This is a genomic window from Sphingomonas sp. PL-96 (assembly GCF_020707215.1).
Classification (GTDB): Bacteria; Pseudomonadota; Alphaproteobacteria; order Sphingomonadales; family Sphingomonadaceae; genus Sphingomonas.
The window spans coordinates 224,258-281,928 of sequence record NZ_JAJFET010000004.1 but is presented as its reverse complement, the minus strand read 5'-3'; the positions used below and the strand labels follow the sequence as shown (position 1 = coordinate 281,928).

Below are 57,671 nucleotides of genomic sequence, written 5' to 3'. Positions count from 1 at the left end.
TCACCGGCATCCTCAGTATAGATATCGGTCCCGATGAAATCTACCGAGGGGCTGGCCCCCCGCCAGAGATCGAGCATCGTCCATACGGCGCCGCCGCTCGGATAGTCGATGCCCGGATACTTCTTGTCTTTGTAGCGAAGCCACATGTTCGCATAGATCGGCAGCGGATAGACGGCCTTGCCGGCTGCGGCGACTGCGTCGATGTAGCGGGCGGTGGCATAGGCGGCGAACGCTTCGTCCGCGTTCGGCCCGAACGCCGCGCGCCACGTGCCCGGATTGCGGCCCGTGCGCGCGAGCACCGGTTCCGGAACCGGGCCCGCGAACTCGGCCTGGGCGGCGGGCCCGAAATCACGGACCGATCCAATCGAGCCGGGTTCGTTCTCCACTTGCACCATGATCACCGTATGCTTCGTGCCATCCACTTTCTTGAGGTGGGCGAGAAGCGTGGCGAATGCCCGCTTGTCCGCGGCGAGCGTCGCAGGCGCATGGGGAGACAGGACATCGATCGGCTCGCCACGAGCGTCGATCATCCGCGGGTAGGTTGCGGGATCCGCCTTCATCCAGCCCGGAACGTAATGCATCTGGCCGTTCTTCCAGGTGCCGAACCACAGCAGTGCAAGCCGCTTGCCGGTCGCGCGTGCCTTTGCGATCAGAGCGTCTATATTGGTCGTATCGAACTTGCCTGGCTGGGGCTCGAACTGTTCCCAATAGATCGGCGCCTCGATCGTGTTGGGGGCCAGCGCCTCCGCCGCACTCCAAGCCTCGTCCAAGGTCGCTGGCCAGGCGCTGCTGTTGTGGAGCTGTGCAGCGAGGATGAAAAATGGCTTGCCATCGACCGTCAGTGCATGACGGCCATCCTTGGAAACGAAGCGCGGCATGTCCTGCGCCCCTGCCGGAGAGCCGAGGACCAGGATCAGCGCCGCCAGGCCAGGGGTAAGATGGCTGAACCTCAATTCGCTTCTCCGAGCATCTCCGCTTCAATCAACGCGACCGGGATCACACCGGCGTCGAGGAAGCGCGCGAACACATCGCGCATGTCGAGCCGTGTACCGTCGCGATCGGCACGTTCGGAAAGGCGCGCCACGAGATGGTCGAACTGCAGCTTGCCGATCACATAGCTGGTCCCGTAGCCGGGTTGACGCAGGTACAGCAGCTGCTCGAACCTCACGAGCGCGCTGTTGGCATCCGACCAGCCGCGGGGCGTCCAGCGCGCATGAAAGCGACCGGCTTGCGCGAGATCCCACGCGTTGGCTTGGACATGAAGGGAAGCAAGGCCACGCGCGGCACGATTTGCCAGCATGATATAGACGATTTCGCGTCCGCGCGGCACATCGTCATAGAGCCCTGCCTGCATCGCCAGCTCTTCGAGGGCTGTCGCAAAACCTTCGGCGCGGCCGTCATAGATATTCGACAGCGGCAAGGCGCGCCGGATCGGATCGGGGTGCGGCTGCTCGCGCATACGGGCAAGTTCGACCCAGTGATAGAAATGGGAGTAGAGCGGCATCGGATCGAGTGCGGTACCGTGGCCAAAGAAGTCGCGGTCGACAGGAGCCCTATAGGCGATCAGCCGCGCTTCGAGCGCCGAACGATACGCCGGCCGCTCCTCCATCAGTCTGGCGGAAATCAGGAAGTCGCCGAACCGCTGCAACCGCTGGCGCGACCACGCATGGTACGCCGCGGGATCCTGGAGCATCGGCAACTGGGGAAGATTGCGGTTGTGGAGTTCCTCCAACCGCAATCCGGCGATTGCCCGGTCGAGTTCGCGCTGAAGCAGCGTCCTCTGCTCCTCCCAGCTATAGGGAACGAGGTGGACGTTCCGGGCATACCAGTCATACTCGGTTTTCCCAATTCCCGACGGCCCGGATTTGGTGCGGGCTTCGTCCGCTACCCAAAGGCGAAACGCCTCGCTCGCTTTGCGCGCCGCTCGGACCGCATGGCGCAGTTCCGGTCCGGTGCCAGCAAGGGAAGCGACGGGTTCGCCTTCCAGCGTGCGCAGGCGCAGAGTGCCCGCCTCCAGTCGCGCAAGCGTCTCCACCTGTGCAGACAAGACCTGGTCGGAATAGCGCCATAGATCGCGAGCGTTGCCATCCCTAAGGTTGACGCGCGCCTGGTCGAGCAGCCTTGGTATTGCAGCAAGCTGTTGCGACAGGACTGCTGCATCTGCCTTGGACAAGGGGAATGTAAAGCGGAACAGGTCGATCGGCGGGGCGGTGCTACCCTCATGTTCGGGCACATCGCTCATTTCCGCCCAGACGTTGGCGTAGAAGCCGGGGTCGCGAGCCCATGGGCGCAGCACGCGCAGGTCAAAGTCGAGCCCGTTCATCTCGGCCTCGACGAGCCTCGCGTCGATGTGTGCTGCAGGCGCCCATTGCGACCGATCCAGCGCCTTGAACTTCGCGCGCATTCTGGTGAGCAGGACGCGCTTTCGCGCAAGCGCAGGCGCGGTGAAATCAGGTGTCCCGCTTGATGTCTCGGGAGCAGCAACTGCACGCCACTCCTGGAAGAAATTGGAAAGACCCGGGTCTGTGGCTTGCGAAACCGCTGGCGCCGAGATCGTCACTAGAGCAGCTATCGCTGGAGCTTGCCACATCGCCGCGAGACCTCTCGAGGAACAGTAACGCTGAGCGTATACTAAATACGGGGCGAGTAAAGCTCTATGCTGCAGTTGCGAACTTCTGACTAAGTTACTCTTTTTCCACAGCGTAACCTCTTGATCTTCTTTCAAGAGTCTCCAGCGGCCAACCGGGAGCGTGTAGAGATTCGCTTGATGATAACCTTCGATCCGCTGCGTAAGGAATGATTGGCTAAGGCCGTGGCGGGCGCTGTCAGACGAGATGCACCGGATAGTAAGTCGAAGACGGGTAGGGGGCGAGCATGCCTCGCTGCGCAAGCCCGCTAGCCCGTTTCGCTACGTCAACTCCTCGCCGGAGGTGATCGGGAGGTGGTGCTGATGTACGTGCGCTTCCCGCTTTCGCTGCGGAATGTGGAAGACCTGCTGTTCGAGCGTGGGCCGATATTTGCCATGAGACGGTGCGGTAGTGGTGGAACCGTTTCGGGCCGATGTTTGCAGGAGACATCCGCCGACAGCGGGTGAGCCGAATGCGGGGGTTCGGTCACTGGTGGTGGCACCTGGACGAGATGTACGTGAAGCTCAACCGTGAGATGGTCTACCTGTGGCGGGCGGTCGATCATAAGGGTGAACTGCTCGAGAGCTACGTTACGAATACGCGCGACAAAAGGGCTGCGCTCACCTTCATGAAGAAGGCGGTTCGCATCAAACTGACAGCCCCGCCACTTCGTTTGATTGTTTGCATATCTGGGTTCAGCAGGGTGGCGAAGCCGCGCAGTTCTGCGGTCTTCCACGCCCATGTGGTACGCGACGGAGACGGTGCCGCTCAAGATAGCCGTCCTGTGTGGCGGGTTGCAGTTCCCGCACAGGGAAGGCTGCCTCCCCCCCGACATCGAGAGGCGGCGCCTTGCGGCGGCCCGCCTCTCGCGCCTCGCGTCATGCTCGCTGGAACCGCGTCGATCGGTACGGCCGCGGCGCGTAGCGCAGATCCTGCACCCAGGGGAAGGTCGGCACCCGGTTGCGGTTCTCGATGTTCGGGATGTCCTGATTGATCGCGCCGGGCGACAGCGCCATCAGGTGCGGGTTGGCCAGCGGCTTCATGGTCGGGTGGAGATAGCCGCACTTCAGCACGACGATCTTGAAGTCGGTCGGCTCGAGCTTGAGCGACCGGAAGGCCTCCGCCGCGTGATAGTTGCGGCGGGTGGTGGCGAGCGTCATCGTGATCCCGTCGAAGGCAATCACCGCCTCGCGCTCGTCCGGATCGGTGGCGGGGGAGAGATACTGGACGGTGGCGTTGACGCGCACCGGCCTGCTCTCGACCGGATCGAGCGTCGCGCCGACCGACAGCGGGATGGTCTTGCCGACTCCCGCCGCATAGCAGGCGTCGGTCGCCGGCCGGTCGGTCATGCCGCCCAGCAGCACGTTCTTGACGCCCGCCTTCTGGATCGCCTGGAGGAAGATGGTCTGGTCGGCGTTGCCGCCGCCCCCGGGATTGTCGCCGGAGTCCGAGATCACCACCGGCTTGGTCGGCAGCGCCACCGCCTTGGCGATGCACTCTTCGATGCTGCCGGTCGGGCTGCCGAACTTGAACTCGCGCCGTGCGTCCCAGTAGCGTTGCGCGAGTTCGGCGGCGATGCGCGCCTGCGCTGCCGGGTCGATGCCGGTGACCACCACGGATGCCGCCGAGCGCGGCTCGTCCGCCCAGACATAGCCGACGAGTTGCGACACATCGAGCACGCCGGGCTGGCGGTTGTATTCGCTCAGATCCGCCCACAGCCGGCGGCCGGGGTCCCATTCGGTGCTGCTCTGCTCGCCGGCGAGCCCGACCGGGATCGTCGCCCAGACGATGCCGGGGCGGATGCCGTAGCGCAGGCAGTGGGTGAGCATGTCGGTCGCGCGCATCGTGTTCTCGACCCGATCGACGTGCGGCGCGGTGCGATAGGCGGTGATCGCGTCGAGGTTGTCGACGATGCGCTGGCTGATGTTGCCGTGCAGGTCGTAGCTCGCCGACAGCAGGCAGTCCGGGCCGACCACCGCACGCGTCGCGGCATACCAGTCGCCCTCGGCATCCTGCATCCCCTCGACGAACAGCGCGCCGTGCATGGGCAGATAGACGCCGTCGAGCGGCAGCAGCGCGCGCAGCCGCTGGAGATATTCGGCCTTGATCGCCTCATAGGCATCGCGCGCGATCGGCCCGCCGGAGCCTGCGTTGGCGACCAGCGTCGGCAGGAACGGCACGCTGTAGCGCTGCAGGAAGCTGAAGCGCTCGTCGTTGAGCACCGCGTCGCCGCGGAGGATGCGGATGTTCTCCATGCGCGCGCGGATGCGGCTGTAGGTGCTGCATTCGGAGGCGATGCCGCCGACCGCGATGCGCGGCTGGCGCTTGAACGGCGGGACGATCTGCGCCTGGGCGACGCTGGCCGATGCCGCCAGCGCGGCGACCGAGGAGGATTTCAGGAAACTACGACGCTGCATCGAATGGAAACTCCAGGAAAGGGCAGGGCGGCCCCGCCGCTTGGGCAGCAGCGGAGCCAGCCGGTCAGAAGGCGGCGCTGATCGAACCCATCACGCCGATGCCGCCGCCTATCAAGTAGGTCGGCGCCGAACCGGCGATGGTGGTGCCGTCCCGGCTGGCGGTCGGCAACGCGTTGGAGGTGACGCCCTGGATGCCGGAAAGATATTTCTTGTCGGTGAAGTTGGTGACGTTGAGCTGCAGCTGCGGCTTCCTGACGAATCCGATCGAGCCGAAGCGATAGCCGATGTTCGCGTTGCCGGTCGCGAAGCCGGGCAGCACCTCGTCGTTCATGAACGTCGAATATTGCTTGCTGATATAGGTCCCCTCGACCGAGGCGAAGAAGCTGCCGTTGTCGTAGCTGATGCCCCCCGACGTGACCCAGTCGGGGCTCAGCACCGCGCGCTTGCCTGCGGTGGGCAGCAGCATGCCGCGCACCGGGTAATCGTCCTTGGTCTCGGCATCGAGATACTGGCCTGACACATACGGGCTGAAGCCGTGCCACGGCACCAGGCCGATCTCCGCCTCGATGCCGCGCGCCGACTGGTCGCCCACATTGACCGCGAAGCCGACACTGGTGCCGTTGACGATCTGGCTGCCCTGCACCAGCCGGTCGGTGAGGTCGTAGTTGAACGCGGCGATGGTGAAGTGGACGAGGTCGCCGTGGTGGCGGAAGCCGATTTCCTGCCCGACCGAATATTCGGGCGTGTAGTTGCCCGACGGCGTGCTCGACGGGACGCCGGTCGCCGCATTGTAGATGTTGACGTAGGAAGACACCGCCGACGGCGCGCGGAACGCGGTGGTGATGTCGGCGAACACCTGGTTGCGGTCGTCGAAGCTGTAGCGGATCGACGCCTGCGGCAGCGGACGCTGGCTGAGACTCTCGGTGTGCATCGCGGTACCCGGCAGCGGGCTGCGGGAGACGCGATCGACCCAGACATATTTGAAGCCGACGTTGATCAGCAGCCGGTCGTCGTCGAGCTTGGTCGTCATGTCGGCGTAGACGCCGTGGACGTTCTGCTCGATGCGCGCGGCGAAGTTGCGGAACACCTCACCGCTGCTGGTCAGCACCGAGCCGCGGTCGCCATAGGGATCGACGACGTTGCCGTTGGCATCCGCAGCCTGGAAGGCGGCGCGTTCGTCGTGGACGAAATTAGAATACCAATATCCCAGCCGCAGCTGCGCCAGCCCGACGTTCCAGCGCAGATAGCTGTTCTGGCCATAGGTCTTCTGGTCGTAGCGGTCGACGTTCATGACCGTTGCCGGGTTGCCGATGGCGCCCGGCGCCTGCAGCGGACCCGCGAACTGGCTGCCGTAATAGGCGTTCGTCAGGTTGAGGTTGCTGGCCCCGTTGATGATGCCGTGGGTGTAGAGGAAATAGGGGGTCGTCACCAGGCTGAGGCGATCGCTCAGCGTGAAGCTGGAGGGGGCGCTGACGTAGAGGCTCTGGCGATCCGCCACGCGCAGGCCGTAATAATTGGCGTTGCCCGGCGTATAGCTCTCGTCGAAATTGAAGCCGCGGCCGAACTCGCGATACTGGGCGAGCGTCGGGTTGCGCGAGCGGTGCGACTTCTCCTCGTTATAGGTCGCGACCAGCGACACGGTGTCGCCGTTGGCGAATTCCTTGAGGAACTTGCTGTCGATGTGGTGCCGCTCGGTGCGGCCGGGCCCGCGCCAGCTGTCGTTGTAGGTGCGCGATCCCGAGACGAAGCCTCGGATGCCGCTGCCGCCGATCTCGCCGGTCTCGAGCCGCAGGAACTGGCGGTTGAGGTCATGGTTGCCAAAGCTGGCCGCGGCGAAGGCGCCGGGCGAGCGCGCCGGCGCGATCAGCTCCTCCTGAAGCAGCGCGCCGACCGAGTTGTACACCGGCGCGGTGATGTCGGTGGAGCCGCGGGTCAGGTTGATGAGGCCCAGGTTCTCGGTGTCCGCCCATTCGCTGGGAAATGCGCTGTACGACAGCTGGTCGCCGATCGGCATCCCTTCGAAGTTGAAGCCGAGCGAGGTCTGGCTGAGCCCGCGGATGGTGAGGTTGGGCGCGCTGCCGAACGGATCGCCGCTGCCCAGCACCACGCCCGGCAGGTTGCGGATCAGCGTGAAGACGTTGGTGGTGCCCGCCTGCCGATCGATATAGTCGCGGGTGATGGTGCTGCGCAGCTTGGTGCCGGTCTGCACCGACATGAGGCCGCCGCCCGGGGTGGTGTTGGTGACGCCGTTGGCCGAGGCGCTGCGCCCCGTCACCACGACCTCGCTGCCGCCCGCATCGGCGGTACCGTCGAAGCGCTGGTCGCTGCCGGCTTCGGCAGGTTCGGAGCTGCTCTGCTCGGTAGCCGGGCCAGCGTCGCTCGTCTGCGCAAGCGCTGGCGCCGCCGTTGCCCAGATGGTCGCGATCGCCGAAGCCTGAACCAGCCGGATCCCGTAGCGGGCGTTCAACATGGCCTTCCCCCTTGTACTCGGTGTCGATGTCCTTCCATTCTTCCTGCGGTTGGGCGGGCGACTTTGCGTCACCTCGATATTCTGCGAAGCTGGATCCGGAAGTTGCGGCGGCGGGCACTATCTTGCCCGCAACCCAGGCGAAACACGCGGGCACGGGGTTCTTGCCGACGGCCTTCGGGGGACCAGCAGATATTCGTTCGAATTGGTTCGGTGAATAGATCACCGATCGCGACATTCTACAATGCCAATGTCGCTCTATGATGCTTCGAACCGACCAACGCCGCATGGCCTGACGCGATCTCGCCTGTGTTTCGCCGACACGACGCACGGACGCTCAGATCCTTGCGCGCTAGGCGGCTGCGCTCGAAGCCGGAGGTGCATCCTGTAGGAAGCGCTTCTCTTCAGCCCAGAGCACCAAGCAGACGCCCGTGCGTTCGCACGGCCAGGGTCTCCGCGCGCATCCTACCGTGGCGGCTCGGGGACGATGCAGTCCGTCGCGAAATTCCTCAGCCGGCGCCGGTTGTCACAGAATCGTCAACCACAGCGACTAGCTGCGCGGAAGCAACGCGGATTCCGGGAACCATCAGATAAGAGCCCAAGGTGGCCAAAGACCAGATGCCCGGCTTGCCTGAGTGAAGACTTCCGCAGCGGAAATACTCGCGTGCGGTCTCACAGAACATGTTTGGTTTCTCGCTGACGATGGCTCGTCGGCAAAGGGGTTGTATTTGTCATGAAGCGGTTCGTGCGCCTGAAGCATTGCCTGTCCATCAACGTCGCCTTTGCGGCGCTTGCCGCCGCGGGCGCAATCGTGGGTGCGACGCCGGCACGGGCGCAGGCCGCCGGTGAGATCGGCGAGGGACGGGTAGCGGGCGTCGTTACCGGACCATCGGGGGATCTGCTGCGCGGCGCGCAGGTCCGCGTGGAAGGGCTGGACATCGTCGGCGTGACGGACACCGATGGCCGCTTCCTGTTGCAGCGCGTTCCTGCGGGGGATCAGCAGCTCACCGTCAGCTATGTCGGGTTCGAGACGAGCCGGCAGTCGGTGGCGGTGCGCTCCGGCGCCGCGACCGACCTGCGGGTCGTGCTTGCAGCCGCTGCGGAGGTGGGCGCCGACATCGTCGTCAGCGGCTCGCGTCCGATCGCGGAATCGGAAGCGGCGGCACTCCAGCTCAAGCGCGCCTCGACCTCGCTGGTGGACGTGATCGCAGCCGACAGCGCCGGCCGTTTCCCGGACCAGAACATCGCTGCCGCCGTCAGTCGCCTGCCGGGCGTGAGCGTCGGCCGCGACCAGGGGCAGGAACGCTATATCAGCCTGCGCGGCTCGCCTTCGACCTGGACGACCCTGTCGTTCGACGGGGTGAACGTGATCAGCCCCGAAGGCCGCGAGACCCGCTTCGACACCATCCCGTCCGGCATCGCCAGCCAGACCGTGGTGCGCAAGGCGGTGACGCCGGACATGCCGGGCGAGACGGTGGCCGGCAACATCAACATCATCACCCGCAGCCCGTTTGACTATTCGGGTTTCCGCATGGCGCTGGACGGCGGCTATGGCTTCAATGACCTTGGCCAGGGCGAGCAGTACAACGTCAGCGGCTTTGTCTCGGACCGGTTCGCCGACGATACCATCGGCATCCTGCTCGGCGCCTCACGCTACAAGCGCGACATGGTCACCGACAACTTCGAGACCGACTATGAGCTCGCCTCGGAGGACCGCGAGGAGGGCAGTGAGACGCGGATCTGGCGTTCCGAGACGCAGAACAAGCTGTACCGGCTGACTCGCAGCAACACCTCCTTTTCCGGGCGGCTGGAGTGGCGGCCGAGCGCGGCCAACCGCATCTTCCTGAACTCGGTTTTCACCGAGTTCCGCGACGACGAGCTGCGCAACGCCAATGTTTTCGACCTGGACCAGGACGCGGTGCGCACCGACAACACCACCGCAACCGACCGTACCGGCTATGCCGACATCCGCACGGGCAACACCCCGCTGCAGGGCACGCTCTATGGCTCGGAGATCCAGAGCACGCTGAACAGCAATTCGAACCGCCAGAGCATCTTCACCAACACGCTTGGCGGCGAGCATGACCTGGATACGTGGAAGGTCAACTGGCGCCTGAACTACACGCGGGCGGACGCGCGCAGCAAGCCGCCGTTCGGCTCGTCCTGGGCAAGCCCGAGCGACTTCACCGAGCGTCCGACCCTGGTGTACGACTTCACCAACCCGAACCTGTCGCGCGTGACGCTGTACGAGACGATCCGCAATCCCGACGGCAGCTACAGCCGGGGCGAGGCGCGGCCCTACATCTCGCCGACCGAGCTCGATTTCGTGTCAATGACGCGCACGCGCCAGCTGGACCGCACCAACGGCTATACCGCCAAGCTCGACATCGATCACAACCTGTCGCTGTTCGGCGCCGACACGGTGTTCCGTTTCGGTGGAGAGTATGACAAGCGCACCAAGACCTCGCGCCGCACCGTGCTCGAGGTCACGCCGGAGACGCTCGCAGCTGCCGGGCTCACGGCGCCGACCCAGGCGGACATCAGCATCGACACGCCGTACAAGGGCGAGCTGCCGCTGGGCTATGGCTTCAACTACTTCTCCAGCGCGCTCGGCTCGGCGCTGTTCGACCGCTATGTCGCCGCCGGCGCCGCCCAGGTTCAGGAGGACACCAGCGAGGAGAACGACTATCGCGTCAGCGAAGAGGTGGTCGCCGGCTATGCGATGGGCACCACCTATTTTGACTGGGGGAACATCGTCTACGGCGCGCGCGTCGAGCGGGTGAAGAACACGGGCTCGGCCCTGTCGCTCACCGACGAAGGCTATGTGCCGACGCGGGTCTCCAACGACTTCACCTCGGTCTACCCCAGCATCCATGTGAACTGGGACATCAACCACGACATGAAGCTGCGCCTGTCGGGCAACACCGGCGCGGCCCGGCCCGACTATGACCAGCTGCGCCCGAACTTCTCCTACGACGACACCGACCAGGTGATCTCCGGCGGCAATCCGGAGGCAAAGCCGGAGCGGGCCAAGGGCGTCGACCTCTATTTCGAATGGTATATGCCCTCACGCGGGTTTTTCTCTGCGGGCGCCTATTACAAGAAGCTCGACGACATCCTGTACGACGTGGAACTCACGCAGTTCGGATCCGACATCTTCAACTCGAACGGCATCGACCGGTCGACCTATGCGTATCAGACGATCGCCAATGGCGGCGGCGGGCATATCCAGGGGCTGGAGTTCGCCTTTTCGCAGCCACTCGAAGGGCTTGGCCGCAGCCTCGGGCTGCCGGACTGGGCGCTGGGCTTCGGCGTGCAGGCGAACCTGACGCTGAACGACTCCAAGGCAACGACCCCGGACGGCCGCACCACCGATCTGCCCGGCTCGTCGCCGCTGATCTACAATCTGTCGGGTTATTACGAGCGCTACGGCCTGTCCGCCCGCGTCAGCTACCAGTGGCAGAAGGCGTACCTGGACTCGATCGGCTCGGGCGACATCATCGGCGACACCTATTGGGCGGACGTCGCGCGACTTGACGTGTCGCTGCGCTATTCGATCAGCGAGCAGGTCCAGCTCTACGTCGATGCCAACAACCTCACCAACGAGCCGGGCATCCGGTACCAGGGAAGCACCGATAGGCAGATCGAGCATGAGGTGTTTGGTCGCCGCTATCTGGCTGGCGTGCGCCTGAACTTCTGACGGCAGGGCGGCGCGCGCGCACGGCGTAGTGCGCCACCCCCTCCGCACGGGCCAGCCACCCGCATCCATCTGGCGGCAGCGGGGGCGGACAGGCCGGTACCAGATCTTCCTGACATTTCCGAAAACGCTGAGGACGCTCTCTCATGGCCACCTTCCCTTCGATGAACCCGCAGCGCCCGATCGCCGCGCGTCGTGGACGCGCCGTGCGCGCAACGCTCGCCGGGCTGCTTGCCGGCCTGTTCGCCGCCGGGCCGGCGCAGGCGCAGGCGCAGGCGAACCAGCCGGTCCAGTCGCAGCAGGCGACGCCGCGCGCGCGCAATGTGATCCTGTTCCTGGGTGACGCCGGGGGCGTGTCGACGATCAGCGCGGCCGGCATCCTGGTGCACGACCGGCCGCAATCGCTGTTCATCCACTCGATGCCCGATGTCGGCCTGTCCGACACGTCCTCGCTCAACCGCTGGGTGACGGATTCCGGCGCCGGGATGACGGCGATCATGACCGGGCACAAGACGAACAATTCCATGGTATCCGCCGTCCCGAACGCCAGCGGCGGCGTGACGCCGGTCAAGTCGGTGCTCGAATATGCCGAACAGCGCGGGCTCTCGACCGGCGTCGTCACCAACATGAAGATCTGGGACGCGACGCCGGCGGCCACCTATGCCCATGTCGCTTCGCGCAAGACCAAGGAGGAGATCTTCCGCCAGATGCTGGCCCCGCGCTTCGGCAACGGCGTCGACATCCTGATCGGCAAGGGGCGCGCAGACGCGCAGGCCGTGTTCGCTGCGCGCCAGACCACGCCCGAAAAGGCCTTTGCCGCTGCAGGCTACCGCTTCGGCGAGGATCCGGCGATTGTCGCCGATGCGGGCCGTGCGGCGGTGCTGCGAGACACCGACTTTGCGCCCCTGCCGGCGGTGGAGGCGACGGTTCGCCAGCTCGCCCGCAATCCCAAGGGCTATTTTCTGATGGTCGAGTGGGACATGCACACCGACAAGCCCGAAGACGGTTTGCGGCATGTGGTGGAAATGGACGACATGATCCGCCGCATCCGCGCGGTAGCCGGTGAGGACACGCTGATCCTGTTCACCGCCGATCACAGCTTTGGCCTGCGCATGGGCGGCGGCAGTCGCGGTACCCCGCTGAAAGCGCAGTTCGAGGCGGAGGCCGCGAAGCCCGGGGTGACGATTGCTTCCAATTCCGTGATCAGCGTCGAGGACGGCCATACGGGCGAGGAAGTGATCGCCGCCGCGTCCGGCCCGGGCGCCGAGAAGGTGCGCGGCTTCTTCCCCAACACGCACCTGTTCGACATCATGATGTCCGCGTTCGGCTGGACGTCCGAGCGCTAAGCGCCATCCGCCGGCGGGTCCGCAACGATCCGCCGGCTGTACCTCGTGGGTTACGCCTCGCCCCGCAACAGGGCGGCTCGCCAGTCGACAACCGCAGGTGTCCGGCACGCAACCAAAGCTTTCTCGTTATTCCCACCGCTACAGTAGGAGAATAGAAGAAGACGCACGGTGGGGAGCGACGATGGCGGGTGAATGGACGTGGGTTTCCGGTGCTGTCGCATCGGCGCTGTTGGGGGTCCCTTGCGCAGCGATGGCGCAGACCGCGATCGAGGACCCGTCGTCCGGGGCCGACCAGCCGGTTGCCGCATCGCAGGGGAGCGACGCTCAGGACATCGTCGTGACCGGTATCCGCAGCGGCATCGAGCAGGCCGTGCGGATCAAGCGCGAGGCCGACAGCATCGTCGACGTGATCAGTGCCGAGGACATCGGCCGCTTCCCCGACGTCAACGTGGCGGAGTCGGTGCAGCGGATCACCGGCGTGCAGATCAACCGCACCCGTGGAGAGGGGCGCAGCGTCAACATCCGCGGGCTTCCCGACACGTTCACGCTCGTGACGCTCAACGGCCGTGCCGTGCCCAACGCGCTCAACGACCTGTTCGCGAGCGTCTCGCGCTCGTTCGACTTCTCCGCGCTGGCGCCGGAGTTCGTGCGCACGCTGGAGGTGTACAAGTCGCCCACGGCCGACCTCGAGGACGGGGGCCTGGCGGGAACCGTCAACATCCGGACGCCGCGCGCCCTGGATCTGGGAAAGCGCGTGCTGGCGCTGTCGGCGCAAGGCGAGCATGAGAGCAACTCCGGAAAGCTCTCGCCGCGCCTATCGGGATTGTTCGCCGATACCTTTCTCGACGGCAGGCTCGGCCTGACCCTGGGCGCATCCTACACCCAGCGTCGGCCGCAGACGCAGCAGATCGAAACCGGCTGGAACACCGTCACCGAGGCGCAGGGCGTGCCGCTTGGCGGCGGGAGCGACGACCTCAACGGCGATGGTGTCATCGAGCCGAACCGGCTCGTGCGCATCCCCGGGCTGATCATCCACGACATGTTCACCGAGAACAATCGTCGGCTGAGCGGCATCGCCTCCGTTCAGTTCCGGCCCAGCGACGCCGTCGAACTCTATGTCGACGGCTTCTACACCCGCGTCGACGTCGAGGCGGTGCGACAGGAGAATTGGCAGAATTTCGCCGGCGCGAGCGGGGTCCTCGTTTCGCGCACGGAAATGCTCGACGGCGTCGAGACTGCAACCGACTTCACGGTCAGCAACATCGACCTGCGTAACGGCGGCCGTTTCCAGGATCGCCGGGGCTACATCCGTTCGCTCGTGGGCGGCGGCAAGTTCGAGGCGGGCGGCTGGACCGTGGTGATCGAGGGTTCGGAGCAACGCTCGCGCCAGACCCGCGACACGCTCAATATCGCCGACAGCATCAACGGCACGGCGCGAGTGGTGGCACAGCCAGGCGATGCCATCCCGAGCATCACCTATCTCGATGGCTTCGACACCAGGAAGCTCGATCCCGATAACTTCCGACTGCTCAGCCTCAACGGCGAGTTGGATCGCCTAACCACCGATCGGCTGCGCGACATCAAGCTCGACGTGCGCCGGGACCTTGGTAAGCGGGGGCTGACCGCGCTGCGCGCCGGGGTCAAATACACCGATCGTGCCCTGTATTCGGACAACAAGACGCTGACGATCTCCGCTGCAGGTGTCTCGCAGCTCTATGGTGGATTGCCGCCCGGGCCGACCGCCGGATCGTTCAGTGCCGCCCCGTTCATGATCCCCATCCAATCTGGTGCCGGGGCGTTCCTTGGCAGCTACGACGGCGGCGGCGACTTCCCCACCCAGTGGCTGGGCTCGGACGCGCGCTCCTTCGTGGCGGGGCTGAGCGATGCGGAACTGATCGCGGCCGGGACCTACACCAACGATGCGACCGGCATCCTGGACGTGCACGAGAAGATCCTGGCCTTTTACGGCCGCGGTGATCTCTCCTTCGGCAGGCTCACCGGCAACCTCGGCCTGCGGGTCGTCCGCACCAACCAGACCACGGCTGGTGTAGCCCCCGACCTCAACGGCATCACCGTCGAGGTCGAAACCGGCAACACGACTCGTGTTCCAGCCGCCGAGCCGCTGCGGGTCGAGCGCAGCTATTGGGACTGGCTGCCGAGCCTCAACCTCAAGTTCGAAGCGACCGACCAGCTTCAGCTCCGCTTAGCGGCGTCGCGGACGATCTCGCGCCCCAATCTCGGCGACATCTCCCCCACAACCACCGCAAACGGCAATGCGCTGACGGTGACGCGCAACAACCCCTATCTGGATCCGTTCCGGTCGAACAACGTCGATGCGACGATCGAGTACTACTTCGGACAGGACTCGCTCGTCGGTGCCTCGCTCTTCTACAAGAACCTGGAAAGCCTGATCCGGCGGGAGACCAGCATCGTCTCGCTGCCGGTCTCGTACATTCGCACGACCGGCACGACCACGATCCAGACCGACTTCACGGTAAGCGATCTGGTCAACGGTTCGGGTGTCGATCTGAAAGGCGTCGAGCTCTATTTCCAGCAGGCGTTCACCTGGCTGCCCGCTCCGCTGGACGGCTTGGGCACGATCCTCAACTACACTTACATCGACAACAGCGACCCCAACCAGCTGACCGCCGCGTCGAAGCACAACTACAATCTGATCGGCTATTACGAGAAAGGGCCGATCGGCGCGCGCGTGTCATACTCATGGCGCAGCAGCTATCTGGCGGCGGCGGCCACCGCTCCTGCGATGGGACGCGTCAATCGGGCGTTCGGTACGCTGGACGCCAGCATCAGCCTCCAGGTCACGCCGCAAGCCTCTGTGGTGCTCGAGGCGGTGAACCTGCTCGATCGGGACGAGATCGTGGAATACACAACGGGTCTGCCGGCCAATTATCTCGACGCCGGACGCCGTGTGTTCGGGGGCGTGCGCCTCAACTTCTAACGACCAGCCTCGGCCGGCCAGAGCGCCGGCCCATCTGACGGAGACATGCATGGCTGACACAGTCGATCGGCGCGGCGTTCTGCTGGCCGGCAGCGGCGGCGCCTTCGGGCTTTATTCCTGGGCGGCGGGTGCTCAGGCCGCGAAGGGCACCGCCTCGCAAGACCTTCGGCTGGCGCGCCGCCCCGGCACCAAGCCCAAGAACATCCTGTTCGTGCTCACCGATGACCATCGGTTCGACGCCATGGGATTCATGAAGGCGCAGGCTTTTGGCGACACGCCGACGCTCGACCGGCTGGCCCGCGAGGGCGCGCACTTCCGCAACGCGTTCGTCACCACCGCGCTGTGCTCGCCCTCGCGCGCCTCGATCCTCACCGGACTCTACGCGCACCAGCACAAGGTGGTGGACAACAACCACCCGATCCCGCCCGGGCTGATCTTCTACCCACAATATCTGCAGCGCGCCGGCTATGACACCGCCTTCATCGGCAAGTGGCACATGGGTAACGAGGGCGACGCGCCGCAGCCCGGTTTCGACCATTGGGTGAGCTTCAAGGGTCAGGGCACCTATCTGCCGAGCGCCGACGGCCTCAACGTCGACGGCCGCAAGGTACCGCAGAAAGGCTATATCACCGACGAACTGACCGACTATGCGCTCGACTGGATCGGCAAGCGCGACCGCAACAAGCCCTGGATGATGCACCTCGCGCACAAGGCGGTGCATTCGGAGTTCATCCCTGCCGAGCGCCACAAGGGGCGCTATGACAAGGAGACGTTCCGCTACCCCGAGAACATGAAGCCCGGCATGCCTGGCCGGCCCATGTGGGTCGAGAACCAGCGCAACAGCTGGCATGGCGTCGATTATGCCTATCACGGCTCGCTCGACATCGCGGATTACTACAAGCGCTACATGGAGACGCTGCTCGCGGTCGACGAGGGCATCGCACGGATCATGGATCTGCTCGAGCAGCGCGGTGAACTCGACGACACGCTGATCGTCTACATGGGCGACAACGGCTTCATGTTTGGCGAGCATGGCCTCATCGACAAGCGTGCAGCCTATGAGGAGTCGATGCGGGTGCCGTTGCTGATGCGCTGCCCCTCGTTGTTTGCGCCCGGCAGCACGATTGAGCAGGTGGTGGCGAACATCGACATCGCACCGACGCTGCTGGCGGCGGCCGGATTGCAGGCGCCCTCCTACATGGCGGGATCCGACATGCAGCCGCTGGCGCGCGACCCTGCGGCTCCGTGGCGCGCTGAGCTGCTCTACGAATATTATTGGGAGCGCAACTTCCCCCAGACGCCGACTGTCCACGCGCTGCGCGAGGATCGATACAAGTACATGCACTTCCACGGCATCTGGGACCTGGACGAGCTCTACGATCTCGCCGCAGACCCGCAGGAGAACAACAATCTGCTCGCCCAGCCTGGACATGAGGATCTGGCGGAATGGCTCAGCGGCAGGCTGTTCGACATCCTGGAAAAGACGCAAGGGATGCAGATCCCGTTGAGCGCCGATGCGGGCTTTCGTGCCGACCTGCGAAGTCCGGCTGGAGGCAGACAGGGCAGCTTCCCCGCTTCCTTTTACCGGCCGCCCGCTCCACGGCGGACCTAGCTGCCGGTCGATCAAGGCCGCGTCGGTGGGGCCGTTGGTGCTGATCCATGCTGGTCGCTCTGCCGCGGAGCCAAGTCGAGCGGGTGGGCAGGCCTTGCCGAACGAGGCATCGGATCGGCAGCGCCGGCCCGTTGAAGGGCCGGCGCTGCCGGCCATCAGAAGTTTGCGCGGACGCCCAGGCGGAAGGTTCGCCCAAGCACGTCGTATAGCAGGGAGTTCACACCCGGGCTGACGCCCGTCGATGGTGCCGCCACCGGGTCCTTGTCGAACAAGTTGTCCACCCGGAAATAGGCGCTGACCTGGCTGGTCATGTTGTAGCTGCCTCCGACGTCCACATAGAAGGCGCCGGGCATCGTGTTATCGTTCACGGTGGGGTTGTTGTTGGTAGAAACCGGGCAGTTGGTCTGGCACTCGATCCATTCGTTCGAATAAACGCCGTCGCTGATGAACCGCTCGGTCAGCGTGAAGTTGAAGTCGTCGGTATCCCAGCTTTGCGTCACCAGACCCTTCCAGTCAGGTGTCGTGCCGCTGTTCACACCCGCGGTGTCGATCGGGATCGCACCGACGACGTCCGAGGTCGTCAGCAGTTCGAACACGCGCGTGGCCAGGCCGCGCACCGTGAGCCGGCCCGGCAGGCCGATGCCCGACAAGGGTATGCGATAGGACGCTTCCAGATCCAGGCCCTTGGTCCGGATGCTGGCCGCGTTGAACGCCGTCACCTGGACATAATTGGCACCTGGGATCGGGCTGTTGAGCAGCGTTGCAGCGCACTGGTCCTGCGCGCCGGTCTCGCACAGATCGACGATCTGCTGCGCGCCAAGCGAGATGATCGCGTCCTTGATCTTGATGTCGTAGTAATCGACGGAGACGGCAAAGCCAGGCAGCCAGCTCGGCTCGGCATAGACCACACCCACTTCCGTGCTGCGGCCGATTTCCGGATCCAGATCGGTGTTGCCGGCAACCCGGTTCTGGATGTTGATCACATTGCCCTGGTACAGGACCGTCGAGTTGGTCACGATCTGCGCCGCGAACAACTCGCTCAAATTCGGCGCGCGCACGTCGCGTGAGGTCACCGCGCGGAGGCGCAAGCCATCCAACGGAGTCTTCCAGACACCGCCCAGCTTCCAAGCCTCGACCGTGCCCGAGGTGGTATAGTCCGTAAGACGGAAAGCGCCGTTGATGTTGGCTTCGCCCAGGACATCGGATTTCAGAAACGGGAAGTTGATTTCCAGATAGGCTTCCTTGACGCCGTAGCGCCCGTGCCCCGCCTTGTAGTTGCCTGCATACCAGTTGTTGCCGATCGCGGTGTTGAGCAGCGGGTCGGCCGGATACAGTTCGGAATTGGGCGTTTCCGCGCTCACCCCATTGCCATAGGGATCGGAGACCGTGCGATAGATCTCCTCGCGTCCCTCAATGCCGACCGCGATGGCAACCGGGCCCGCCCAAGAGGAGAAAGGCTCACCGGTCAGGTTGAAGTTGACGACGTTCTGCTCCTGGCGTGAACGCTGGCGCGGGCCATTCTCGGGCATCACATAGGCGTAGGCAGCGTCGCTGTTGGTGACGTCGCCGAACGGATTGAAGGGCACGCAGCCCGAAGCCCGTGCACTGGCACTGCGGCAGACGATCGTACCGTCCGGCTGGGCGATGGCGTCGATCGCGGCGTTGAAGTGGGGCTGGAGCGAGATGTTGCTGACGTCCACCGCGATGGTGCTGACGCCATGCGCACCATAGGCGTTGTAGCGCCACTCGGTCCCGGCGATCGTCATCCGACCATCGACACCCAGCACGTACCGCTGCTGATCGCGGCGGGTGTTCACCGTGATGGGGTCCTTGAACTGACCGGTGACGGTGCCGAACTGGAAACTGGTGATGCCGTTTGCCGCGCAGGCGTCACGTATCGAAGTCGGTAGAAAGGCGTTGTCGCACTGGATCGTCAGACCGATCCGCTCAGCGCCGCGATTGGGGAAGTTGCGCGAGCGCACGCGGGCAAGCGTTGCCGTCGCGAACAATTCCACGCCATCGGCAATGTCATAGCCGATCCTGCCATAGCCGACCGAGCGTTCGAGCCGGCTGGCAAGGCTGGGGGACTCCCCGATCTGGGCGCTGAGGTCGCCGCCGACGCAGAACGGATTGAAGCAGCCCGTTACTTGGCCATTGCCCAGGGGCTGGCCACCCGATCCATATTGGAACTGGTAGGGCGTTCCATTGGCGCCGAACGCGGTTCCTTGAAGCGGCCCGCTCGTGATCAGCCCGTACTTCGCGTATTGAAAGGGCTGTGCGTTTTCGATCAGCGTATAGCGCGGAAGGCCGTCCACGGTGGCTGCATTGGTGCGCCCGAGAAAGGCTGGCGCGCTGTACCAGTCGCGCCCGTTTACGCCGCCCGAAACGCCGAACTCGCCGGCGGGGGTTCCCCCTTCGAAGCTGTATTCGCCGCTGACCTGGACGTGCAGCCTGCCGTCTGCGGAGCCGCCGCCCCAGGCGAGCTGCGCAGTGACGTTCTCGTCATCGCCATAGGTCGTGATGCCGGTCTGTAGGTTGGCGCGTATGCCTTCGAAACGCTTGTTGGTGACGAAGTTGACGACGCCGCCGACGGCGTCCGAGCCATAGGAGGCGGACGCGCCGCCCGTCACCACATCCACGCGTTCGACGAGAAGTTGCGGAAACTGGCTGATGTCCGGGACACCGATGAAGTTGGCTGGCGTGACGCGCTGCCCGTCAAGCAACGTCAGCGTCCGCAACTCGCCCAAGCCACGCAGCGCGAACGAACTCAGGCCTTGTTGCCCACTGCTGGTGCTGTTGCCGCGCGTCTGCCGGCCAGAGCTGCCTTGCAACGCCGGCAGGAGGCGGATCGCCTGAAAGATGTTGGGCTGGGCCAGTTTGTCGAGGTCATCCCGGCTGACGGTTGTCGTCGGGGTCGGCTGCGAATAGCCGGTTGAAGCCAATCGGGATCCGGTAACCGTGATGTCGCCGGTTGGCGCAGCAGCCTCTTCGACTGAAGCTGTCGGAGCGTCCTGGCTGGCCGGTTCAGGTTCAGTTGCCTGCCGTGCGGCGACGGCCGGTGCGGCAGGCGCCGGTGTTGTCTGGCTTTGGTCGAATGTTGTCTGGGCGCATGCAATGCCGGGTGCAAGCAGTGCCGAGGTGGAGAGCAGAAGCGAACAGATGGATTTCACGGCAAGTCCCCCGTTTGAAATCTGGATCTTCCCGCGGACGTGTTTCTTATTATTTGATTACAAAATGTCCTGCTCTGGCTTTAGTGTCAACAGCACCAAAGCATACCTCCAAGGGCGGTGTCTCAGATCAGGGCCGAGGCGAGACACGCTCCCAGGAGCGCCGCGATCGAGATGATCGTTTCGCACACGGTCCAGCTCTTCAGCGTGTCGCCGACCGAAAGGCCGAAATATTCCTTCACCAGCCAGAAGCCCCCGTCGTTGACGTGCGACAGCACGACCGAGCCCGCGCCGGTCGCGATCACCAGCAGCTCGGCACTGACATGCGGGCTGGCATGGGCAAGCGGCGCGACGATACCGGAGGCGGTCGCCATCGCCACGGTGGCCGAACCGGTGGCGATCCGCAGCAGCGCCGCGACCGACCAGCCCAGCAGGAGCAGCGGCACCTGGAACGAGCTGGCCGTATCGATCAGCACCCCCGACACGCCACCGTCGAGCAGGATGCGACCGAAGCCGGCGCCGCCGCCGACCACCAGCGTGATGACCGCGGTGGGCGCCAGGCTTTCGTTGCAGAAGCGCAGGATCGTCTCCCGGTTCAATCCGCGGGCCAGACCCAGCGTCCAGAAGCTGACCAGCGAGGCGATCAGCAGCGCCACGACCGAGTTGCCCACGAACCGCAATGCGGTGAACGGCACCGATCCTGCGGGCGCGAGCAGCGGTGCGGCGGCGCCCAGCAGCATCAGCGCCACCGGCAGCAGCAAGGTCGACAGCGTGATGCCGAAACCGGGCGGCGGTCCGGTCCGAGCGGTGGGGGCGGAGGAGACCGGCTCGTGTTCCGTATCCAGGCCGCTGCTGACATGCTTGGCCACCACACGCGCGAGCAACGGCCCGGCCAGGATCGCGCTCGGGATGCCGATCAAGAGGGCGTAGAGGATGGTGAGGCCGATGTCCGCGCCGTAGGCGGTCACTGCCAAAAGCGCGGCCGGATGCGGGGGAACGAGTGCGTGCACCACGGACAGGCCCGCCGCCATCGGCAGCCCCGCACGGATCAGCGGCAGCCCCGTACGCCGCGCCGCAGACAGGACGATCGGCACCAGCAGCACAAAGCCGACTTCGAAGAAGACGGGCAGGCCGACCAGCAGCGCGACGCTCATCATCGCCCAGTCGGTGCGCCTTGGTCCGAACGCGCCGATCAGCCGGTCGGCGATAACCGCGGCGCCACCGGACTCGATCATCATCTTGCCCAGGATTGTCCCAAGGCCGACCACCAGCGCAATGTGACCAAGCGTGTTGCCGACGCCCTTTTCAAAGGCACCCACTACGTCTGCGGGCGGGATCCCGACGACCAAGCCTAGCACAAGGGAGACCAGCACCAGGGCAACGAACGGGTTCAACCGGACCCACGCGATCAGCAGGATCAGGACCAGAACCGCGGCTCCCGCAGCGCCAAGAAGCCCCGGCCCCGAGAGCCAGGGACCGGGGCTGGCGATCACGCTTCCCGCCGCTTCCAGGCGATGCAGTCCACCTCGACCTTGCAGTCGATCACCATGCTGGACACGACGCAGGCGCGGGCGGGCGGGTTGGCGCCGAAATATTCCATGAAGACGCGGTTGAACGACATGAAGTCGCGCGGATCGTCCAGCCACACGCCGCAGCGGACCACGTCCTCGGGACCATAGCCAGCCTCTTCCAGGATCGCGAGGACGTTGCGGATCGCCTGGTGGGTCTGGGTGACGATGCCGCCCTCGACCACCTCGCCATTCACCATCGGCGTCTGGCCCGAGACGTAGAGGAAGCCGTCGGCTTCCACCGCGCGGGCGAACGGCAGGTGCTGGCCACCGGTCCCTTTGCCGCCTTCGACGCCGTATCGCTTCAACTGCCTTGCTTCCGTCATCCGGGGATTCCCTGTTGTTGATTGGAATTGCGGCGCAGCATCCGGCCTGCGCGTGCGCGCACCGTGCCGTCCTCAGACAGGGTGCGGACTCCGTTGACCCACACGCCGCGCAGGCCGGCGGCCGGGCGTGTCGGATCGGAAAAGGTCGCGCGGTCGGCGATCTGCGCCGCGTCGAACAGGACAAGGTCCGCGGCATAGCCCTTGCGGATGTACCCACGCCCGGTCAGGCCGAAACGATCCGCTGCAAGGCCGGTCATCTTTCGCACTGCCGTCTCCAGGGGAAACAGCTGCCGCTCGCGAACATAGTGTCCGAGCACCCTCGGGAAAGCACCCCACAGCCGTGGGTGGGGAAGCGGATCCACGGGCAGGCCATCCGACCCGATCATGGTCAGCGGGTGCGCCAGGATGCGTTCGACATCGGCATCCGCCATGCAGTGGTAGACCGCACCGGCAGGCTGAAGCCGCCGTGCTGCCGACACGATGTCCGTGCGCCAATCGACGGCGATATCGGCCAGCATGCGCCCCGCCTGCTCCGGCTCCGACTCCGACCAGGTGATCAGGATCGGGGTTTCCGGTACGACCTGCTTCAGGTCCAGCGTCGAGGAACTGGCGGTGTAGGGATAGCAGTCGCAGCCGACCGGCTGCCCGTCCGCGGCGCGTTCCAGGGAGGCGAGCACCTCGTGGCTGCGGCCGTAGTTGCTTGCTCCGGCGCATTTCAGGTGCGACACCACGACCGGCTGCTCCGCCCTGCGCCCGATTGCAAATGCCTCGTCCAGTGCGCCAAGTATTCCGGCCGTCTCGTCCCGCAGGTGCGTTGCATACACACCCCCGGATTCGCGCAGCACCTCGGCAAGTGCCAGCACCTCGTCCGTCGGCGCGGCCGCGGCGTTGCGATAGGCCAGCCCCGTCGACAGCCCCAGCGCGCCCGCTGCCATCGCGTCCCGAAGCTGCTCGCACATCGCAGCGACTTCCGCCTTTGCCGCGGGACGATCGAGCCGATCGAGCTGCGCGACGCGCAGCGCCGTATGCCCGACCAGCGCGGCGACATTGACCGACGGCTGCGCTGCCTCGACGGCATCCGCCCAGTCGGCGAAGCGGCGATACCGGAACTGATCTGCCGGCCCCAGCAAGGCAAGCGGATCGGGAGGCGATTGGCCGGGCGCCATCAGGCCGGCGCCTGCGCTGATGCCGCAATTCCCCACAACCACCGTGGTCACGCCCTGGCTTATCTTCGGCGTCATCTCGGGCGCTTCGATCACGACCAAGTCATCATGCGTGTGTGCATCGATGAAGCCGGGAGCGAGCGTGAGCCCCGTCGCATCGACCCGCTCTGCGCCGGTCGCCGATCCTGCCGGCACGATGTCGGCGATTACTCCGTCCCGAACCACCACATCCAAGATGTTTCCGGGTGTTCCGCTGCCGTCGATGACGATGCCACCGGCGATGATCGTGTTCGCGGAGGATAGCAAAGCCGCTTTCATCCAACGATACTGGTAATATATTGGGTGTACCGCAATGGGTTTTGGCAAGGAAGTTACGTTGGGCGCAACCATGGGGCTGGCGGGAGATCCGCTGGACAAGGCGCACGCGGTGGCAGGAAACGCCCACCCGGGACTGTTGCAGGGCGAAGTGACGTTGCCGGCCGCTGTCCTGATCGGCTCCGCGATGCGGCATAACCTCGACTGGATGCAGCGGTTTGTAGATCGATACGGGCTCCGGCTGGCGCCGCACGGCAAGACCACGATGGCGCCGGCATTGTTCCGCCGGCAGATGGAGCGGGGTGCCTGGGGCATCACCGTCGCGACGGCACAGCAGGCGGCGGTGGCGGCCGCGAACGGTATCGGTCGCGTGCTGATGGCGAACCAACTTGTCGGCCGCGCCAACATCGACCTGGTCGCGGACCTGCTCGAGGCGTCGTCCTTCGAGTTCTTTTGCCTTGTGGACTCATCGGACGGAGTGGCGCTCCTCGGCCAGGCCATGCGCGATCGCGGGCTGACCATTGATGTGCTGCTGGAACTTGCCCCCGAGCCAGACCAGCCCGGGTTTCGGACGGGCGTTCGTACCGAGGCCGCCCAGGCCGCGGTGCTCGATGCGATCGCCGCCTGGCATCCGCATGTTCGATTGGCGGGCGTGGAATTGTACGAAGGCGTGCTTTCGGACGAGCAGGAAATCCGCCGGTTCCTGATCCGCGCAGTCGCGGTCACCGAGGAACTGGCGCGGGCCGGGCGCTTTGGTCGCACGCCGGCGATCCTGTCGGGCGCGGGTTCGGCCTGGTACGATCTCGTCGCCGATGCGTTTGCGCGATTGGATCCGGCGCTCGGGGTGGAAGCGGTGCTGCGGCCCGGTTGCTATCTGACGCATGATGCCGGCATCTATCGTGCGTCCCAGGATGCGATCCTCGCGCGCAACCCCATCGCCGCGAGCATGCGAGAGGGATTGCTGCCTGCCCTGCAGCTATGGGCATGCGTTCAGTCGATCCCCGACGCGACACGCGCGGTGGTGGCGCTGGGGAAGCGCGACGTCGCTTTCGATGCGGGCTATCCCATACCGATCCGCCATTTCCGTCCCGGCCGTGACAGGCAGCCGGAAGATGTGCCCGGGCACTGGGCGGTAACCGGCATGATGGACCAGCATGCCTATCTTTCGATCGCGCCCGACGATGCTTTGCGCGTCGGCGACCTGATCGGCTTTGACATCTCGCACCCGTGCCTGACCTTCGACAAGTGGCGTTCGCTTCTCATCGTTGACGACGATTATCGGGCCATCGAGCGGATCGAGACGTTCTTCTGAGGGGCGGGGCATGACACGAAAGCTGATGATTTTCGCCGCGGCAGTGGCCGCGCTGCCGGCGGCCGCACAGCAACGCAGCGTCCCGCTGATCCCCGCACCGGCCATGCTGGAGACGCAGCGGGGCACGCTGCGGATCTCCGCCGGTGACACGATCGCCGTCGCATCCGACGATCCAGTAGCCACGGCGGCGGGCACGCGGCTGGCCGAACTGGTTGCAAAGATGGGCGGGCCCCGCCTCGTGATGGGGGATGGCAACCGCGCGGCGATCCGGCTGGTGCGCATCGCGAAAGGCTCCATGCCCGAGGAGGGCTATCGCCTGTCTGTCACCCGCGCCGGCGTGCGAGCGGAAGCCGCGGATGACGCCGGGTTGCGCAATGCGGCAGCGACCCTGGCCCAGCTTCTGACGCCCGGCGATCAAGACCTGAAAGGCGTGACGGTGCCGCATCTGCGCATCGAGGACCGGCCGCGGTTTCGCTGGCGGGGCGTGATGCTGGACGTCGCCCGGCACTTCACCACCATCGAACAGGTGCGCAAGGTCGTCGACACGATGGCGCAGCACAAGCTCAACATGCTGCAGCTTCACCTCACCGACGATCAGGGCTGGCGCATGGAGATCAAGCGCTTTCCCGAACTGACGCGGATCGGCGCGTGGCGAAAGGGGCCTTCGACCGGGGGGCCGGACGACGGCAAGCGGTACGGCGGGTTCTTCACCCAGGACGAACTGCGCGATCTGGTCGCCTATGCGAGGGAACGTGGTGTCACGATCGTGCCGGAGATCGACATGCCGGGCCATGCGCAGGCGGCCGTTGCCTCCTATCCGGAGGCCGGCGTGTTCAAGGACCGGCCGGTGGTTTCGCCGGAATGGGGCATCAATCCCTATCTGTTCGGCACGGACGACCAGGCCTGGACCTTCATCACCGGCGTGCTGGACGAGGTGCTGGAGGTGTTCCCGTCGACCTACATTCACGTGGGCGGCGACGAAGCATTGAAGCACCAGTGGCAGACATCGCCGGTTGCGCAGGCCCAGATGAAGAAACTGGGCCTGAAGAACGAGGAGGAGCTGCAAAGCTGGTTCGTTGACCGGCTCGGCCGGTACCTGGCGGATCGGGGGCGGCGCCTGATCGGGTGGGACGAAATCCTGGAAGGGGGACTGCCGGCTTCAGCCACGGTCATGTCCTGGCGAGGCGAGGAGGGGGCGGTCGCGGCTGCAGGCCTGGGCCATGACGTGGTGCTGTCGCCGGGACCGGTGATGTACCTCGACAATCTGCAAAGCGCACGCGGCGACGAGCCGCATGGGCGGCTTGCCGTGCAATCGCTGGAGACGGTCTACCGCTACGATCCCATACCGGCGAAGCTCTCGCCCGATCGGGCGCACCATGTACTGGGTGCCCAGGCGAACCTGTGGGCGGAGTATATCAAGACGCCGGCCCAGATCGACCACGCGCTGTTCCCGCGCCTGGACGCGCTGGCGGAACTGACCTGGTCGTCGAAAGAAGCGCGGAACTGGAATGCTTTCCTGAGCCGGCTGGAACCGCAGATGGCGCGCTATTCCCGGCAGGGTGTGGGCGCAGCGGACAGCGCCTTTGCCGTCGACTTCACGCCGGATCGTCCGGCGGCTGACCTGCTCGACCGGCGCCGGGCGACGGTGACACTGGCGAACCAGGCGAAGCACGGCACCATTCGGTTCACGCGCGATGGCAGCGAGCCGACCGTGCGCTCCTCCACGTACCGGGGGCCGCTGGCCCTGGCGATGGGTGATCGGGTGCGCGCACGCCCCTTTGGAAAGGATGGCGCTCCGCTGGCCGCCACGCGCGAGTTCGCCTTGACTGCCGATGCGCTGATGACCCGGGACAGCGCTGGGCTGGACATCTGCCCGGGCGCGGGCATCCGCCTGCGCGTGGCGCTGCATCCCGACACCAACGCGGACGCGCCTGCGTACAACGTCAACCTGTTCGATACGTGCTGGTTGTACCACAAGGCGCCGCTCGCTCAGGCCGCCAAGGTGGAGGTCGCGTTGGGCCGCTTGGCCCGCCATTACGCGCTGCGCCAGCCTCAACGCGAAGCCGTGATCTGGCGCTACAATCCGACCCGCTACGGCAGCGTGGTGATCCGCTCGGGCGGCTGCGAAGGCGCAGTCGTGGCGACCTTGCCGATCCCCGATCCGGAGGCGTCGCCCAATCGGTTCGTGTTGACTGCGCCGCTCGGCACGGACGAACGAGAGGCGGACCTGTGCCTCGTGACGATCCCCTCCGAAGGCGGGCCGATATACGGGATCGAACGTGTGCGCCTTATCCCGCAGTGAGGCATTGTCGAAAGCCCGCTAGCCCCTTGGCACCTTCAACGTCTCGCCGGAGGGGTCCGGCTGGTGGTGCTGATCCGTGCGCTTCCCGCTGCCGATGCGGAAGCGGGAAGCTGGATGCGCGGATTTCCTCGGTTGAGAGCTACGTCGCGAGGACGCGCGACAAGAAGGCGAGCACTCTGGTGCTCGCTCTAGATCGGCATGCCCGGGGGTACCGCCGGCACCGGCCGCTTGAGTTCTCGGGTCAGCGCATCCTCATCGCGGAGCATCGCGCCCATCGCGCGTTGCCAGGTCGCGCCCTCGTCCTTGCCTCGAGCGTCCGCCAGGCGGGAGGCGAGGCTGGCGAGCCGTCCCTGTAGGACCCCCGCAACGTCCGGCGAGGTTCCCGGCTCGCGCGCGGTTCGTGCAAGGGTGAGGATGGTGCGGGTCGCGATCCGCCGTTCGAGCGCGGTGTCGCTGGACGTGAGCGTTGCCGCAGTCAGCCGGTCGAGCAGCTCGTCCAGGCCGGGCAGGGAGGCGTCGCGGGCGTGCTGGAGGTACAGGCGAGTCAGCCGCGCCGGCGCAAGCAGCGTCGCCAGGGTCAGCTGGGCACCGACATCCGCCGCGACCAGCGGGTCGAACACCGCGGCACCCGCATTGTCGAACACCTCCGTGTCGAACTGGGGATCGGCTCCACCGTTGACGCCGGACGACAGCTGGAGCTCGAGCGCTGCCGGCACCGCCAGTTCGCGGGGTGCCAATGTGGCGAGTAGCGCATCCAGCGCCGCAAGCTGCTCGGCTGCGGAGGCAGGCGTCGGCTCAGGGCTGTTCCCGCCGACCACCGCATAGCGATAATGGACGCCGCCGACGATCTTCCCGATCGCGGCCACTTCGTAGCGGTGGAGCAGCCACACCGGCACGAACTTGCGGCGCAAGTTGGCGAGCGGCTCGCCCGCGTGCAGGACGCTTGGCCCGAAGTTGGCGAGCGCCACCCGGCGGACCGCCATCATGTGCTCCAGGTCGGCCGGCTGGTCGTTGCCTTCGGTCCACATATTGTCGCCAGGCACACCCAGATCGTCGGCCCGGCCGTCGATGTCCGTCAGATAGCGCATGCCCGCAGCCTCGATCGCGGTCGCCTTGCGCGCGGCCTCCGCGTCCGGATCGACGCCGGGCGCGGGCTGGCCATAGAGCCAGTCGACGGTGAACTTGTCCCAGCTGCCGATCCCGGTCGCATACGCATCGCCCAGATCGATACGCCCGTCCTGCAGGCCCATGCGGGCAAAGGGATAGTCCATCACCGTGCTGCGATCCTGGAGGCTCCCTGCGAAATTGTGGACAAAGCCGATCGCGTGGCCGACCTCGTGCGCGCCAAGCTGCCGGATGCGCGCGAGCGAGACCCGGACGGGATCGTTGGCGCCCCCCGAATTGTCGCCTGCGGTACCGACCAGCCCTTCGAACAGGATGATGTCCTGGCGCAGGCGCAAGCCTTCGAGGACGACGTTGCCCTTGATGATCTCGCCCGTGCGCGGGTCGATGATGCCGCCGCCATAGGACCAGCTGCGCGTCAGCCGCGCGTCCCAGTTGACGATGTTGTAGCGCACGTCCTGCGGATCGGCATCGGCGGGCAGCACCTTGGCCTGAAAGGCATCGATATAGCCGGCTGCGTCGAACGCCTGGTTCCACCAGCCCACGCCCTCGACCAGGGCCGAGCGGACCGGTTCGGGCGCGGTGTTGTCGATGTAGAAGACGATCGGCTTCTTCACGCGGGAGCGGGCGGCGCCGGGATCGGTCTTGTCGAGCCGGAAGTGATTGGCGAGCTGGACCAGCACGTCGGCGCCCAGGGGCGTCGCGAAATCATAGATCTGGGTCGCGTGGGTGCCTGAGCGGATGTCGAAGCGGCGCGGCACGAAGCCCGGCGCAGGCAGCCGTACCAGCGAATGGTGGACGGTGAAGCTCACTTGGCGGGGGTCGGGCGCGATGTTGCTGATCTCCTTGCCCGGCGTCTCGGAGGCATAGGTCTGCACCGCCTCCATCTCGATATTGTCGGGAAAGACCTTCACGGACTTCGGGTCGGCGGCGCTCAGGCTGTCGACTTGCCGGAAGCCCTTGGCCTCGCCGTTCAGCGCGCCGGTGATGTTCATCACGTCATGCGTCAGGAACGGAGCAAGATCGACCGTCACCGCTCCCGATGGCGCGGTCGAAACGACATCGACCGTAGCGACCACGCTGTAGGGAAAATTCTCGCGAGCCCCCGTCTGGATTCGCGCATCGCCGCTTGCCACGAAGCGCGGGTTCTCGAACGTCACCGCCATCTTGCCGCCCAGCCTGCGGAAGGCGAGCACCTGCGTATCCCCCAGCATCCCGTGGTCGAGGCGGATGGGCGCGGAGCCGAGCCCGGTCTTGAGCGAACTTGCATAAAGGAACCGTCCCTGGGTGCCGTCGTCAGCCGCCGGCGGCAACGTGACCAGGATGCGCCCGTCGGCCGGATCCACGGCAACCGGCAACAGCGCGCCACCGCCGCGGACCGGCACGGGGGCGAGTTGCGCCGCGGCTGGCATCGACGTCCAGGCGAGCCCAGCCAATACCACTGAGCTCAAAATCTTGATGTTCCGCATCTGCCCCCTCGCTGCTGTGCCGCGCACCGCTTGCTGCAATGCAAAAAATTAGCACGCGCGGCATTGCGCTTCTTGGCATTTTTTAACAGCTTCGGGGTGCCTGTTGATGGATTCGTGCAAAGGGGGGCGATTTGCAGGAAGATTTGCAACTGTCAGATCTGGACCAGACCGACTTTCGGATCATTCGAGAGATTGCGCGCGATGGCCGCCTTTCGGACGTCGCCTTGGGGGAACGGGTGCATCTGTCGAGCACCGCCGCTGCGCGCCGCCGCAAGATCCTGGAAGAATGCGGAGCTGTCACCGGGTACAGCGCCAACCTCAACCTGGAGGCACTGGGCGTCGGGATCGTCGTTCTCGTCGCGATCGAGCTGGCGTCGCAGGCTGAACAGGTCCTCAACGAGTTCGAGGCGGCGGTGGTGCAATGCCCCTCGATGACCTTCTGCAGCTTTGTCTCGGGCGACACCGACTTCATCATGATCGTGCATGTGCGGTCCCTGGGCGATTACGACCGCGTGTACCGGAGCGAACTCTCGAAGCTTCCGCATGTCGCAAAGATCCGCAGCAGCTTTGTTATGCGTCAGGTCACGCAACGGGTGATTCCGCCCGTGATATTCGAGGGAAGGCGCTGACCCGTCCCCACGCCTCGGTTGCGACTTCCGGCGTGATCACGTGCTTTCACGCTGGAATCCGGCACGAAGCGCATTTGGGGATGGCAAGTTTCGCAGGACGCTGCGTTCGAGTTCGTGCAACATTCTCTTCGAACGGGGACGCTCTCAGCAACAAAATGCCGGGACACCTTGGTTCCAAGAAACTTTGACTGTGCGGAAGTCCGATTGGGGGCCGACGCCAGGAGAGGACCGCTTGAGGCATACGCTTCAATGGGGGACTTATCTCGATGGCGGATATTGTACGCGTTTCGGCAGCGCGCGGCCGTGGCTGGTGCGGCCGCGCCGGCCTGATGACTACCGTGGCGATCGCGGCACTCGCTCCGCTATCCTCGGTCCAGGCGCAGACCGCATCGAGCGCCCCGACTGCCGGCGTGCTGACAGCGGATCCGGCCAACCTGCCGGACGCTGCATCCGGCAACAATCCCCGCACCGCCAGCTCCGCTCCCCCGACCGCTGACAGCGTACAGGCGGTCGAGGCGGTCGAGGCAGAACCCGAAGCGGCCGCGGCCGGGGAAGTCACGGTAACCGGCAGCCGGATCGTGCGGGACGGCTACAGCGCTCCCACCCCGGTGACGGTGCTCGGCGCGGCTGAGATCGCCGCGCAGGCTCCAGCCAACATCTCCGACTTCGTCAACCAGCTTCCTGCAATCTCCGGATCGGGCACTGCCGCCACCAGCTCGGGCAGCCTGTCCAACGGAATTGCCGGGGTGAACTCGATCAGCCTGCGTGGTCTGGGCGCGGGCCGGACGCTGGTGCTGCTCGACGGGCAGCGCTCGGTCGCCTCGACCGTCGGCGGCGTTGTCGACATCAACACCTTCCCGCAGGACCTGGTCGAGCGCGTCGAAGTGGTCACCGGCGGCGCATCCGCCCAATATGGTTCGGACGCGGTGGGCGGCGTTGTCAACTTCATCCTGAACAAGGGGTTCCGGGGCTTCAAGCTGTCGGCCGATCAGGGAATCTCCACTTATGGCGACGGCCACAACTATCGCGTAACGGCGAGTGCCGGGCTCGGCCTATTGGACGAGCGGCTCCACATCCTGCTGAACGGCGAATACTTCCGGCAAGAGGCGGTCACGAGCATCAACCGGGACTGGAACGACAGCGCCTATTTCCAGATCAACAACCCCGCCTATACGTCCACCAACGGCGAACCGCAGCGGCTGGTAGGTTCGGGCTTCGGTCCCGCCACCTATACCGCCGGCGGCCTGATCACCTCCGGCCCGCTGCGGGGCACCTATTTCCAGGGCGATGGCCAGACCGGGCAGCTTAATTTCGGCACCACCAACTCGGTGTCGAGCCCGTGGATGATCGGCGGCGATTACCAGACGACGCTTGCGGGCCATGCGGGCACCAACTCGCTCCTCCCCAAGGAAGAGCGCATAGGCGTGTTCAACCGCACGTCGTTCGACGTGTCCGACGCGCTCCAGGTGTACGGCCAGTTCTCCTGGAACCGCTACACCGGTGCCAGCTTCTACCAGCAGACGCCCAGCACCGGCGTCACCATTCAGCGCGACAATGCCTATCTGCTGCAGCAATATCCGTCCGTGGCCGCTGCGCTGACAGCGGCGGGCGCGTCCTCGTTCACCATGGGGACCAGCAATGCCGGGTTCCCGGTACCCGGCAGCGACAACGTCCGCGACGTCTACCGCTATGTCGCCGGCGCCACCGGCAAGTTCACGTTGTTCGACAACCGCTGGAGCTGGGACGCCTATTATCAGCATGGGACCGCCAAGGTTCATGCCGAGCTGACCAACACCTGGAGCGTCGAGCGTATGGCGCTGGCGCAGGATGCGGTGTTCGCGCCCGCGGGCAACGCCGCCGGCATCCCCGCCGGGACGATCGTGTGCCGCTCCACGCTCACCGCAGCCGGCAACGGCTGCGTGCCGATCGACCGCCTGGGCACGACCGGACCGTCGGCGGAAGCCCTGGCCTACATCTACGGCGAGCAGCCCTACCGCAACGAGACGATCAAGCAGGACGTCGCCGCGTTCAGCCTCAGCGGGCAGCTGTTCCAGCTACCGGGCGGCGCGCTGGCGATCGCCTTTGGCGGGGAATATCGCAAGGAGCAGATCAGCGGCTTCGTCGAAGAGCAGTTCCAGCCGGTCGTCAATGCCAACGGCACGACGACCAGCCGCTGGCTCTACGGCAACTATCTGCCCAACCAAGGGCAATACACGGTGAAGGAGGCGTTCCTGGAGATCGACGCGCCGCTGCTCCCCGGCGTCACGCTCAACGCTGCCGGCCGCTACACCGACTATTCGACCTCCGGCTCGGTACAGACGTGGAAGATCGGCGGCACCTACACGCCGCTTCCCGACATCAAGCTGCGCGGCACCTATAGCCACGACATCCGCGCACCCAATCTTTCGGAGCTGTTCGCCGCCGGCACCGCGCGCACCAACACCGTCATCCTGCCGACGAACTCGCCGGTGGGTGCGGGCTCGTTCCAGTTCATCGAAAACACCGTCGGCAACCAGGCGCTCAAGCCGGAGGCTGCCAACACCTGGACAGCAGGCATCGTGCTCACGCCCAGTTTCCTGCCGGGCTTCAGCGCGTCGTTCGACTATTACGACATCCGCATCCGCAAGGCGATCGGCACCATCACGTCGCAGAACACCGTCGACAACTGCTACAACCTGGGCATCGACGCCTATTGCAGCAACATCGTCTACACCGACGGCGCGCTCAGCCGCATCATCCTCCAGCCGTTCAACTTCGCCAGCCAGAAGGAGAAGGGCTTCGACATCGAGGCGAGCTACCGCACGGCACTGAGCAGCATTTCGGATGGCCTGCCCGGCACCCTCAGCATCCATGCCAATGCCACCCACTACATCCAGAACGTGATCGACAACGGGATCTTCCCGATCGACTATGCCGGGGTGAACGGCGGCAGCCTGGCCGGCAGCTACAGCGCCCCGAACTGGATCTACCGGGTCAGCGCCTTCTACGACGTCGAACCCTTCACCTTCAATCTCGTCGGTCGGGGCTTCAGCGACGGCGTCTACGGCAACGATTACATCGAATGCACGGCAAACTGCCCGACCTCCTCGACCCAGTATCGCACGATCAACGACAACCACATCGCAGGCGCCTTCTACGTCGATACCTCCGTCAGCGTGAAGTTCGATGCCGATGGGCATGAGGCGAGGCTCACGCTGGTCGCCAACAACCTGTTCAACCGCAAGCCGGTGCTGATCGGCAACGGCCCGGACGCAAACAATGTGCCCGCCTACTCCCAGACGAACCGGTCACTCTACGATGTCGTCGGGCGGGTGTTCCGCATCGCCGCCAGCGTGAAATTCTGACGCAGCCGAACCAGGAGCCCTTATGAACACGTCCATTCCGCACCGCCTGCGTACTCTTGCGGCTGGCGCATCAGCGCTTGCGCTCGCCCTTCAACCCGTCGTCGCTCAAGCCGCGGGCGCGCCGAAGGGCGCGAGCAAGGCTCAGAAGGCTGCCGCGGCTGCCGCTGTCGATGCCCAGGCCAAGCAGATCCAGGTCATGGTCGACCAGGTGTTTTCCTATGCCGAACCCGGCTTTCAGGAAGTTCGCACCTCCGCGTATCTCGCCGACATTCTCGAGAAGAACGGCTTCACGGTCACTCGCGGCGTGGCCGGCATCCCGACCGCGTTCACAGCAACCTGGGGCAGCGGCGGGCCGCTGATCGCGCTGGGCAGCGACATCGACGACCTGCTCGGCGTCTCGCAGGTGCCGGGCATCCCCAACGTCAAGCCGCTGCTGGAAGGTGCTCCGGGCCATGGCGAGGGGCATAATTCGGGCATGCCGCTGGTCATCGCAGCCGCAATCGCTGCCAAGCAGGTGATGGAGAAGAACCACATCCCCGGTCGCCTGATGCTGTGGCCGGGGGTTGCCGAGGAACTGCTCGCGACCAAGGCCTATTATGTCCAGGCAGGCCTGTTCAAGGATGTCGACGCGTGCATCTTCACCCACGTCTCGAGCGACTTCACCACGGCATATGGCGACCAAGGCCAGAACGGCATGGTCTCGGTCGAATATACCTTCCACGGCAAAACCGCGCACGCCGCCGGGGATCCCTGGGACGGACACAGCGCGCTGGACGCCGTCGAGATCATGGACACGGCGTGGAACTACCGGCGCGAGCACCTGCCGGTGACGCAGCGCTCGCATTATGTGATCACCGAGGGCGGCGGCCAGCCCAACGTCGTGCCGGGTAAGGCGTCGGTCTGGTATTATTTCCGGGATCGCACGTTCGGCGCGGTGAAGTCGCTCTTTGACACCGGCAACGAGATCTCGGAGGCCGCGGCCAAGGCAACCGGGACGACCGTGGAACGCCGCATCCTGGGCTATGCCGCGCCCAATTTCGGCAACAAGCCGCTTGCGGAAGCGGCATGGCGCAACATCAAGGCGGTCGGCATGCCGCAATGGTCGGCCGACGACCAGGCCTTCGCGCGCGCGGTGCAGGAAACCAACCAGCGCAAGGTGGAGCCGCTGCGGAATGTCGTCGCGGATCTCTCGACGCCGGAGAATCGGCCGAAGTCGATGGGCGGCGGTTCCGACGATATCGGCGACATCATGTGGGCGGTACCGACCATCACCGTGCGTTATCCGTCCAACATCCCCAACATGATCGGCCACAACGTCACCTCGGCGATGGCGATGGCGACGCCGATTGCCCACAAGGGGGCGGTCGCGGGGGCCAAGGCAGTGGCGATGACGGTGCTCGACCTGATGACCAGCCCCAAGCTGATCGCCGACGCCAAGACCTATTTCACCGACGTCCAGCTGAAGACCGACCGCTATGCTCCGATTCTGGAGAAGCCGGCGATCTGGCTGAACAAGGACGTCATGGAGCGGCTGCGCCCGCAGATGGAGAAATTCTATTACGATCCGGACAAATACCCGAGCTACCTGGACCAGCTCGGCGTCAAATATCCCACGGTGACGCCACAATAGGCCGGAACTCGGGCCACGTCAGACGAGGTGCACGGTTTGTAGTTCGCGAGGGGTAGGGTGGATCATGCCCCACCCCTCGCAAGCCTGCTGGTGGTGCTGATGGACGTGCGCTTCCCGTTGTCACCGCGGAATGTCACTCGTCGACCGTGACACCTACAACAGCGCCGCTCCGCGGCCTTGGCGGAGTGGCAGATCAACTGGTGCGTCGAGCGCATGGGTGCGCGCTATGCGGGGCTGCTCGCGCATGTCATAGCCTTCCGTGCGATCGTCGTCCGATCGAGCGCCCGCTTCAAGCTCGGGCAGGACGAGAGCGACACTTCGTTCGGGGAAATCCTTTCGGCTCTGGGAGACAATGCCCTTGCGCGCGCCATGCGCACGCAACGCGACTGAGGCACTTTTCCTTGCTGCCAGGAGGGGGGGCAAAGCGCAACCTTTGGAGAGCGCCTCGCGTTAGACTGACCGCATCCGCGCGTGCGAGCCGCCAAGGGCGGGCCGTGAGTGATACCGGTTGTAGGATGTGGTTGGCGGCCGTACAGCCTTGATAAAGCGGGATTATAGAGGTGCGCGTGACGACGATCCTGATCAATGGCGAGGCACGCGAAGTCGACGTGCCGCCCGACATGCCGCTTTTGTGGGTGCTGCGCGACGTGGTCGGCCTGACCGGCACCAAGTTCGGCTGCGGCATCGCCCAATGCGGCGCCTGCACCGTGCATGTCGATGGCAAGCCGGCGCGCAGCTGCGTGCTGCCGGTCTCTGCCGTAGGCAATCGCAACGTCACCACCGTGGAGGCGGTCGGCGGAACCGAGATCGGTCGCAAGGTGCAGGAAGCGTGGCTGGACGTTGAGGTCGTCCAGTGCGGCTATTGCCAGTCGGGCCAGATCATGTCGGCAGCGGCCCTGCTGGGACGCAATCCTGCGCCGGACGATGCCGCGATCGACGCGGCCATGTCGGGCAACATCTGCCGCTGCGCCACCTATCCCCGCATCCGCGCCGCTATCAAGCGCGCGGCGGGCCTCCCGGCGGAGACGGTCTGATGCACGGGCCGATCGGCCGGCCAGCCTATGGCGTGCTGCAACCCGAAGACCTGAGCGTCGCCTCGCGCCGTCGGTTCCTGAAGGCCGGGACCTTCATGTTCGGCTTTGCGGTGCTGGCGCGCGCGGGCAAGGCTGCCGCGCAGAGCCAGGGCGAGGAGCCGTCGCTGCGCGCGATCACGCCGGGTGGCCCGGAAAGCGGCGCGGCCTTCAACGGCTTTGCGCCGGGCGGCTTCATCCGCATTCCGTCCGAGGGCAAGATCACCTTCATCATCCCGTCCACCGAGATGGGCCAAGGGATCTACACGGGCGAGGCGATGCTGCTGTCGGAGGAGCTGGAAGTCACCCTCGACCAGGTCGAGGTAGTGCCCGCGCCGCCGAATGAGCTGCTCTACAGCCAGCCGATCCTCAAGAGCCAGGCGACCGGCGGATCCACCTCCACCCGTGGGGCCTGGGGGCCGCTGCGCCAGGCGGGCGCGGCTGCGCGCACCATGCTGATCGCCGCCGCGGCGCAGCGCTGGAACGTCGCGCCCGACACATGCTTTGCCGACCAGGGCCGCGTCTATTGCCGGGCGAACGGCCAGTCGCTGCCCTATGGCGCGCTGGTGCAGGCGGTGCGAAGCCAGCCGGTGCCCAAGGACGTGCCGCTCAAGAAGCCCGGCCAGTTCAAGCTGATCGGCCGCTCGCTGCAGCGGGTAGACACGCCGTCCAAGGTCAATGGCACCGCGGTGTTCGGCATCGACGTGAAGGTGCCGGAGATGAAGATCGCCGCCATCGAGATCTGCCCGGCGCAAGGCGGGCGGCTCCGGTCGATGGAGGACCGCGGCGCGCGCAACGTGCCGGGCGTGGTTGACGTGTTGCGCATCGACAATGCGGTGGCCGTGGTTGCCGACCACTTCTGGGCGGCGAAGAAGGGGCTGGAGCAGCTCGATCTGCGCTGGGACTTCGCCGGGCACGAGAAAGTGTCGACGGAGCGGATCTTTGCCGACCTGAAGCACGCTTCCGAAAACGGCAAGCCGATCCTGGGGCGCGAGCTGGGCGACGCCGACAAGGCGATGGACGATGCGCACAGCCGGGTGGAGGCGGTGTACGAGCTGCCGTTCCTGGCGCACGCCACCATGGAGCCGATGAACACCACGGTGCATGTCCGCCCCGACGGCTGCGACATCTGGGTGGGCACGCAGGCGCCCACCGCGGTGCAGGGCGCCGCCGCCAAGACGCTGGGCATCCCGCCCGAGCAGGTGATGGTGCACAACCACCTGATCGGCGGGGGCTTCGGCCGGCGGCTGGTTGCCGAAAGCGTGGTGCAGGCGGTGCAGTTCGCCCGCCAGGTTCCCTATCCGTTGAAGGTCATCCAGACGCGCGAGCAGGACATCCGCCACGACCTGTTCCGCCCGGCCTATTACGACCGCATCGCCGCCGGCTTGGGGCCGAACGGCCTGCCGGTGGTGCTGACCGACCGGATCACGGGCGGGTCGGTGCTGGGCAGCTATTTGCCGACCGGCCTTCCGGACGGAACCCTCGACACCGACGCAGTCGAAGGCGCGGATCGGACGCCCTATTCGATCCCGGCGGTGCGGGTGGACTGGGTCCGGCGCGATCCCCCGATCAAGGTCAACTGGTGGCGCGGCGTGGGCCCCGCCCACAACGTCTATGTGGTCGAGAGCTTCCTGGACGAATGCGCGCATTCGGTCGGTCGAGACCCGGTCGATTACCGGCGGGCGATGCTGAAGGACAATCCGCGCTCGCGCCGGGTGTTGGACATCGCGGCGCGCCGTGCCGGCTGGGGCACGCCGCTTCCGCCGCGCACGGGTCGCGGGGTGTCGCTGCACGACAGCTTCGGCAGCCATCTGGCGCTGGTGTGCGAGGTGCATGTGACGCCCGCGGGCGAAGTGCAGCTGCGGCGGCTGGTGGCGGCGATCGACTGCGGCCAGACGGTGAACCCCAACAGCGTCCAGGCCCAGATCGAGGGCGGGGTGTTGTTCGGCATGTCGGCGGCGCTCTACAATGCGGTGACCATCCAGGAAGGACAGGTCGAGCAGAGCAATTTCAACGACTATCGCCAGCTGCGCATCAACGAGACGCCGCCCATCGAGGTGCACATCGTCCAGAGCACCGAGGATCCGGGCGGCGTGGGCGAGGCGGGGACCGTCTCTGCCGCCCCCGCGCTCGCCAACGCGATCTTTGCGGCGACCGGCGTGCGGCTGCGGCGGCTGCCGATCGATTATGGGGCATTGATGGAGAAAGACGCAGGCAAGCGCGTGATCGCCCCGCCGGCGTTGGCGCTCGGCCTGGGCGCGGCCGCGCTCGCCTGGAGTGGTGACAAGGGAGCGGAGGCATGAAGGGCTCTCGCTTGAAGCGCTTCGGCCTGATCGCGCTGATCGTCGCCAGTCTCCTGCTGGTCGCGGCGATCGCCTTTTTCGCGTGGCCCGCAAAGCTGGAGGCGGTGGCACCGAGCCCCGGCCAGCCGACCGGCCGCGCGCTGGTCGAAAAGGGCCGCTATCTCGCGACCGCTGCCGACTGCGTCGCCTGCCACTCGACCCCGAACGGCGAGCCCTTTGCCGGCGGCCTCGCGTTCAAGCTGCCGTTCGGCACGATCTATTCGTCCAACATCACGCCCGATCCGAAGAACGGCATCGGCGCGTGGAGCGATGCGGAGTTCGTGCGCGCGGTGAGGCATGGCGTACGCAACGACGGGCAGCAGCTGTATCCGGCGTTTCCGTATACCGCCTATACCCACATGAGCACCGACGACGTGCTCGCGATCCGCGCGTATCTCAACACGCTGCGGCCGGTGAACCAGGCGGTGGCAGTCAACCAGCTCTCCTTCCCGTTCAACCAGCGCTATCTGATGCGGGCGTGGAAGCTGCTGTTCATGCCCAAACAGCCGCTCCGGCCGGACCCGAACCAGTCGGCGGAATGGAACCGGGGCGCCTATCTGGTCGAGGGCGCGGGCCATTGTGCGGAGTGCCATACGCCGCGCAACCTGCTGTTCGGCCTGAAGAGCGGGCAGAAGTTCGCGGGTGCCACGACCCAGGGGTGGAAGGCGTACAACCTCACCAGCGATCCGGAGACCGGCATCGGGGACTGGTCGGTGGACGAGCTCACGCGCTACCTGGCGACCGGGCATACGCCGGGCCGCGGGGCGGCGGCCGGATCGATGGGTGAGGCGGTGAGCCTGAGCCTCAGCCGCCTGACCCCGCAGGACCTGCGCGCGATGGCGGTGTATCTGAAGACCATTCCCGCCAAGCCCGGCACACCGGGATCGAAGATCAATCCCAACCCGCCGCTCATGACCGCCTCCACTGCGTTCGCACCCGTGCGAGCGGAAGTCGGCCCGGACGCGATGGGGCTGCGGATCTTCGAGGGCGCGTGCGCCAGCTGCCATGGCTGGGACGGCTCCGGACTGCACAGCCCCTATGGCGCGCTGCGCGGTGCCCAGACGGTGAACGATCCCGAGGCGACCAACCTGGTGCAGGTCATTCTGCACGGGTCGGAGATCTCCACGCCCCAGGGCGGAGCGTCGATGCCCTCGTTCGGCCGCGCCTACAACGACGCGGAGATCGCGGCAGTGGCGAATTATGTGCTCGGCCACTTCGGCGGCAAGGCGGCTACGGTGACGCCGGAGCGCGTCGCCAAGGCGCGGCGCGAAGGCGAATAGCTTCGAAGCCCTGCGGGTGGGGCGGATGGATGCCCCGCCCGCACACGTCCGCTGGCCCGTCTCGCTACTTCAACTCCTCGCCGGAAGTGATCCGGCGGGTAGCGCTGATGTACGTGTGCGTCCCGTTGCCGCCGCCGAACGTTGAAGGCCTGCTGTCGAGACGAGGACGACACGAAAGGAGATGCCGCCTCGCGCCGAAACAACTCGGCCAGCATGAGCGCCCAGTTCCCGCGAGGAGCGCAGCGAGCGCATGTTTCGATCCAGCAGTCGCTGTAGCAGGATCTTCGGAAAGCGGCTGGCTACCGGCTAAGCAATGCGCTCGAGCTGGTGAGCGCGAGCAGTCGTGGTGGTCTTGGCTGAACCATCCGGTCAACGGCCTGCTTCACAGCCCGACATAGACAGCATTTAGACGCCCGACGGTTTTCTATCTCCCAAACCCGCCGCAGCCGGGTTGACCGAAGCGCGGCTCCGAATACCCTAGCAGGTAAGTAGGTATTAGGGGGATAAGGATGAGCGGGTCCAGACGGGCAAGTTATGCAGTGACGTCACTCTCGGTCGGGGAGGCTCACAAGAGGGCGTCGGCAAGCTATGTGAATCACGTTCTCGCCTCCCGCGGGACGTTTCGATGTCCGCCAGCTATTCGCCAGACGGTGAGCTGGGCCGCCTTGGTCACGGGGTTGCTGATCTCCACGGCGCCCGACGCATATGCCCAGGACGCAGCCCCGGTCATCACCTCGCCGGAAACAGCGCCTGAACTTTCCGCTCCGCCAACCGGATCCGGAGACATCGTGGTCACCGGCTCCCGCATCAGCCGCAATGGCTACGATACGCCCACGCCCGTAACGGTGATCAGCACGCAGGAACTGCAGGCGAACTCGCCTGCCAATCTCGCCGACTTCGTCAACCAGCTTCCGTCTGTCGCGGGCAGCATCACGCCCGCCAACAGCAATCGGTCGCTTGCCAGTGGTGCGGCCGGTCTCAACACGGTGAACCTGCGCGGCCTGGGAAGCAATCGCACGCTGGTGCTGCTTGACGGCCGTCGGTCAGTCGCTTCGGCGACGGACGGTACGGTCGACATCAACACCATTCCACAGGGGCTGGTGAAGAGCGTCGAGATCGTCACGGGCGGTGCCTCCGCTGCCTATGGCTCCGACGCGGTGGCGGGCGTCGTCAACTATATCCTCGACAAGGAGTATACCGGCATCAAGGGCGACCTGAGCTACGGCCAGACGACCTATGGCGACGACGACAATTATCGTGCGACCCTGACCGCCGGCACGCCGTTTGCAGGTGGCCGCGGGCATCTGCTGGTCAGCGGGACCTATCTCCAGCGGGAGGGCGTTCGGGGCGTACCCAGGCGCTGGGCGGAAAAGGGCATGTATATGACCCAGAACCCCGCCTATGTCCCGGGGAACGGGCAGCCCCAGTATATGCCGTCCACGCAGGCGGGCCTGAACAGTGTTACCGGCGGCGGCATCGTCGTGAGCGGTCCGGCGCGCGGCGTGTATTTCGGCCAGGGCGGCACGATCAACCGCTACGACTATGGCGACAACTACAACCCGGCCGGCAACGGGGAGTGGACGATCGGCGGCGACTGGCGCGAAAGCCAGCATATCGATGGTACGTCGCTGCAACCGGGCGAGCGCCTGCGGAGCGTGTACGGGCGGCTGAGCTACGAGATCAGCGATGCCGTCGAGGTGTTCGCAGAGGCCTCCTATAACCGCACGCGCGGCCTGAACTGGGGAGGGCGCCAGACCGACCGGGGCAATATCACGATCCGGGGCGACAACGCGTTCATTCCCGCAGCCTTGCTCGCCCAATATCCAAGCCTCGCAAGCACCGGACTGACTCTCGGCTCGTTCAACGCGGACTATCCCACGCGACAGAGCGACAACACCCGCGAAGTGCAGCGCTACCTGATCGGTGCCGAGGGTCATTTCAATCTGTTCGACACGAACTGGAAGTGGGACGGCTATTATCAGCACGGTGTCACCGAAAACCGTATCGAGCTGACTTCCCCCAACCGCACGAAGCTGGCGTACGCACGGGACGCGGTCTGGAACGCGGATCATACGGCGATCGTCTGCCGGGTGACGCAGACCGGCAGCACCGACCCGCTCGCCCAGGGATGCGTGCCGTTCAACAGCTTCGGCATCGGCGTGAACTCGGCGGATGCCGTGAACTATATCATGGGCAATCCTTGGACCAGGACGCGGTTCCAGCAGGACGTTGCCGCGTTGAACGTCAGCACGGATATCGACAATCCCTGGCTGAAGCCGATCGGGCTGGCCTTTGGTGTCGAGCATCGCCGCGAGGAAACCTCCGCATATACGCCCGAGTTCGCGCAAAGCGGGTGGTACAGTGGCAACTTCCCGACCAACGAACAGGTGGCGGGTCACTATGACGTCACCGAGGGCTATATCGAGACGCTCATCTCGCTGCCCTTCAAGCTCGACTTCAACGGCGCCGCCCGCCTGACGAGCTACAGCCAGGCAGGGGAGGTCGTGACGTGGAAGGCGGGCTTCACCTGGAGCCCCATCAGCGACCTGCGCCTGCGGGCCGTGCGGTCCCGCGACATTCGCGCGCCGAACCTTTCCGAGCTGTTCCAGTCTGGCGGCGGCAACACCAACTCGCTGCTCAACCCCTGGACCGGCAACTCGGCGCGATACCGGGGTGTGCCGCAGGGCAACCTCAACCTTCGGCCCGAAAAGGCGGATACCTGGGACGTTGGCCTGGTGTACCAGCCTTCGTTCCTGCCCGGCTTCGGCCTGTCGGTCGACTATTACGATATCCGGATCAAGGGCGCGATCGGTTCGCTGAGCGCGCAGCAGATCGTCGACCGCTGCTTTGAGGGCAATGAGGATCTCTGCCGCCAGATCGCATTGGCAACCCAGAGCAACGTGGCGGCACCGACCTATGCCTATGGCGATGGCTGGGACCGTACGACCGGCCCGGGCGCCATTTCAGACCTCGGCGACATCTGGGTCTACACGTCCAACTTCAACTATGTTCAAGAGCGCAGCCGCGGCGTCGACGTGGAGGCCAGCTACCAGACACCGCTGGACCGTATTTCGGAAGGGCTGCCCGGCACGCTGTCGCTGCGCGCGCTGGCTACCCGGAACATCGATCGCCGGGCCGACAACGGAACGCAGCCGCCGACCAACGTCGTCGGTCAGAACAGCGGCGCACTTCCGAAGTGGAAGTTCCGGGTCACGGCCAATTACAGCATCGACGACCTTACGGTTCAGCTGACCGGACGCGGCTTCAGTTCGGGCGTCTACAGCAACGCCTACATCGAATGTGACAGCGACTGCCCGGCCTCCACCGCCTTGAACCGGACGATCTCCGACAACCATCTGCCGGGTGCCTTCTATGTGGACGCCTATATCTCCCAGAAGGTGAAGATCGCCGCCGCGAATACGGAGTTCTTCCTCCAGGTGGGGAACCTCTTCAATCGCGATCCGGCGCTGGTGGGCAGCGGTCCGTCGGACACGTCGAGCCCCGATCCCGGCACGAACCGGTCGCTCTACGACTTTCTGGGCCGGACGTTCCGGCTGGGCCTGCGGTTCGATCTGGGCTGACGATCCGCATGGGCATGAACCGGATTCCACGAGACGTGCTGCGCGGCATGCGCACTGCAGGCCATCGTTATGGCCTTCGAAAGGGGAAAGAAATGCGCGGTCTTCTTCTTGCCACGACCATCTTGGCAATCGTCGCAGCCGGGCCTGCACAGGCCCAGCTCGCGCCTCCGACAACGGCGCAGATCACCGATCCCAAGGACGTGATCGGAGGCGTGCCGGGATCGGATTACTTCCTGGCCAACTACACCAGCATCACGGCGTGGCTGCAAAAGGTCGCCGCAGAGAGCGACCGCATCAAGCTGGTGTCGATCGGCAAGACGACGGAAGGCCGTGAGCAGTGGATGGTGGTCGTTTCCTCACCGGAGAACATCCGCAACCTCGACCAGCATCGGGACGTGGCGCGCAGGCTCGCGCTGGCGAAGGGACTGTCCGACGAGTCCGCGCGCGCGCTGGCCCGGCAGGGCAAGGCGATGGTGTGGATCGATGCGGGCGTCCATGCGACCGAGACGGTCAACGGCCAGGCCCATATCCAGATCATCCACGACCTGCTGACCGGCAACGACCCGGAAACCCTGCGCCTCCTCAACGACGACATCGCGCTGTTCGTCTTCGCCAATCCCGACGGGCTGGAGCTTGTCGCGAACTGGTACATGCGCCCCACCGACATCAAGGCGCGCAAGGTCGATACGATCCCCGTCCTCTATCACCACTACGTCGGTCACGACGACAACCGCGACAGTTTCGCCGTCACCCAGGCAGAGACGACGAACATCAACAAGGCGATGTTCCGGGACTGGTTTCCCCAGCTCGCCTACAATCAGCATCAGACCGGACCGGAAGGAACCGTCGTCTTCATCCCACCGTTCCGGGACCCGCTGAACTACAACAACGAACCGTTGGTCATCAACATGACCAACGGGCTGGCCTATGCGATGCATGGCCGGCTGCTTGCCGAAGGAAAGCCCGGTTCGGTGATGCGGTCGGGCGCACCCTATTCGACCTGGTTCAACGGCAATCTCCGCACGATCGCCAACTTCCACAATGTGCCCGGCATCCTGACCGAGATCATCGGCAGCCCCACGCCGATGGAAATCCCGCTGGTGCCCAAGCACCAGATCGCACGGGAAGACCTGGCGGCGCCGATCGCGCCGCAGCCGTGGCATTTCCAGCAATCGATCGACTATGTCCGCTCGCTCGACCGGGCCATGCTCGACTATGCCTCGCGTAATCGCGAGACGGTGCTCTACAACCGCTACATCATGGGGCGCGACCAGATCGCGAACGGCAGCCGCGACAGCTGGATCGTGACGCCCAAGCGGATCGAGGCGCTGGAAGCAGCGGCAAAGCAAGAGGCTGCTCCGGGGGATACGAGGCTTGCCGAAGGGGCGGGCGGCGAGGACAGCGCAACAGTTCCCAGCAAGCTCTTCGACACCGTCCTGCACGACCCCGCCAAGCGCATGCCGCGGGCTTATGTGCTGCCGGCGGACGCGCAGCGGGACATGCCGACGACGGTCGCATTCCTCAACACGCTCATCAAGAACGGCGTCGAGGTGCAGCAGGCGAACGCGGCGTTCGCCGTCGGCAGCGCAACCTATCCGGCGGGCTCGTACATCGTCCGCGCGGACCAGGCGTTCCGCCCGCACATCCTCGACATGTTCGAGCCGCAGGACCACCCGCATGACTTCGCCTATCCCGGCGGACCGCCGGTTCGGCCCTATGACATCACGGGCTACACGCTTGCCTTGCAGATGGGGGTGAAGTTCGACCGGCTGCTCGACACGGCCCCGCCGGAGATGCCTGCGGTGCCGGACCTGATCGCCTCGCCGCCCGCTGGCCATGTGATCGGCACTGGCAACGCCGGCTATGTGGTGTCCCATGCCACCAACAACAGCTTCCGCCTCACCAACCGCCTGCTGAAAGCCAAGGCGCCGGTCTCATGGATTTCCGCTCCCGTGACCGTGGAAGGGCGTACGCTGCCGCCTGGTACGTTGTGGATCCCGGCATCGGCCAGGTCGAAGGCGATCGTGGAAGCGGCCGTCGCCTCGCTGGGCATCGACGCCTATAAGGTAGCGGCAAAGCCAGAGGGAGCGAGCGTCGCCCTGCGGCCGGTGCGGATCGGGCTGGTGGACGTCTATGGCGGCTCGATGGCTTCCGGCTGGACGCGCTGGATCTTCGAGCAGTTCGAATTCCCGTACAAGCGCGTCTATCCCCAGGAACTCGATCGCGGGAACCTGAAGGGCAAGTATGACGTGCTGGTCTTCCAGAGCGACGTGTTCGGACGGGAGGGCGGCCGTCGGCGCAAGCTGCCGGATGCCAAGGACATCCCCGCCGAGTTTCGCCCGATGCTCGGCCAACTGACGGACGAAAAGACCGTCCCGCAACTTGCGAGCTTCGCCAGGGCGGGTGGTACGGTGATCGCCGTCGGCAATGCGACCACCCTTGGTGCAAAGCTCGGTCTGGGCGTGACCAACCAGCTGGCGGAGCAAAAGGACGGCAAGTCCGTGCCGCTGCCGAGCAGCAAATTCTATGTTCCCGGATCGATCCTGTCGGCGCAGTTCGACCCGTCCAACCCCATCGCCTATGGCATGCCAGCGACGGCGGACGTGTTCTACTACAACAACCCCACCTATGCGCTGGCGCAAGGGGACGCCAACCTGCGGCGGGTGGCCTGGTTCGCGAGCGACGATCCGCTGCGGTCGGGCTGGGCCTGGGGGCAGAAGACGCTGAACGGCACGACCGCGATCGTGGACGCGACGCTGGGAAAGGGGCACGTATATCTGCTGGGGCCGGAAGTAACCCAGCGCGCGCAGCCCTATTCCACCTTCAAGCTGCTCTTTAACAGTGTCCTCTATGGCCCCACTCAGACGGCAGCGAAGTAAGGATCGTTTCGAGAAGAGGATGCGCCCGCAGATGGCGCATCCCGTCCACCCGCGTTTGAACAGGAAGCATGACTGGATGAAGTGCATCTCGCTCAGGATCATGGTCACGGCTGCGATGGCGTTCCAGCCGCTGGCAGCGGCGGCACAGGAAACCGCGTCTCGGCCCGACCGGGCAGCCTTCCTCGACCTGTACAAGGAACTGGTCGAGACCAACACGACATCGTCGGTCGGCGACTGCACCAAGGCGGCCGGCCAGATCGCCGCGCGGCTGCGCAGTGCAGGGTTCGCCGACCGCGACCTGACGCTCTACGTTCCGCCCGACCGGCCTCGCGACGGCGGCCTTGTGGTGACCTGGCCGGGATCGAACGCGAAAGCGCCGGCCATGCTGCTGCTCGCGCATATCGACGTCGTCGAGGCCAAGCGCGAGGACTGGGTCCGCGAGCCGTTCAAGCTGATCGAGGAGGGCGGCTATTTCTATGCGCGCGGCGCCAGCGACGACAAGGCGCAGGCCGCCATCTTCTCGGACACGCTGATCCGCTGGAAGCAGAAGGGCGTTCAGCCGCGCCGTACCGTGAAGCTGGCCCTGACCTGTGGAGAGGAAGGCACCAACGAGCGCGTGCTCAACGGCGCCGGCTGGCTGGTGGACAACCGGCCCGAGCTCATGAAGGCCGGCTTCGCCTTCAATGAGGGCGGTGGCGGGCGGACCGCGCCGGGCGGCGGGCCGGACACGCTGGGCGTCCAGGTGGCGCAAAAGTCGCCGCGCAACTTCGTTCTGGAGGTCACCAATCCCGGAGGGCACAGTTCCCAGCCGCGGCCGGACAACGCGATCTACCGCCTGGCTGCGGCGCTCACCAAGCTGAGCACGCTGCAGTTTCCACTGCACCTGAACCCCGTTTCGCAGGCGTTTCTGGCCCAGGCCGGCGCGCTGCGGAAGGATGAATTCGGGGCAGCGATGGTCCGGCTTGCCAAGGACCCCGGCGATGCGGCGGCCGCCGGCATCGTCACCAGCGACCTCAGCCTGAATGCGATCCTGCGCACCACTTGCGTCGCGACGCTGGCGCAGGCCGGCCATGCCGCCAACGCCCTGCCGCAGCGCGCCACCGCCGGCATCAACTGCCGGATCGCCCCGGGCGAAACCGCGGACCAAACCAGGGCAGCCATCGAGAAGGCCATCGCCGATCCCGAGGTGAAGGTGCTGCGCAGCGCCATCCAGGAACGGCCCGTCGCGGAAGCGGCGCCGCTGGATCCGGCGATCCTGAAGCCGATCGCGACCATCGGCGCCAAGCACTTTCCCGGCGTGCCGGTCATCCCGACGCAATCGACCGGGGCGACGGACGCGACCTATCTGAGCAAGCTCGGTATCCCGACCTACGGTATCCCCGGGCTCTGGAACGATCCCGCCACGGCCGGGACGCATGGGCTGAACGAGCGCATCTCAGCCGACGCACTGTATCGCGGACGCGACTATATCTACGATCTGGTCACGTATTTCGCCCTGCATTGAGCGGACGGCGACGTCCGCGCGTAACAGCTACCGCATCTTCTCGAGGCCGATTGCATGAACCTGAATCTCGTCACCGACCGCCCGACCTTTGTCACGCACCTGGAATGCTCGATCTCGGGCGGGCTGTACGATGCCGACACGCTGCAAGGCTTGTCGCGTGCCGGGCGGCCGCTGCTGGTCCGCTATGATCTGGACGCGGTGAAGGCGAACCTGTCGCGCGAAACGTTGGAGGCGCGGCCGAGCGACCTGTGGCGCTGGCGCGAGTTGCTGCCGGTCCGGGGCACCGAGAACATCGTCAGCCTGGGCGAGATCGAAACGCCGCTGATCCCGATCGCGCGGAGCGGCGGCGCCAACGTCCTCGTCAAGGACGAGGGACGGCTGCCGACCGGCAGCTTCAAGGCGCGCGGGCTGGTGATGGCGGTCGCCATGGCGAAGGAGCTGGGCGTCACGCGGATCGCCATGCCGACGAACGGCAATGCGGGCGCGGCGCTGGCGGCCTATGCAAGCCGGTGCGGCATCGAGACGATCGTGTTCTGCCCGGAAGACACGCCCGAAGTGAACGTGCGCGAGATCGCGATGCAGGGCGCGCGCGTGTGGCGCGTGAACGGCCTCATCGACGATTGCGGCGCGATCGTCGCCAAGGGTGCGGCAGAAGGCCGCTGGTTCGACTTTTCGACGCTGAAGGAGCCGTACCGGATCGAGGGCAAGAAGACGATGGGGCTTGAGCTGGCCGCCCAGCTCGGCTGGCGGTTGCCCGATGCGATCTTCTATCCGACCGGAGGCGGCACCGGACTAATCGGTATGTGGAAGGCCTTTGACGAGCTGGAGAAGCTTGGCTGGGTCGGCCCGGAGCGCCCGCGGATGTATGCGGTGCAGGCGAGCGGCTGTGCGCCCATCGTGCGCGCGTTCGAGGCGGGCGAGGAACATGCGGAGCGCTGGGAGGGTGCCCATACCGTCGCGGCGGGGATCCGCGTACCCCGGGCGGTCGGCGACTTCCTGATCCTGCGCGCGGTTCGCGAGAGCGGCGGCAAGGCGTTGAGCGTGGACGATCCTGCGATCCTGCAGGCGGTCGAGGATTGCGCGAAGCAGGACGGGCTGCTGCTCTGCCCCGAGGGTGGGGCGACCCTGGCCGCCTATCGGGAAGCGCTGCGGACCGGCGAAGTCGATGGCGACGAGCAGGTCGTGCTCTTCAACTGCGCGACGGGATTGAAATACCCGATGCCCGAAGCGCCGCACACGCTGGATCGGCACGCCACGATCGACTTTGACGCGCTTTAGTTCGGCGCCGATCAGACGGTCCTGCTTGCTCCGCCGCCCTGGCGGAGTGGCAGATGGCGCGGCGGACGGAAGGGCGGCACGTTGATGCTGCCCGTCTCCGTCTTCACGCCAGGGGCGATACGGTGAATACCTAATACAGCATCCCGCATCCGGACCGTCCCCGACCTATCCTCCGCAGGCAGCATGGTGCTGCATGTGATGAGGAAAGCAAATGAAAGTCGATCATCAATCTGTCGCACTCGACCACCGCAGCGAGGGCGTGGAAGCGGAAATGCCGTTATCCGGGGCAAGCAGTGGCAAGCGGCCGCTGTTCCAGTTCAATCAGCTGGAGGCCCGCTACGATTCCAATCTCGAGACGCTGTGGACCTATATGCGCCCCCGCACCCGGCCCAGCTTCAATCCGGACCTGCTGCGGGAATTTTCGCAGTGGCAGGACGACATCACCCAGGCCTGCACGGCGGAGGCGGTGCCGATCCACTATCTGGTGCTGGGGTCGCGTTTTCCGGGCGTGTTCTCGCTCGGGGGCGACCTCGACCTCTTTTCCCACCACATCCGGGCCGGCGATCGTGATGCGCTGGCGGGATATGGACGTGCCTGTGTGCGGATCCTCCATCGCAACATGCTGGGGCTCGACCTGCCGATCGTGACGATCGGGCTGGTCGAGGGCGACGCGCTGGGCGGCGGGTTCGAGGCGCTGCTCTCGTTCAACGTCGTGATCGCGGAGCGCGGCACGACCTTCGGCCTGCCCGAAACGCTGTTCGGGCTGTTCCCCGGCATGGGCGCGCATTGCTTCCTGTCGCGCCGCCTGGGTGCCGCACGCGCGGAGCAGATGATCCTGAGCGGCCGGACCTACCACGCGGAGGAGCTGTATGACCTTGGCCTCGTCCATGCCCTAGCCGAGCGTGGGGAGGGGCGTCGCGCGGTGGAGGACTATATCCGCCACAACCGACGCCGCCACAGCGCGCATTGCGCGATCTATGAGGCGTCGCGCGCGATCAACCCGCTGCCGCTTTCCGAGCTGGAAGCGGTGGTCGAACTTTGGGCGGACGCCGCGTTGCGGCTGACCGAGGGCGACCTGAAGCGGATGCGTCGCTTGATCGGGGCGCAGACGCGGCTGCTCGACAAGGCGCTCGACTGATCGCGGAGCGCCCTAACCGCCGGGGTTAGCTCCGGCTGAGCCGTCGGCGAACATGGCCTCCACCATGTTCGCCGGCATCGGCCGCGCGAGCAGAAAGCCCTGTACCGAATCGCACCGGGTGCGGCGCAGCTGGGCCAGCTGCGCCTCGGTCTCCACCCCCTCGGCCACGGTCCGCATCCCCAGCTTGGCGGCAAGGTCGACCACCGTCTGCACGATCGCGATCGACGCCGGGCTATGGTCCAGGTCGGCGATGAAGGAGCGGTCGATCTTGAGCGTCTGGAAGGGGAAGCGCGTCAGATAGCTGAGCGAGGAATAGCCGGTGCCAAAATCGTCCAACGTGGTGCACACGCCGATCCGGTTCAGCGCCTGCAGCGCCGCCAGCGATGTGTCGACATCCTCCAGCAGGACCGACTCGGTAACCTCCAGCTGCAGCCGCTCGGGCGCGAGGCCGCTGCTGCGGAGCGCGTCCAGGACCACGGCAGGCAGGTCGGTTGAGCGCAGCTGGATGGGCGAGAGGTTGACGGCAACGGGGACGCCGGCGGGCCAGCCGCCTGCCGCGCGGCACGCCTGATCCAGAACCCAGCTGCCGATCTCGACGATCTGGCCGCTGTCCTCCGCGATCGGGATGAACTCGGCTGGAGAGACGGGTCCGAACCGCCGGTTGGTCCAGCGCAGCAGTGCCTCGAACGACGTAACTCGCTCGTCGGCAAGGCGGAAGATCGGCTGGAACATCAGGTGGAGTTCGTCGCGCTCCAAGGCGCCGTGCAATTCCGCGGCAAGCTGGCGTCGGCGTTCGATCTTTTCGTCCATTTCCGGCTCGTAGAAAGAGAATTGGCCGCGGCCGCTTTCCTTAGCCCGATAGAGCGCGAGGTCCGCATTGCGCAGCAGCGTGTCGGCGTCGCCGCCGTTTTCCGGCGCAATCGCCACGCCTACGGAGGCGCTGGTCCGCAGCGTGTGCCCGTCATAGGAAACGGGTTGCTTCACCAGCTCCAGGATCGTGTCCCCGATCGCGACCGCGTCCTGCCTGTGGCCGATGGCGCAGACGATGGCGAATTCGTCGCCGCCCAGTCGCGCCACCACGCTGCCGTCGTCGAACTGGTCCTTCAGGCGCTGGGCCACGGCGGCAAGCAACGCATTGCCCGCCAGATGCCCGAACGAATCGTTCACTTCCTTGAAGTGATCGAGGTCCAGCCACTGGAGGGCGAGCTTGCCGTTGTTTGCCGCGAGGTCGCGCAGCCGCGCCTCGAACTGCTCGCGGAATGCGGTGCGGTTGGCAACGCCGGTCAGGTCGTCGCGCCGCGCCATCGCCGCATTGTGTTCGGCAAGCGCGGCCTTTTCGTTCGACGCCAGCGTCGCCCTCAGGATCGCGGCATAGGTCTGGAGCGTGATGTCCATCATCGCCACCACGAACAACAGGATGACCACCGCCAGGACCGCCTTCAACGGCTCGCCCGCGATCAGCAGCCCGGCGGCGAGCGGCAGCGACGCGCAGCACAGCTGCGACAGCGCGATCCACGGCCGCCCGGCATTGCGCCCGGCAATGCCCGCTGCATAGCCGATGGCGGTCGTCACGGACAGCAGCTGCAGGACGCCATCGTCGGTGCGGGTGAGCGTGAGCAGGCCGAACAGGCCCAGCAACCCGGAAAAGCTCAGCGCGCCTAGCCGGTAGAGCAGTTCATGCCGCCCCGCCGACCCGGGACCCTTCGCGCCCTCCGCCAGCTCCTGCCGATATAATCGTGTCGCATCGATGATGCGGATCAGGCCGACCACGCCGATCAGGATCGCGCAAGTGATCAGCCAGCGGTCCCCACTCGCAGCCGATACTACCGCTGCGATCGCGCTGCTCGTCAATGCGCCCAGGATGAGCGACTGCGGAGAGGCATAAAGAGACTTCACCAGCACCGCACGGACCTGCGCCGTGATCCGGTGATCGGAATGTCGCAGGTTTTTCAGCCGAACAATCAAACGCGCCATCGGCCCCCCATGAACGGGAACTCTCTACTTTCTCTAAAGGCGCATGCGGGAGCGGTGCTTTTTCAGAGGCTTGGTCGAACGGCCCGGGGCCCGTGGCGCTGGAAACGCGCATAGGGGAGCAATCCCGTGGCACCATTCGCGCGCCCGGATGTTTGTCCCTCCGAATGGAGAGCCAACGTGCCTGACGGTAAGATCGTCGCCGTCGCCTTGCTCACGCGACGGGACCTGGAAGCCTTTGGAAGCTGTCTGGAGCGTGTGTTTCCGGTCGGGGAGAACGATGCGTTCGAGGCCCTGGTCGACAGACTGGAGGCCGTGCCCGCGGTCTCCTTGCCCGACGCTGGCCGGAGAACGCTGCCGTCCAGATGACAAGGGTCGCAGGCGGCGGGTGCCCGCGACCCCGGCGCAGCACGGCGCCGTACGACAGGCTTCAGGGGGACGCCGGATGAAACCGACCATGACTGCGAAGCTGATCTTCGTCCTGATCGCAGTCGCCTCGATCTTCGTGATCTGGGCAATCCTGCGGTCGTTCAACGCCGTGCCGACCACCACGCCGCGCGGGAGCCAGGCGCTTCCGGAACAAGCGGCCTATGAAGCCCAGACGAACACGCAGTGACGGTTAGCGGCTTGTTGTCACACAAGCACGCGCAGCCTTCCCCGACCCTCGGCCTTTGCCTGGTACAAGGCGGAATCAGCCCGGGCGAGGATGCCACCGGACGTGGGCGGCTGAGGCGACCAGGTCGCACCGACGCTTGCGCCGACCCGCAGGTGCGATCCGGCGACCGTGGCGAAATGCGTTTGCAGCCGGGCGGTGGCACGCTCCGCCAGCGCCTGCAGTGCGGGAAGCTCCAGGCCGACGAGCACGACCGCGAACTCGTCGCCGCCCAGGCGCGCGACCAGATCGGTCGAGCGGGTCACGGCGCGCAGCCGTTCCGCCGTTTGGGTCAGGATCGCATCCCCCGCGTCGTGACCCAGCTGATCGTTCACCTGCTTGAACCCGTCGAGATCGATCGCGAGCACCCCGCACGGACATTGCTGCGGCAGCGCCTGGAGCCGCTGGTCTAGCCCGCGACGGTTCAGAAGGCCGGTCAGCGGATCGGTGCTTGCCTGGCTTTCGGCAAGCGCGCGCCGCTCATGCTCCTCGGTGAAGTCGATGGCGACGCCGATGATCTGCTCTGGCGCACCATGGGCGTCGCGCAGGAGCCGGCGGTCGCAGCGCATCCAGCGGGTTCCCGACACCGTGTCGAGCCGATAGTCCACGGTCGATTGGTCGACCTCGCCGCGCAGGAGGGACGCCAGATCCACGCTGGCAAGGTCGTCCGGGTGAATGCGCGAGGCGTAGCTTTCCTGGTCCAGCGTCGTGGAGGCGGGGCCGCACACGAATTGCGCCAGTGCTTGCGAGGTTTCGAAACGCCCCGTCGCGACATCGAGGTGCCACGATCCGCCGGGGATCGCTGCGGTGACGAGCGAAAGCCGGGCGTTGGTTTCGATCAGCTTGCGCTCCGCCTCGCGGCGCTGGGTGATGTCCTCCACATGCGCCAGGAAGCGGACCGCGTCGCCCGTGTCATTCCGCACCACCGAAACCACCAGCTTCCCGTAGAGGAACGATCCGTCCTTGCGGACATAGCGTTTCTCCAGCCAGTACCCGTCGCGCTCCTTCCTCAGCACGCTTCGGAGAAGTTCCAGATCGGCATCGAGGTCATCGGGGTGGGTGATGTCCACGATCGAAAGGGTGGTCATCTCCTCCTGGGAGCGGGCGAGCATGGCGGCGAACGCCCGGTTCGACCGGATCAGGCGCCCCTCCAGATCCACGATCGCGTTCCCGATAGGTGCATTTTCGAACGCTTCGTTGAACATCGCCTCGCCGCGCGCGATGCGGCGCTGAAGATCGTCGCGCAGGCTGATGTCGGTCACCAGCGCGATGATGCCGATGACGTTTCCGGCGGCATCCACATCGGGCACATAGCTGCCCTGCACGCGGCGCTGCTGCTCCCCGTCGAAGATGTCATATTCGTACACCACCGGCGTGCCTGCCGCCGCCTCGCGCAGCTTGCCGGCGATCAGCGGGTAGTTGCGCTCTCCCACAATCTCCCGGACGTATTTGCCTACCATCGTGCGCCCGGACACGCCGCGCCATTCGGAATAGCGTTCGTTGGCATATCGGTAGCGAAGGTCCAGGCCGAAATAGGCCACCAGCCCGGGCAGCATGTCCAGGATATGGGAAGGCGTCGGCGCGCCCGGATCCGTATCGCCAAGGCAAGTGGGACCGTCGGGGTTCATGTCCATCGATCCCGGGTAGCACCAGGCCGTTAACAGATATCCCACCCGCCACACGGCCGTGGTGCGAACGCCCGGCAGCGCCGCCCAGGAGGGGGTTGGGATAGGCCGTGGTGCCGATGTCGCGGATCCCGCTTCCCGCCGGAATTGGCGGTCGTCGTTGCAGGCGTGGAACGGAAGCGGCGCGACCCTGTTTCTCCCCCTCACGGAGGAGCCATCATGAACGCCAGTTCGCGCCTGACATCCCTGACGCGGATCGGCTTTGCCACGCGCGGGTTGCTCTACATCGTCATCGCCATCCTGATCCTGCGGACCGGCCGGGCGGAAGATCCGAGCGGAGCACTCGAATATCTCGGCCGGGGCGGGGGCCAGCTGCTGCTGGGCGTGATGGCGGCGGGGCTGGTCGCCTATGGCATCTGGCGACTTGCGGACGCGGGCTTCGACATAGAGCGCCACGGTTCGGATCGTAAAGGCTGGCTGGAGCGGGCGGGTGCGGGGGTCAGCGGCATCGTCCACCTCTTCCTGGCATGGCAGGCCGTTCGCCTGATGCGCGGCGCGGCGCTCTCGGGCGGCGACGGGACGCAGCAGGGTGCCGAGATGGCGTTGCAGCTGCCGGGCGGCTGGGCGCTGGTGATGGTGGGCGCCGTCGTGCTGTTCGCATTGGGCGCGGTCCAGCTGGTAAAGGCCGTAAAGGGCAGCTTTCTGCGCTATCTCGAACCCCGCATCGCGCAGCGACCCTGGGCACAGTGGAGCGGCCGCGCCGGCTATGCAGCGCGAGGGCTGGTGTTCCTGATCAGCGGCTATCTGCTCCTGCGCGCCGGCCTTGAGGAACAGGCACGCGAAGCCGGCGGCATGGCGCAGGTGCTCTCCTGGCTGACCGATCCGTTCGACCTGATCGTCGGTGCCGGGTTGCTGGGCTTCGGGCTGTTCAGCCTGATCGAGGCGCGCTTCCGGCGACTACACGATGTGCCGGTCGATGCCGTCGTCCGCCGCGCGACCAGCTGGCGCTAGGGCGCGGCGGCGTCGACCCGCCGTCCAATGCTGGCAGAAGGAGCGGCGTCAGGGCTCGAGCAGGGTACTTCCGGAGGCGGGCTCGTCGCCGGCATCCTCGCGCGGGACATAGTTCACCACCCAGCGCGGCTTGCCCTCGGGCGAGAGCTCGATGTCGGGGATGCCGACGGGGTCCGTGCCCGTCTCGACCCAGCCGGCACCCAGGCAACGGTCGCACACGGCCCGCTTGCTGCGAAAGCTCACCAAGTCGATCTCGACGTTCCACTCGCCATGGCCCCGGCATACCGGGCAGCGCGCATCCAGCATGCCGTTGCGCGGCTTCAGCGGGATGATGTCGAACGCGTGGGGACTGTCCGGTCCGTCGCAGCGGACGATGTTGCTGGCGTGTGGCATTGAGGCGGTAACGCGCCGGACGGAGCCGGGGTCCCCGCACCGATCTCCACAGGGCGAGTTCCGTCAGGGGCGAGCTCAGGGAGCAGGCGCCGTACCGGTCTCCGGGTCGTAGTTCGGGCTGGACGGATCCTGCGGGCGGGCCACGCCGACGCCGGGCGTCGCGCTCTCCTTCCAGGCGCGGGTGAGCAGGTCGCGCAGCATCGCGGCGCCGGCGGCGCTGCGGCGATAGACGAAGTCGCGGCCTTCGCGGCTGGCCGGGTCCGCAAGCACCCCGCGCTTATCCAGGTCGAAGATGGTCTCGACCTCCCGGTTGCTATCCTTGAGGTAGGCGAGCACCGCGTCGAACAGGTCGCCGTCCTGCCGCTGGGGCGCACCGATCCGGCCGGAGAAGTCGGAGGGCTGGAGGTTGATCGCATCGGCATAGCCGATCTCGAACTTGCCATGGATCCCGCCGCCGGTCGCATAGCCCTTGGGATTGTCGCCGACCCAGCCTTCGCAATGGATGCTGACATGGTGGGGGTTGGCGGCGTCGGCGATGTAGTGCGACATCCAGGCGGTGTAGAAGGCCAGCGTCCGCTCGATATTGGCGGTGGGTTCGCCCTTGGACTGCTTGGAGCGCAGGCTGCGCATGCCGGCCACGATGCGCCCATAGCCCTCCATCACCGCATAGGGCAGCGTGCCCGTCCAGCGGACGTTCAGCCGCTCCGCCGCCTTGGGATCGGTCTTCCGCACGCGTTCATGCTCGCGATAGAGCGCCAGCACAAAGGCATAGCGCGAGCGCGGCACCTCGCGCAGGAACGCGAGCCGCTCGACGAACCAGGTGTGGTTCGGGTCCTCGTCGATCTTGGAGAAAGGTTCGGACGAGGAGCGCCACGTGTCGGGCGCGCCGGCCTCCTCGGCGATGAATTCGGCATGGTTGCGCAGGAACACCGGGCCGTCTTCCGGCAGGGCGGCGAGGGCCGCCTGGTCGATCACGGCATGGCCGCGCCCACCCCAGGCCAGCGCGGCGGTGGGCTGGGCTGCCAGGAGCAGCGCCATGCCGAGCAGGAGTGCGGTACGCATCGTGAGCCCTTGTGCAAAAGAAAAGGCGGCCGGCCGGACGGGACGCCCAGCCGGCCGAGGGGGGGACGTCAGAAGTTGTACGAGAGCCCGACATAGGCGCGACGGCCCGAGTAGACGCTGCCGACAAAGCGGGCCTTGGTGTCGTTGCCCAGATATTGCCACTCCTCGGACTTGGTGAGGTTGATGACCGAGGCGGTCAGCAGCACGCCGTTGGTCAGCGCATAGGAGGCGTTGATGTCGACCTGCTCATAGGGCGCGGTATAGGTGTTAAGGCCCGACGAAAGTCCGCCGACCACGGTGCCGCGGCGGTTGTACGAGGCGCGCAGCAGCAGCTTCTCGTTCTCGTAGAATGCCGACGCGTTGAACTGGGTCTTGGCGCTGCCGACCAGCGGCGAGGTGCCGACCTTTTGCCC

At 65.9% G+C, this 57,671-nt stretch carries 35 protein-coding genes and 1 pseudogene (2 of these 36 running past the window's edge); 22 read left to right on the top strand and 14 right to left on the bottom strand.

What is annotated here, in order from left to right:
* Positions 1-878 carry the 5' portion of a DUF5597 domain-containing protein gene (locus tag LK533_RS10390; RefSeq protein ID WP_229362762.1) on the bottom strand. 631 nt of this gene lie to the left of the window's left edge, so the window shows 878 of its 1,509 coding nt (coding positions 1-878); its start codon is at positions 876-878; its stop codon lies beyond the left edge, outside the window.
* A 71-nt stretch (positions 879-949) separates the two neighbouring features.
* Positions 950-2,725, bottom strand: a complete 1,776-nt coding sequence (locus LK533_RS10385) for a DUF885 family protein (RefSeq protein ID WP_229362761.1) — start codon at positions 2,723-2,725, stop codon at positions 950-952.
* 149 nt (positions 2,726-2,874) lie between these two features.
* Between LK533_RS10385 and LK533_RS18050 the strand changes: the two are divergent.
* Positions 2,875-3,273, top strand: a pseudogene (locus LK533_RS18050) (IS6 family transposase); the annotation flags it as partial.
* Between the two features lie 232 nt (positions 3,274-3,505).
* On the opposite strand, the gene LK533_RS10375 reads toward LK533_RS18050, so the two are convergent.
* Together LK533_RS10375 and LK533_RS10370 are read right to left on the bottom strand one after the other, a co-directional pair.
* A complete protein-coding gene (locus LK533_RS10375) occupies positions 3,506-5,044 on the bottom strand; it encodes a M81 family metallopeptidase (RefSeq protein WP_229362759.1) in 1,539 nt (512 codons plus the stop codon).
* A gap of 64 nt (positions 5,045-5,108) precedes the next feature.
* Entirely contained in the window at positions 5,109-7,514 is a 2,406-nt protein-coding gene (locus LK533_RS10370) for a TonB-dependent receptor (RefSeq protein WP_229362758.1), read from the bottom strand.
* Between the two features lie 730 nt (positions 7,515-8,244).
* Between LK533_RS10370 and LK533_RS10365 the strand changes: the two genes are divergently transcribed.
* The 4 genes from LK533_RS10365 to LK533_RS10350 all read left to right on the top strand — a co-directional run bounded on the left by LK533_RS10365 (position 8,245) and on the right by LK533_RS10350 (position 17,125).
* Positions 8,245-11,211 (top strand): TonB-dependent receptor, encoded by a 2,967-nt coding sequence (locus tag LK533_RS10365; RefSeq protein WP_229362756.1) that lies wholly within the window; start codon positions 8,245-8,247, stop codon positions 11,209-11,211.
* 143 nt (positions 11,212-11,354) lie between these two features.
* Positions 11,355-12,554: an alkaline phosphatase gene (locus LK533_RS10360; protein WP_229362754.1), complete on the top strand. Its 1,200-nt coding sequence runs from the start codon at positions 11,355-11,357 to the stop codon at positions 12,552-12,554.
* Between the two features lie 250 nt (positions 12,555-12,804).
* The gene (locus LK533_RS10355) at positions 12,805-15,513 is read left to right on the top strand and encodes a TonB-dependent receptor (RefSeq protein ID WP_229362753.1); all 2,709 of its coding nucleotides are present in this window, start codon (positions 12,805-12,807) and stop codon (positions 15,511-15,513) included.
* 49 nt (positions 15,514-15,562) lie between these two features.
* Complete coding sequence (locus LK533_RS10350; RefSeq protein WP_229362752.1) at positions 15,563-17,125, top strand: sulfatase; 1,563 nt, start codon at positions 15,563-15,565, stop codon at positions 17,123-17,125.
* Positions 17,126-17,280: 155 nt separating this feature from the next.
* On the opposite strand, the gene LK533_RS10345 is transcribed toward LK533_RS10350, so the two are convergent.
* From LK533_RS10345 to LK533_RS10330, 4 genes are all read right to left on the bottom strand, one after another.
* On the bottom strand, positions 17,281-20,067 hold the full coding sequence (locus tag LK533_RS10345) for a TonB-dependent receptor domain-containing protein (RefSeq protein WP_229362751.1): 2,787 nt from the start codon (positions 20,065-20,067) through the stop codon (positions 17,281-17,283).
* A 350-nt stretch (positions 20,068-20,417) separates the two neighbouring features.
* Positions 20,418-21,785 (bottom strand): gluconate:H+ symporter, encoded by a 1,368-nt coding sequence (locus LK533_RS10340; protein ID WP_229362749.1) that lies wholly within the window; start codon positions 21,783-21,785, stop codon positions 20,418-20,420.
* A complete protein-coding gene (locus LK533_RS10335; RefSeq protein ID WP_229362747.1) occupies positions 21,782-22,186 on the bottom strand; it encodes a RidA family protein in 405 nt (134 codons plus the stop codon). The genes LK533_RS10340 and LK533_RS10335 overlap by 4 nt, the downstream gene beginning before the upstream one ends.
* A complete protein-coding gene (locus LK533_RS10330; RefSeq protein WP_229362746.1) occupies positions 22,183-23,667 on the bottom strand; it encodes an N-acyl-D-amino-acid deacylase family protein in 1,485 nt (494 codons plus the stop codon). The genes LK533_RS10335 and LK533_RS10330 overlap by 4 nt, the downstream gene beginning before the upstream one ends.
* Before the next feature lie 58 nt (positions 23,668-23,725).
* Here LK533_RS10330 and LK533_RS10325 point away from each other — a divergent pair, with 58 nt between their 5' ends.
* Positions 23,726-24,976, top strand: a complete 1,251-nt coding sequence (locus LK533_RS10325) for an amino acid deaminase (RefSeq protein WP_229362744.1) — start codon at positions 23,726-23,728, stop codon at positions 24,974-24,976.
* Between the two features lie 10 nt (positions 24,977-24,986).
* Positions 24,987-27,278: a beta-N-acetylhexosaminidase gene (locus LK533_RS10320; RefSeq protein ID WP_229362743.1), complete on the top strand. Its 2,292-nt coding sequence runs from the start codon at positions 24,987-24,989 to the stop codon at positions 27,276-27,278.
* Positions 27,279-27,466: 188 nt separating this feature from the next.
* Here the strand turns inward: LK533_RS10320 and LK533_RS10315 are convergent, their stop codons facing one another.
* Positions 27,467-29,812, bottom strand: a complete 2,346-nt coding sequence (locus LK533_RS10315; protein ID WP_229362742.1) for a zinc-dependent metalloprotease — start codon at positions 29,810-29,812, stop codon at positions 27,467-27,469.
* Between the two features lie 188 nt (positions 29,813-30,000).
* Between LK533_RS10315 and LK533_RS10310 the strand changes: the two genes are divergently transcribed.
* The 12 genes from LK533_RS10310 (at position 30,001) to LK533_RS10255 (ending at position 50,544) form a co-directional block, all read left to right on the top strand.
* On the top strand, positions 30,001-30,498 hold the full coding sequence (locus tag LK533_RS10310) for an Lrp/AsnC family transcriptional regulator (protein WP_229362741.1): 498 nt from the start codon (positions 30,001-30,003) through the stop codon (positions 30,496-30,498).
* A gap of 266 nt (positions 30,499-30,764) precedes the next feature.
* Positions 30,765-33,842: a TonB-dependent receptor plug domain-containing protein gene (locus tag LK533_RS10305; protein ID WP_229362740.1), complete on the top strand. Its 3,078-nt coding sequence runs from the start codon at positions 30,765-30,767 to the stop codon at positions 33,840-33,842.
* A 22-nt stretch (positions 33,843-33,864) separates the two neighbouring features.
* The gene (locus LK533_RS10300; RefSeq protein ID WP_229362739.1) at positions 33,865-35,472 is read left to right on the top strand and encodes an amidohydrolase; all 1,608 of its coding nucleotides are present in this window, start codon (positions 33,865-33,867) and stop codon (positions 35,470-35,472) included.
* Positions 35,473-35,685: 213 nt separating this feature from the next.
* Positions 35,686-35,862 carry a hypothetical protein gene (locus tag LK533_RS10295; protein WP_229362738.1) on the top strand — a complete coding sequence of 59 codons (177 nt, stop codon included), beginning with the start codon at positions 35,686-35,688 and terminating at the stop codon, positions 35,860-35,862.
* A gap of 176 nt (positions 35,863-36,038) precedes the next feature.
* A complete protein-coding gene (locus LK533_RS10290) occupies positions 36,039-36,506 on the top strand; it encodes a (2Fe-2S)-binding protein (protein ID WP_229362737.1) in 468 nt (155 codons plus the stop codon).
* Positions 36,506-38,845, top strand: a complete 2,340-nt coding sequence (locus LK533_RS10285) for a xanthine dehydrogenase family protein molybdopterin-binding subunit (RefSeq protein ID WP_229362736.1) — start codon at positions 36,506-36,508, stop codon at positions 38,843-38,845. Before LK533_RS10290 ends, LK533_RS10285 begins: the two co-directional genes overlap by 1 nt.
* On the top strand, positions 38,842-40,164 hold the full coding sequence (locus tag LK533_RS10280; protein ID WP_229362735.1) for a c-type cytochrome: 1,323 nt from the start codon (positions 38,842-38,844) through the stop codon (positions 40,162-40,164). The genes LK533_RS10285 and LK533_RS10280 overlap by 4 nt, the downstream gene beginning before the upstream one ends.
* A gap of 650 nt (positions 40,165-40,814) precedes the next feature.
* Complete coding sequence (locus LK533_RS10275) at positions 40,815-43,745, top strand: TonB-dependent receptor domain-containing protein (RefSeq protein WP_229362734.1); 2,931 nt, start codon at positions 40,815-40,817, stop codon at positions 43,743-43,745.
* A gap of 92 nt (positions 43,746-43,837) precedes the next feature.
* Positions 43,838-46,624 carry a M14 family metallopeptidase gene (locus LK533_RS10270; protein WP_229362733.1) on the top strand — a complete coding sequence of 929 codons (2,787 nt, stop codon included), beginning with the start codon at positions 43,838-43,840 and terminating at the stop codon, positions 46,622-46,624.
* 55 nt (positions 46,625-46,679) lie between these two features.
* The gene (locus tag LK533_RS10265; RefSeq protein ID WP_324255284.1) at positions 46,680-48,128 is read left to right on the top strand and encodes a M20/M25/M40 family metallo-hydrolase; all 1,449 of its coding nucleotides are present in this window, start codon (positions 46,680-46,682) and stop codon (positions 48,126-48,128) included.
* A gap of 54 nt (positions 48,129-48,182) precedes the next feature.
* Positions 48,183-49,406, top strand: a complete 1,224-nt coding sequence (locus tag LK533_RS10260) for a threonine synthase (RefSeq protein WP_229362732.1) — start codon at positions 48,183-48,185, stop codon at positions 49,404-49,406.
* A gap of 211 nt (positions 49,407-49,617) precedes the next feature.
* Entirely contained in the window at positions 49,618-50,544 is a 927-nt protein-coding gene (locus LK533_RS10255) for a crotonase/enoyl-CoA hydratase family protein (RefSeq protein ID WP_229362730.1), read from the top strand.
* Positions 50,545-50,556: 12 nt separating this feature from the next.
* Here LK533_RS10255 and LK533_RS10250 read toward each other — a convergent pair whose 3' ends face one another.
* Positions 50,557-52,518 (bottom strand): putative bifunctional diguanylate cyclase/phosphodiesterase, encoded by a 1,962-nt coding sequence (locus LK533_RS10250; RefSeq protein WP_229362728.1) that lies wholly within the window; start codon positions 52,516-52,518, stop codon positions 50,557-50,559.
* A 177-nt stretch (positions 52,519-52,695) separates the two neighbouring features.
* On the opposite strand from LK533_RS10250, the gene LK533_RS10245 reads away from it, so the two are divergent.
* Complete coding sequence (locus tag LK533_RS10245; protein ID WP_229362726.1) at positions 52,696-52,884, top strand: hypothetical protein; 189 nt, start codon at positions 52,696-52,698, stop codon at positions 52,882-52,884.
* A gap of 76 nt (positions 52,885-52,960) precedes the next feature.
* On the top strand, positions 52,961-53,131 hold the full coding sequence (locus tag LK533_RS10240; protein WP_229362725.1) for a hypothetical protein: 171 nt from the start codon (positions 52,961-52,963) through the stop codon (positions 53,129-53,131).
* A 17-nt stretch (positions 53,132-53,148) separates the two neighbouring features.
* Here LK533_RS10240 and LK533_RS10235 read toward each other — a convergent pair whose 3' ends face one another.
* Complete coding sequence (locus tag LK533_RS10235; protein WP_229362723.1) at positions 53,149-54,795, bottom strand: GGDEF and EAL domain-containing protein; 1,647 nt, start codon at positions 54,793-54,795, stop codon at positions 53,149-53,151.
* Between the two features lie 216 nt (positions 54,796-55,011).
* Here LK533_RS10235 and LK533_RS10230 point away from each other — a divergent pair, with 216 nt between their 5' ends.
* A complete protein-coding gene (locus tag LK533_RS10230; protein ID WP_229362721.1) occupies positions 55,012-55,803 on the top strand; it encodes a DUF1206 domain-containing protein in 792 nt (263 codons plus the stop codon).
* Positions 55,804-55,851: 48 nt separating this feature from the next.
* Here LK533_RS10230 and LK533_RS10225 read toward each other — a convergent pair whose 3' ends face one another.
* From LK533_RS10225 to LK533_RS10215, 3 genes are all read right to left on the bottom strand, one after another.
* A complete protein-coding gene (locus LK533_RS10225) occupies positions 55,852-56,196 on the bottom strand; it encodes a hypothetical protein (protein WP_229362720.1) in 345 nt (114 codons plus the stop codon).
* A gap of 75 nt (positions 56,197-56,271) precedes the next feature.
* Positions 56,272-57,258, bottom strand: coding sequence for a nuclease (locus LK533_RS10220; protein ID WP_229362719.1), 987 nt, complete (start codon positions 57,256-57,258; stop codon positions 56,272-56,274).
* 68 nt (positions 57,259-57,326) lie between these two features.
* Positions 57,327-57,671 carry the end of a TonB-dependent receptor gene (locus LK533_RS10215; protein WP_229362718.1) on the bottom strand. The gene runs 2,832 nt beyond the window's last position, so 345 of the gene's 3,177 nt are visible here — the last part of the coding sequence; its start codon lies off the right edge, out of view — the gene reads right to left on this strand; the stop codon is at positions 57,327-57,329.

Coding starts and splice junctions, on each gene's coding strand:
- LK533_RS10255 (WP_229362730.1), top strand. CDS start 49,618: ATGAAAGTCGATCATCAATCTGTCGCACTCGACCACCGCAGCGAGGGC.
- LK533_RS10360 (WP_229362754.1), top strand. CDS start 11,355: ATGGCCACCTTCCCTTCGATGAACCCGCAGCGCCCGATCGCCGCGCGT.
- LK533_RS10220 (WP_229362719.1), bottom strand. CDS start 57,258: ATGCGTACCGCACTCCTGCTCGGCATGGCGCTGCTCCTGGCAGCCCAG.
- LK533_RS10235 (WP_229362723.1), bottom strand. CDS start 54,795: ATGAACCCCGACGGTCCCACTTGCCTTGGCGATACGGATCCGGGCGCG.
- LK533_RS10355 (WP_229362753.1), top strand. CDS start 12,805: ATGGCGCAGACCGCGATCGAGGACCCGTCGTCCGGGGCCGACCAGCCG.
- LK533_RS10240 (WP_229362725.1), top strand. CDS start 52,961: ATGAAACCGACCATGACTGCGAAGCTGATCTTCGTCCTGATCGCAGTC.
- LK533_RS10295 (WP_229362738.1), top strand. CDS start 35,686: ATGGGTGCGCGCTATGCGGGGCTGCTCGCGCATGTCATAGCCTTCCGT.
- LK533_RS10335 (WP_229362747.1), bottom strand. CDS start 22,186: ATGACGGAAGCAAGGCAGTTGAAGCGATACGGCGTCGAAGGCGGCAAA.
- LK533_RS10280 (WP_229362735.1), top strand. CDS start 38,842: ATGAAGGGCTCTCGCTTGAAGCGCTTCGGCCTGATCGCGCTGATCGTC.
- LK533_RS10260 (WP_229362732.1), top strand. CDS start 48,183: ATGAACCTGAATCTCGTCACCGACCGCCCGACCTTTGTCACGCACCTG.
- LK533_RS10375 (WP_229362759.1), bottom strand. CDS start 5,044: ATGCAGCGTCGTAGTTTCCTGAAATCCTCCTCGGTCGCCGCGCTGGCG.
- LK533_RS10350 (WP_229362752.1), top strand. CDS start 15,563: ATGGCTGACACAGTCGATCGGCGCGGCGTTCTGCTGGCCGGCAGCGGC.
- LK533_RS10270 (WP_229362733.1), top strand. CDS start 43,838: ATGCGCGGTCTTCTTCTTGCCACGACCATCTTGGCAATCGTCGCAGCC.
- LK533_RS10330 (WP_229362746.1), bottom strand. CDS start 23,667: ATGAAAGCGGCTTTGCTATCCTCCGCGAACACGATCATCGCCGGTGGC.
- LK533_RS10230 (WP_229362721.1), top strand. CDS start 55,012: ATGAACGCCAGTTCGCGCCTGACATCCCTGACGCGGATCGGCTTTGCC.
- LK533_RS10285 (WP_229362736.1), top strand. CDS start 36,506: ATGCACGGGCCGATCGGCCGGCCAGCCTATGGCGTGCTGCAACCCGAA.
- LK533_RS10250 (WP_229362728.1), bottom strand. CDS start 52,518: ATGGCGCGTTTGATTGTTCGGCTGAAAAACCTGCGACATTCCGATCAC.
- LK533_RS10365 (WP_229362756.1), top strand. CDS start 8,245: ATGAAGCGGTTCGTGCGCCTGAAGCATTGCCTGTCCATCAACGTCGCC.
- LK533_RS10315 (WP_229362742.1), bottom strand. CDS start 29,812: ATGCCAGCCGCGGCGCAACTCGCCCCCGTGCCGGTCCGCGGCGGTGGC.
- LK533_RS10305 (WP_229362740.1), top strand. CDS start 30,765: ATGGCGGATATTGTACGCGTTTCGGCAGCGCGCGGCCGTGGCTGGTGC.
- LK533_RS10300 (WP_229362739.1), top strand. CDS start 33,865: ATGAACACGTCCATTCCGCACCGCCTGCGTACTCTTGCGGCTGGCGCA.
- LK533_RS10320 (WP_229362743.1), top strand. CDS start 24,987: ATGACACGAAAGCTGATGATTTTCGCCGCGGCAGTGGCCGCGCTGCCG.
- LK533_RS10225 (WP_229362720.1), bottom strand. CDS start 56,196: ATGCCACACGCCAGCAACATCGTCCGCTGCGACGGACCGGACAGTCCC.
- LK533_RS10370 (WP_229362758.1), bottom strand. CDS start 7,514: ATGTTGAACGCCCGCTACGGGATCCGGCTGGTTCAGGCTTCGGCGATC.